At 71.4% G+C, this 55,248-nt stretch carries 52 protein-coding genes and 1 pseudogene (2 of these 53 cut by a window edge); 31 read left to right on the top strand and 22 right to left on the bottom strand.

Going from position 1 to position 55,248, the window contains the following annotated elements:
• From AC5L3X_RS10015 to AC5L3X_RS09970, 10 genes are all read left to right on the top strand, one after another.
• Positions 1 to 422 carry the 3' portion of an ABC transporter ATP-binding protein gene (locus AC5L3X_RS10015; RefSeq protein ID WP_494856533.1) on the top strand. 361 nt of this gene lie to the left of the window's left edge, so only the last 422 of its 783 coding nucleotides appear in the window; the start codon falls outside the window, past its left edge; it ends in the stop codon at positions 420 to 422.
• A complete protein-coding gene (locus AC5L3X_RS10010) occupies positions 419 to 1,405 on the top strand; it encodes an aliphatic sulfonate ABC transporter substrate-binding protein (RefSeq protein WP_494856532.1) in 987 nt (328 codons plus the stop codon). Before AC5L3X_RS10015 ends, AC5L3X_RS10010 begins: the two co-directional genes overlap by 4 nt.
• On the top strand, positions 1,402 to 2,238 hold the full coding sequence (locus tag AC5L3X_RS10005) for an ABC transporter permease (protein WP_494856531.1): 837 nt from the start codon (positions 1,402 to 1,404) through the stop codon (positions 2,236 to 2,238). Before AC5L3X_RS10010 ends, AC5L3X_RS10005 begins: the two co-directional genes overlap by 4 nt.
• A 3-nt stretch (positions 2,239 to 2,241) precedes the next feature.
• Complete coding sequence (locus tag AC5L3X_RS10000; RefSeq protein ID WP_494856529.1) at positions 2,242 to 3,420, top strand: SfnB family sulfur acquisition oxidoreductase; 1,179 nt, start codon at positions 2,242 to 2,244, stop codon at positions 3,418 to 3,420.
• The gene (locus AC5L3X_RS09995; RefSeq protein ID WP_494856527.1) at positions 3,421 to 4,578 is read left to right on the top strand and encodes an LLM class flavin-dependent oxidoreductase; all 1,158 of its coding nucleotides are present in this window, start codon (positions 3,421 to 3,423) and stop codon (positions 4,576 to 4,578) included. It abuts the gene before it with no gap.
• Between the two features lie 355 nt (positions 4,579 to 4,933).
• Positions 4,934 to 5,575: an SPFH domain-containing protein gene (locus tag AC5L3X_RS09990; protein WP_494856526.1), complete on the top strand. Its 642-nt coding sequence runs from the start codon at positions 4,934 to 4,936 to the stop codon at positions 5,573 to 5,575.
• 49 nt (positions 5,576 to 5,624) lie between these two features.
• A complete protein-coding gene (locus tag AC5L3X_RS09985) occupies positions 5,625 to 6,083 on the top strand; it encodes a CBS domain-containing protein (protein WP_494856524.1) in 459 nt (152 codons plus the stop codon).
• Positions 6,084 to 6,348: 265 nt separating this feature from the next.
• Positions 6,349 to 7,635 (top strand): ArsB/NhaD family transporter, encoded by a 1,287-nt coding sequence (locus AC5L3X_RS09980; protein ID WP_494856522.1) that lies wholly within the window; start codon positions 6,349 to 6,351, stop codon positions 7,633 to 7,635.
• A 41-nt stretch (positions 7,636 to 7,676) separates the two neighbouring features.
• Positions 7,677 to 7,964, top strand: a complete 288-nt coding sequence (locus AC5L3X_RS09975) for a cation:proton antiporter regulatory subunit (protein ID WP_494856520.1) — start codon at positions 7,677 to 7,679, stop codon at positions 7,962 to 7,964.
• A 165-nt stretch (positions 7,965 to 8,129) separates the two neighbouring features.
• The gene (locus AC5L3X_RS09970; RefSeq protein WP_494856519.1) at positions 8,130 to 8,744 is read left to right on the top strand and encodes a pyridoxamine 5'-phosphate oxidase family protein; all 615 of its coding nucleotides are present in this window, start codon (positions 8,130 to 8,132) and stop codon (positions 8,742 to 8,744) included.
• Between the two features lie 107 nt (positions 8,745 to 8,851).
• Here the strand turns inward: AC5L3X_RS09970 and AC5L3X_RS09965 are convergent, their stop codons facing one another.
• Together AC5L3X_RS09965 and AC5L3X_RS09960 are read right to left on the bottom strand one after the other, a co-directional pair.
• The gene (locus AC5L3X_RS09965) at positions 8,852 to 9,118 is read right to left on the bottom strand and encodes a DUF1876 domain-containing protein (RefSeq protein WP_494856517.1); all 267 of its coding nucleotides are present in this window, start codon (positions 9,116 to 9,118) and stop codon (positions 8,852 to 8,854) included.
• Between the two features lie 62 nt (positions 9,119 to 9,180).
• Positions 9,181 to 9,459: a hypothetical protein gene (locus tag AC5L3X_RS09960; RefSeq protein ID WP_494856515.1), complete on the bottom strand. Its 279-nt coding sequence runs from the start codon at positions 9,457 to 9,459 to the stop codon at positions 9,181 to 9,183.
• A gap of 320 nt (positions 9,460 to 9,779) precedes the next feature.
• Between AC5L3X_RS09960 and AC5L3X_RS09955 the strand changes: the two genes are divergently transcribed.
• The 4 genes from AC5L3X_RS09955 (at position 9,780) to hypF (ending at position 14,243) form a co-directional block, all read left to right on the top strand.
• Positions 9,780 to 10,646 carry a universal stress protein gene (locus AC5L3X_RS09955; RefSeq protein ID WP_494856514.1) on the top strand — a complete coding sequence of 289 codons (867 nt, stop codon included), beginning with the start codon at positions 9,780 to 9,782 and terminating at the stop codon, positions 10,644 to 10,646.
• Entirely contained in the window at positions 10,643 to 11,416 is a 774-nt protein-coding gene (locus AC5L3X_RS09950) for a DUF6544 family protein (RefSeq protein ID WP_494856512.1), read from the top strand. Before AC5L3X_RS09955 ends, AC5L3X_RS09950 begins: the two co-directional genes overlap by 4 nt.
• 100 nt (positions 11,417 to 11,516) lie before the next feature.
• A complete protein-coding gene (locus AC5L3X_RS09945; protein WP_494856510.1) occupies positions 11,517 to 12,173 on the top strand; it encodes a CBS domain-containing protein in 657 nt (218 codons plus the stop codon).
• 9 nt (positions 12,174 to 12,182) lie between these two features.
• A complete protein-coding gene (hypF, locus tag AC5L3X_RS09940) occupies positions 12,183 to 14,243 on the top strand; it encodes a carbamoyltransferase HypF (protein WP_494856508.1) in 2,061 nt (686 codons plus the stop codon).
• Here the strand turns inward: hypF and AC5L3X_RS09935 are convergent.
• The 4 genes from AC5L3X_RS09935 to AC5L3X_RS09920 form a co-directional block, all read right to left on the bottom strand.
• Positions 14,227 to 14,823, bottom strand: coding sequence for a CBS domain-containing protein (locus AC5L3X_RS09935; protein WP_189124684.1), 597 nt, complete (start codon positions 14,821 to 14,823; stop codon positions 14,227 to 14,229). The genes hypF and AC5L3X_RS09935 overlap by 17 nt on opposite strands.
• Before the next feature lie 2 nt (positions 14,824 to 14,825).
• Entirely contained in the window at positions 14,826 to 15,506 is a 681-nt protein-coding gene (locus AC5L3X_RS09930; protein ID WP_494856506.1) for a CBS domain-containing protein, read from the bottom strand.
• Positions 15,507 to 15,624: 118 nt separating this feature from the next.
• Positions 15,625 to 18,231, bottom strand: coding sequence for a bifunctional acetate--CoA ligase family protein/GNAT family N-acetyltransferase (locus tag AC5L3X_RS09925; protein ID WP_494856504.1), 2,607 nt, complete (start codon positions 18,229 to 18,231; stop codon positions 15,625 to 15,627).
• Positions 18,224 to 19,183 (bottom strand): Acg family FMN-binding oxidoreductase, encoded by a 960-nt coding sequence (locus tag AC5L3X_RS09920; RefSeq protein WP_494856502.1) that lies wholly within the window; start codon positions 19,181 to 19,183, stop codon positions 18,224 to 18,226. Before AC5L3X_RS09920 ends, AC5L3X_RS09925 begins: the two co-directional genes overlap by 8 nt.
• A gap of 241 nt (positions 19,184 to 19,424) precedes the next feature.
• On the opposite strand from AC5L3X_RS09920, the gene AC5L3X_RS09915 reads away from it, so the two are divergent.
• The 6 genes from AC5L3X_RS09915 to AC5L3X_RS09890 all read left to right on the top strand — a co-directional run bounded on the left by AC5L3X_RS09915 (position 19,425) and on the right by AC5L3X_RS09890 (position 26,450).
• Complete coding sequence (locus AC5L3X_RS09915) at positions 19,425 to 20,798, top strand: cytochrome ubiquinol oxidase subunit I (protein ID WP_494856501.1); 1,374 nt, start codon at positions 19,425 to 19,427, stop codon at positions 20,796 to 20,798.
• A gap of 28 nt (positions 20,799 to 20,826) precedes the next feature.
• A complete protein-coding gene (cydB, locus tag AC5L3X_RS09910) occupies positions 20,827 to 21,792 on the top strand; it encodes a cytochrome d ubiquinol oxidase subunit II (RefSeq protein ID WP_494856500.1) in 966 nt (321 codons plus the stop codon).
• A 113-nt stretch (positions 21,793 to 21,905) separates the two neighbouring features.
• Entirely contained in the window at positions 21,906 to 22,892 is a 987-nt protein-coding gene (locus AC5L3X_RS09905) for an Acg family FMN-binding oxidoreductase (protein WP_494856499.1), read from the top strand.
• Positions 22,893 to 23,002: 110 nt separating this feature from the next.
• Complete coding sequence (locus tag AC5L3X_RS09900; protein WP_189124677.1) at positions 23,003 to 23,215, top strand: heavy-metal-associated domain-containing protein; 213 nt, start codon at positions 23,003 to 23,005, stop codon at positions 23,213 to 23,215.
• Complete coding sequence (locus AC5L3X_RS09895; RefSeq protein ID WP_494856498.1) at positions 23,212 to 24,192, top strand: DUF8832 domain-containing protein; 981 nt, start codon at positions 23,212 to 23,214, stop codon at positions 24,190 to 24,192. Before AC5L3X_RS09900 ends, AC5L3X_RS09895 begins: the two co-directional genes overlap by 4 nt.
• A 29-nt stretch (positions 24,193 to 24,221) precedes the next feature.
• Entirely contained in the window at positions 24,222 to 26,450 is a 2,229-nt protein-coding gene (locus AC5L3X_RS09890; protein WP_494856497.1) for a heavy metal translocating P-type ATPase, read from the top strand.
• Positions 26,451 to 26,710: 260 nt separating this feature from the next.
• On the opposite strand, the pseudogene AC5L3X_RS09885 reads toward AC5L3X_RS09890, so the two are convergent.
• Positions 26,711 to 26,773, bottom strand: a pseudogene (locus tag AC5L3X_RS09885) (MerR family transcriptional regulator); the annotation flags it as partial.
• Positions 26,774 to 26,858: 85 nt separating this feature from the next.
• Between AC5L3X_RS09885 and AC5L3X_RS09880 the strand changes: the two are divergent.
• Positions 26,859 to 27,575 carry a methyltransferase domain-containing protein gene (locus AC5L3X_RS09880; RefSeq protein WP_494856496.1) on the top strand — a complete coding sequence of 239 codons (717 nt, stop codon included), beginning with the start codon at positions 26,859 to 26,861 and terminating at the stop codon, positions 27,573 to 27,575.
• A gap of 6 nt (positions 27,576 to 27,581) precedes the next feature.
• Here the strand turns inward: AC5L3X_RS09880 and AC5L3X_RS09875 are convergent, their stop codons facing one another.
• Positions 27,582 to 29,102 carry a long-chain-fatty-acid--CoA ligase gene (locus AC5L3X_RS09875; protein ID WP_494856494.1) on the bottom strand — a complete coding sequence of 507 codons (1,521 nt, stop codon included), beginning with the start codon at positions 29,100 to 29,102 and terminating at the stop codon, positions 27,582 to 27,584.
• On the bottom strand, positions 29,089 to 30,465 hold the full coding sequence (locus tag AC5L3X_RS09870) for a PucR family transcriptional regulator (protein WP_494856493.1): 1,377 nt from the start codon (positions 30,463 to 30,465) through the stop codon (positions 29,089 to 29,091). Before AC5L3X_RS09870 ends, AC5L3X_RS09875 begins: the two co-directional genes overlap by 14 nt.
• Before the next feature lie 193 nt (positions 30,466 to 30,658).
• Here AC5L3X_RS09870 and AC5L3X_RS09865 point away from each other — a divergent pair, with 193 nt between their 5' ends.
• From AC5L3X_RS09865 to AC5L3X_RS09845, 5 genes are read left to right on the top strand one after another with little or no spacing between them, the layout of a single operon-like run.
• The gene (locus tag AC5L3X_RS09865) at positions 30,659 to 31,417 is read left to right on the top strand and encodes an ABC transporter ATP-binding protein (protein WP_494856491.1); all 759 of its coding nucleotides are present in this window, start codon (positions 30,659 to 30,661) and stop codon (positions 31,415 to 31,417) included.
• Positions 31,414 to 32,142 carry an ABC transporter ATP-binding protein gene (locus tag AC5L3X_RS09860; RefSeq protein WP_494856490.1) on the top strand — a complete coding sequence of 243 codons (729 nt, stop codon included), beginning with the start codon at positions 31,414 to 31,416 and terminating at the stop codon, positions 32,140 to 32,142. Before AC5L3X_RS09865 ends, AC5L3X_RS09860 begins: the two co-directional genes overlap by 4 nt.
• Positions 32,143 to 32,144: 2 nt before the next feature.
• Complete coding sequence (locus AC5L3X_RS09855; RefSeq protein WP_494856488.1) at positions 32,145 to 33,026, top strand: branched-chain amino acid ABC transporter permease; 882 nt, start codon at positions 32,145 to 32,147, stop codon at positions 33,024 to 33,026.
• Positions 33,023 to 34,045, top strand: a complete 1,023-nt coding sequence (locus tag AC5L3X_RS09850) for a branched-chain amino acid ABC transporter permease (RefSeq protein WP_494856487.1) — start codon at positions 33,023 to 33,025, stop codon at positions 34,043 to 34,045. The genes AC5L3X_RS09855 and AC5L3X_RS09850 overlap by 4 nt, the downstream gene beginning before the upstream one ends.
• A 4-nt stretch (positions 34,046 to 34,049) precedes the next feature.
• The gene (locus AC5L3X_RS09845) at positions 34,050 to 35,318 is read left to right on the top strand and encodes an ABC transporter substrate-binding protein (protein ID WP_494856486.1); all 1,269 of its coding nucleotides are present in this window, start codon (positions 34,050 to 34,052) and stop codon (positions 35,316 to 35,318) included.
• Positions 35,319 to 35,408: 90 nt separating this feature from the next.
• Here the strand turns inward: AC5L3X_RS09845 and AC5L3X_RS09840 are convergent, their stop codons facing one another.
• From AC5L3X_RS09840 to AC5L3X_RS09820, 5 genes are all read right to left on the bottom strand, one after another.
• A complete protein-coding gene (locus AC5L3X_RS09840) occupies positions 35,409 to 36,632 on the bottom strand; it encodes an acyl-CoA dehydrogenase family protein (RefSeq protein WP_494856485.1) in 1,224 nt (407 codons plus the stop codon).
• 78 nt (positions 36,633 to 36,710) lie between these two features.
• Positions 36,711 to 37,688 carry an ABC transporter ATP-binding protein gene (locus AC5L3X_RS09835; RefSeq protein WP_494856484.1) on the bottom strand — a complete coding sequence of 326 codons (978 nt, stop codon included), beginning with the start codon at positions 37,686 to 37,688 and terminating at the stop codon, positions 36,711 to 36,713.
• A complete protein-coding gene (locus tag AC5L3X_RS09830; protein ID WP_494856483.1) occupies positions 37,678 to 39,546 on the bottom strand; it encodes a dipeptide/oligopeptide/nickel ABC transporter permease/ATP-binding protein in 1,869 nt (622 codons plus the stop codon). Before AC5L3X_RS09830 ends, AC5L3X_RS09835 begins: the two co-directional genes overlap by 11 nt.
• Positions 39,539 to 40,477, bottom strand: a complete 939-nt coding sequence (locus AC5L3X_RS09825; protein WP_189124665.1) for an ABC transporter permease — start codon at positions 40,475 to 40,477, stop codon at positions 39,539 to 39,541. Before AC5L3X_RS09825 ends, AC5L3X_RS09830 begins: the two co-directional genes overlap by 8 nt.
• Complete coding sequence (locus AC5L3X_RS09820) at positions 40,474 to 42,096, bottom strand: ABC transporter substrate-binding protein (protein ID WP_494856481.1); 1,623 nt, start codon at positions 42,094 to 42,096, stop codon at positions 40,474 to 40,476. The genes AC5L3X_RS09825 and AC5L3X_RS09820 overlap by 4 nt, the downstream gene beginning before the upstream one ends.
• Positions 42,097 to 42,240: 144 nt before the next feature.
• Between AC5L3X_RS09820 and AC5L3X_RS09815 the strand changes: the two genes are divergently transcribed.
• A complete protein-coding gene (locus AC5L3X_RS09815) occupies positions 42,241 to 42,927 on the top strand; it encodes a TetR family transcriptional regulator (protein ID WP_494856480.1) in 687 nt (228 codons plus the stop codon).
• 480 nt (positions 42,928 to 43,407) lie between these two features.
• Here the strand turns inward: AC5L3X_RS09815 and AC5L3X_RS09810 are convergent, their stop codons facing one another.
• Positions 43,408 to 43,959 carry a MarR family winged helix-turn-helix transcriptional regulator gene (locus AC5L3X_RS09810; RefSeq protein WP_494856478.1) on the bottom strand — a complete coding sequence of 184 codons (552 nt, stop codon included), beginning with the start codon at positions 43,957 to 43,959 and terminating at the stop codon, positions 43,408 to 43,410.
• Between AC5L3X_RS09810 and AC5L3X_RS09805 the strand changes: the two genes are divergently transcribed.
• Entirely contained in the window at positions 43,949 to 44,332 is a 384-nt protein-coding gene (locus tag AC5L3X_RS09805) for a tautomerase family protein (protein ID WP_494856477.1), read from the top strand. The genes AC5L3X_RS09810 and AC5L3X_RS09805 overlap by 11 nt on opposite strands.
• Positions 44,333 to 44,446: 114 nt before the next feature.
• Here AC5L3X_RS09805 and recD2 read toward each other — a convergent pair whose 3' ends face one another.
• Positions 44,447 to 46,561: an SF1B family DNA helicase RecD2 gene (gene recD2 / locus AC5L3X_RS09800; protein ID WP_494856476.1), complete on the bottom strand. Its 2,115-nt coding sequence runs from the start codon at positions 46,559 to 46,561 to the stop codon at positions 44,447 to 44,449.
• A 166-nt stretch (positions 46,562 to 46,727) separates the two neighbouring features.
• Between recD2 and AC5L3X_RS09795 the strand changes: the two genes are divergently transcribed.
• The 3 genes from AC5L3X_RS09795 to AC5L3X_RS09785 all read left to right on the top strand — a co-directional run bounded on the left by AC5L3X_RS09795 (position 46,728) and on the right by AC5L3X_RS09785 (position 49,213).
• Positions 46,728 to 46,991: an AAA family ATPase gene (locus AC5L3X_RS09795; protein ID WP_494856474.1), complete on the top strand. Its 264-nt coding sequence runs from the start codon at positions 46,728 to 46,730 to the stop codon at positions 46,989 to 46,991.
• Between the two features lie 264 nt (positions 46,992 to 47,255).
• A complete protein-coding gene (locus tag AC5L3X_RS09790) occupies positions 47,256 to 48,185 on the top strand; it encodes a hypothetical protein (protein WP_494856472.1) in 930 nt (309 codons plus the stop codon).
• A gap of 203 nt (positions 48,186 to 48,388) precedes the next feature.
• Positions 48,389 to 49,213, top strand: a complete 825-nt coding sequence (locus tag AC5L3X_RS09785; protein ID WP_494856471.1) for a universal stress protein — start codon at positions 48,389 to 48,391, stop codon at positions 49,211 to 49,213.
• Position 49,214: 1 nt separating this feature from the next.
• On the opposite strand, the gene AC5L3X_RS09780 is transcribed toward AC5L3X_RS09785, so the two are convergent.
• The 6 genes in view from AC5L3X_RS09780 to AC5L3X_RS09755 are tightly spaced (at most 18 nt apart) and all read right to left on the bottom strand, a layout consistent with a single transcriptional unit that may run on beyond the window.
• Entirely contained in the window at positions 49,215 to 50,993 is a 1,779-nt protein-coding gene (locus AC5L3X_RS09780) for an ABC transporter substrate-binding protein (protein WP_494856470.1), read from the bottom strand.
• Positions 50,994 to 51,011: 18 nt separating this feature from the next.
• Positions 51,012 to 51,287 (bottom strand): DUF2160 domain-containing protein, encoded by a 276-nt coding sequence (locus tag AC5L3X_RS09775; RefSeq protein WP_494856469.1) that lies wholly within the window; start codon positions 51,285 to 51,287, stop codon positions 51,012 to 51,014.
• A 2-nt stretch (positions 51,288 to 51,289) separates the two neighbouring features.
• Positions 51,290 to 52,132 (bottom strand): carbohydrate ABC transporter permease, encoded by an 843-nt coding sequence (locus AC5L3X_RS09770; protein ID WP_494856467.1) that lies wholly within the window; start codon positions 52,130 to 52,132, stop codon positions 51,290 to 51,292.
• A gap of 5 nt (positions 52,133 to 52,137) precedes the next feature.
• Positions 52,138 to 53,109, bottom strand: a complete 972-nt coding sequence (locus AC5L3X_RS09765; protein WP_494856465.1) for a carbohydrate ABC transporter permease — start codon at positions 53,107 to 53,109, stop codon at positions 52,138 to 52,140.
• A gap of 16 nt (positions 53,110 to 53,125) precedes the next feature.
• Positions 53,126 to 54,370 (bottom strand): ABC transporter ATP-binding protein, encoded by a 1,245-nt coding sequence (locus tag AC5L3X_RS09760; RefSeq protein WP_494856463.1) that lies wholly within the window; start codon positions 54,368 to 54,370, stop codon positions 53,126 to 53,128.
• Positions 54,363 to 55,248, bottom strand: the 3' portion of a protein-coding gene (locus tag AC5L3X_RS09755) for an ABC transporter ATP-binding protein (RefSeq protein WP_494856462.1). The gene runs 254 nt beyond the window's last position; only the last 886 of its 1,140 coding nucleotides appear in the window; the start codon falls outside the window, past its right edge — the gene reads right to left on this strand; it ends in the stop codon at positions 54,363 to 54,365. Before AC5L3X_RS09755 ends, AC5L3X_RS09760 begins: the two co-directional genes overlap by 8 nt.

Raw genomic sequence — 55,248 nt, 5'->3', positions numbered from 1 at the left:
GCCTCGACCGCTTCCACCGGCACCGGCCCCGCCAGGTCTCCGGAGGCATGGCCCAGCGGGCGGCGCTGGCCAGGGCGCTGGCCCGGGAGCCCGGCGTGCTGCTGCTCGACGAGCCGTTCGCGGCGCTGGACGCGCTGACCCGGCTGCGCATGCAGGATCTGCTCGCCGGGGTGCAGCGGGCGTCGGGGACCACGGTGCTGCTGGTCACCCACGACGTCGACGAGGCCCTGCACCTGGCCGACCGGGTGATCCTGCTCGGCGACGAGCCGCCCCGCGAGGGCGCCACCGTCGTGACCGTCGTCGACGTGCCCTACCCGCGTCCCCGAGATCGCGGCCACCCCGAACTGGCGGCACTCCGTGCCGACCTGCTGGACCGCCTCGGCGTCCCCCGGCCCACACCCGTCAAGGAGAACATCCGATGATTCACCGCCGCCTGCCGGCCGTCCTCCTCCTGCTCGCGACGCTGGCCACCGGCTGCGTGGCGGGCGAGGGCCAGGCCGCCGCTCCGGAACAGGCGGAGCTGCGCCTGGACTACGCCTACTACAACCCCCTCAGCCTCGTCATCCGCGACCAACGCTGGCTGGAGGACGGGCTGAAGGGCACCAAGGTCACCTGGGTGCTCTCGGCGGGCAGCAACAAGGCCAACGAGAACCTGCGCGGAGCGACCATCGACGTCGGCTCCACAGCGGGCGCCGCCGCGTTGCAGGCCCGGGCCAACGGCACGCCCATCAAGACCATCGGCGTCTACACGCAGCCGGAGTGGGCGGCGCTCGTCGTGGCCAAGGACTCGCCCGTCTCGGAGGTGGCGCAGCTCAAGGGCAGGAAGGTCGCCGCCACGAAGGGCACCGACCCGTACTTCTTCCTCCTGCAGTCGCTGGGCGCGGCGGGACTGGCGAGCACGGACGTCGAGGTGGTGAACCTGCAGCACGCCGACGGCCGGACCGCGCTGGAACGCGGCGACGTCGACGCCTGGGCCGGCCTGGACCCGCTGATGGCGCAGAGCGAGGTCGACTCGGGCGCCAAGCTGATCTACCGCAACCCCGCCTTCAACTCGTACGGCTTCCTCAACGCCCGCGAGGACTTCCTCAAGGAGCGTCCCGCCCAGGCGCAGGCCGTGGCCGACGCCTACGAGAAGGCCCGCGCGTGGATCGTCGCGCACCCCGGCGAGGCGGTGAGCCTGCTGGCCAAGGAGGCCAAGCTGTCCGCCGACGTCGCCAGGGTGGTGCTGGGAGAGCGGACCAAGGTCGACCTCAGCCCCGTCCCCGGCGCCGACCAGCGGGCGGTGCTGGAGCGCATCCTGCCGACGCTGGTGCAGGAGAGCCAGGTGCGTTCGGCGAAGGAGGCCGAGGCCGCTCTCGACTCGCTGTTCGAGCCCGCGTACGCGGAGAAGGCGCGGGCTTCGTGAGCACCACCCTTGAGCGGGCGCGGCGCCCGCCCGTCGTCCCGGGGGCGAAGCGGCCCTCCTCGCGGGCCGCCGCGGGGCTGCTGGTGCCGCTCGCCGTCCTCGTCCTCTGGCAGGTCGCCACGGCGGCCGGCTGGTTCACCCCGAGTCAGCTGCCCGCCCCGGCGGCCGTGCTGGCCGCCGTCGCCGAGTTGGTGCGGCGCGGCGAGCTGTGGCAGCACGTCGCGATCAGCGGGCAGCGGGTGCTGCTCGGCTTCGCGGCCGGAGCGTCGGCCGGGCTGCTGATCGGCGCCGCCGTCGGCCTGTCCGCGCCGGTCAGGGCGTTGCTGTCGGCCAGCGTCGCCGGGCTGCGCGCGGTGCCCTCGCTGGCCTGGGTGCCGCTGCTGGTGCTCTGGCTGGGCATCGGCGAGGGACCGAAGATCGTCCTGGTGGCGATCGGCGCGTTCTTCCCCGTCTACACCACCGCGTCCTCCGCGCTCGCCCACGTCGACCGGCACCTGGTGGAGGCCGGGCGCGCCTACGGGCTGCGCGGGGTGCGGCTGCTCACCCGGATCCAGCTTCCCTCCGCGGCGCCCGCGGTGTTCGCCGGGCTCCGCCTGGGTCTGGCCCAGGGCTGGTTGTTCCTGGTAGCGGCCGAGCTGATCGCCTCGTCGATGGGGCTCGGGTTCCTGCTGATCGACAGCCAGAACACCGGGCGCACCGACATCCTCCTGCTGTCCATCCTGCTGCTCGCGCTCCTGGGCAAGGCCGCGGACGCGGTGCTGGGGCTGGTCGAACGGCACGTCGTGGCCCCGTCCTCCCCGTCCGCCGGCCCCCGTACGAAGGAAAAGGTGTAAGAGATGACCCAGGTGATCGGCTCCGACGTCGAGGCGCTCGACGTCGCCAGGGAGCTGTCCGAGCACATCGCCAAGGAGGCCGCCGACCGGGACGCCGAGCGCCGCCTGCCCCGGGACGAGATCGAGCTGATCTCGGACCGCGGGCTGCTCGGCATCACCGTGCCCCGCGAGCACGGCGGCGCGGACGTCGCGGCCGTGACCGTCGCCGAGGTGTTCAGGCTGCTCGCTCTCGGCGACCCCAACCTGGCGCAGATCCCGCAGAGCCACTTCGTCTACGTCAACGCGCTCAGGCAGCAGGGCGACCCCGAGCAGCGGCGGTTCTTCTTCGGTGAGGTGCTGGCCGGCAGGAGGTTCGGCAACGCCCAGTCGGAGGCGGGCACCAAACACGTACAGGACTACCGGACCCGGTTGCGGGCCGACGGTGACGGCTACCTGCTCACCGGCGAGAAGCACTACAGCACCGGCGCGCTGTTCGCGCACTGGATCCCCGTGCTCGCGCTGGCCGACGACGGGCTCCCGCACGTGGCCTACGTGCCCGCCGGCGCGCCGGGCGTCGAGGTCGTGGACGACTGGTCGGGGATGGGCCAGCGGCTGACCGCCAGCGGCACGGTCCGGCTGACGGACGTGCGCGTGCCCGCCCGGCAGGTCGTGGCCCACCATCTGACCTTCACCGGCCCCCAGGTGTACGGCGCGTTCGCGCAGCTGCTGCACGCGGCCATCGACGTCGGCATCGCCGGGGCCGCGCTGCGCGACGCCGCCGACTTCGTCCGCACCAGGTCCCGCCCGTGGTTCGAGAGCGGGTACGAGACCGCCGCCGAGGACCCCCTGCTGATCCAGCGCTTCGGCGAGCTGACCATCCGGCTGCGGGCCGCCGAGGCGCTGCTGGCCGAGGCGGGCAGGGCGGTGGACGCCGCCCGGGCCGACCTCACCGACGGCAGCGCGGCGGCGGCGTCGGTCGCGGTCGCCGTGGCCAAGGCGCACGCGGACGGGACCGCGATCGAGCTGGCCGACGCCGTGTTCGAGGTGTCGGGGACGCGGTCCAGCCTGGACGGCCTCAACCTGCACCGGCACTGGCGCAACGCCCGTACGCACACCCTGCACGACCCCGTCCGCTGGAAGGTGCAGCACATCGGCAGGCACACGCTCAACGGCACCCATCCGCCCCGCCATGGAGTGATCTGAATGGATTTCCACTGGTTCCTGCCCACCAACGGAGACAGCCGCCACATCGTCGGGGGCGGTCACGGCCTCCCCGCCGGAGCCGCCGGAGGCGACCGCCCGCCGACCCGTAACTACCTCGGCCAGATCGCCGGCGCGGCCGAGGACCTCGGCTTCGTGGGCGCGCTCACCCCGACCGGCGCCTGGTGCGAGGACGCCTGGCTGACGACGGCGTTCCTGGTGGAAAGGACGCGGCGGCTGAAGTTCCTCGTCGCCTTCCGGCCCGGCTTCGTCAGCCCGACCCTGGCCGCCCAGATGGCGGCCACCTATCAGTGGCACTCGGAGGGGCGGCTGCTGCTCAACGTGGTCACCGGCGGGGAGTCGCACGAGCAGCGCGCCTACGGTGACTTCCTGGACAAGGACGCCCGCTACGCGCGGACCGGCGAGTTCCTGCACATCGTGCGGGAGCTGTGGCGGGGCGGCAAGGTCTCCTACTCGGGCGACCACCTCACGGTGGAGAACGCCCGGCTGGCCCGGGTGCCGGACCCGGTCCCGCCGTTGTACTTCGGCGGCTCCTCGCCGGCGGCGGGACCGGTCGCAGCCCGCCATTGCGACGTCTACCTCACCTGGGGCGAGCCCCCGGCGGCCGTGGCCCGCAAGATCGAGTGGATCCGCGGCCTCGCCGCCGCCGAGGGCCGGACCCTGAGGTTCGGCATCAGGCTGCACGTCATCACCCGCGACACCGCCGCGGCGGCGTGGGCGGAGGCGGCGCGGCTGCTGGACGGCGTCGACCAGGCGACCGTCGAACGGGTGCAGGCCGGGCTGCGGCGCAGTGAGTCGGAGGGGCAGCGGCGGATGCTCGACCTGCACGGCGGCTCACGCGACGGGCTGGAGATCGCGCCCAACCTGTGGGCGGGTGTCGGCCTCGCCCGAGGGGGCGCCGGCACCGCCCTGGTCGGCAGCCACGAGCAGGTCGCCGACCGGATCGCCGAGTACCACGAGCTGGGGCTGAGCGAGTTCGTCCTGTCCGGCTACCCGCACCTGGAGGAGGCGTACTGGTTCGGCGAGGGGGTGCTGCCGCTGCTCGAACGGCGAGGGCTGTGGAGCCACCCGGGCCGCGCCGGCGGCGGGACGCCCGCGCTCGTTCCCTTCGCGGACGTTCCGCGTCTGACGACCGGCTGACCATGCGCGACGTGGTGGCCTGAAGGGTGCAAACGCGCGATATTTGGAGATTTTGGGTGCGTCCGGGGCCGTGGACGCTCGCGGGGACGTACGCTCTTGGGATATCTGACAGCGGCCGGGGCGCGAGGCGGCCCCGGCCGGGCACGCGGCCCCCGGCCGTCGCCGGGCCCGTCGCGGTGACCGATGATCTTCCGTGCGGCCCGATTCGGTGACGCACGTCACCGTCGAACCCTCTCACCTGGCGTTTTTACATGGTGCACCCCCGCCTAGATGGGTGTCAGGCCCAATGGTGGGATCCTCCCGGTTTGACCAGACTGGAGGCACACACAGCCAGGACCGCAGGAGGGAGACGTCAATGGCCGTGCCTCTGACCGGCGCCTGGACGCCGCTCTCGGCGCCCGCTTACGCCGTCGCCGGCGACCCGATCACCTGGGTCATCGTGCTCGTCCTGCTGCTCGCCGTCCTGGCCGTCTCCTGGGTCCGCGTCGTCCCCGCCGGCGAGCGGCTCGCCGTCTTCCGGCTCGGCCGCTTCGCGGGGATCAAGGGCCCCGGGGTCGTCGTGGTGCCGACGGGCGTCGCCCGCGCCGTGCCGATCCCGATGCGGCCCATGCACGTGGACCTGCTGTGGGTGGAGGCCACCACCAGGGACGAGGTGAGGGTCACGGTCAGCGGGGTCGCCCTGGCGTCCGTGGCCGACCCCATCGCCTACGCGGTGGCCGAGGACACCTCCACCGCCGCCACCAGCGCCGTGGCCGAGAGCGAGATCCGCCGGTACGTCGCCCAGCGGGACCTGGCGGAGCTGTCCGCACCGGACGGCGGGGACACGCGTGAACTGGCCGCGAGGATCAGCCGCCGGACCGCCGAGTGGGGCATCGAGGTCGGTCTGGTCGAGCTCTCCCGCGTCGAGATCCCGGTCAGAAGCGACCTGATCCGCTGGGCCGAGAACTACCGGTGCGGCTCGTGCCGTCCGGCCGGGGGGCGAGATGACCAGGCATGAGACGGCACAGTCCCGACCCGAACCCGATCGAGCCTCGAAAGAAGGTGTCATGCAGGCACGCGATATCGCCGTACAACTCCCGACGGTGACTGTGCACGACCCGGTCGCCAAAGCGGTGCGGGTGATGGCGATGGGCGGTCTGCCCGGGCTGATCGTCGTCGACGACAAGTCCCGGCCCCGGTTGGTGCTGCCCGGCACCCAGGTGCTGCGCATGGCGGTGCCCGGCGCGTTCCAGGAGGACCCGGCGCTGGCCAGGACCATCGACGAGGCCCATGCCGACCTGTTCTGGCAGGCGCTGGGCGGGCTCACCGTGGGTGACTGTCTGCCACGCCAGCAGGTCGCCCCGGTCACGGTGAAGCTGGAGGCGACGCTGCTGGAGGTCGCGGCCCTGATGGCCCGCCTGCGCAGCCCTCTGGTCGCGGTGGTGGACCGGACCGGGGAGCTCGCCGGAGCGATCACCCTGGGCCGGCTGCTGACCAGCCTGGCCATGCCGGACCTCGACGACTGAGCGCCCCCCGAGAACTTTCCCTACGTGATCGGCCGCCGCGCGGCTGCGTCGGCGTGCCCATCCGAGGCCTGTGTATGAACCGCCCGGGCCGGTTGAGGTTTCAGCCCGGATTGAGACGCCCAACGTACGGAGGTCTGACTGTGTGTGAATATCGCCTGGCGGTGCCCTTGCGGCATGCCTTGATCCGAGAACTGCCCCGTTCCCGCGCTCGTTTCGCGATGCCTGTTCTCGCCGGGGTGCGTACCGGCCCGCCGGGGCGTGGCCGATGAGCGCGATCATCTCGCTGGCCATTTTCGCGGTGGCGTTCTTCTTTATCGCCACCGAAAAAGTGAACAAGGTCAAAGTGGTGCTCATCGCCGCCGGGGCCATGCTCGTCCTCGGGCTGGCACCCGGGGCGGACGTGTTCTACTCGGAGCACGAGGGCATCGACTGGAACGTCATCTTCCTGCTGCTCGGCATGATGATCATCGTCGGGATCATCAAACAGACGGGTGTCTTCGACTATCTGGCGATCTGGGCCGCGAAGAAGTCCAAAGGGCGGCCGTACCGGCTGATGGTGATGCTGATGATCATCACCGCGGTCGCCTCGCCGTTCCTGGACAACGTCACCACGATCATGCTGGTCGCGCCGGTGACGATCGTCGTCTGTGAACGACTCGACGTGCCGGCGCAGCCGTACCTGATCGCCGAGGTCCTCGCGTCGAACATCGGCGGCGCGGCCACTCTGATCGGCGACCCGCCCAACATCATCATCGGCAGCCGGGCCGGACTGACGTTCAACGACTTCCTCATCCACATGACCCCGATCGTCGTCGTGGTCTTCGTGGCGTTCGTGTTGCTGACGCGGGTGCTGTTCCGCAAGTCGTTCCGCTACAACCCGGACCGCGTGGCCGAGGTGATGGCGCTGCAGGAGAAGCGCGCCATCACCGACCCGGCCCTGCTCGTGCGCTGCCTGGCCGTGCTGGCCCTGGTCATCATCGGGTTCGGACTGCACTCCGTGGTGCACGTCGAGCCGTCGATCGTCGCCCTGGTCGGCGCCGGAGTGATGATCCTCGTGTCGCGCGTCGAGGTCTCGGAGAGCCTGAGCGAGGTCGAGTGGCCGACGCTGGTGTTCTTCGTGGGCCTGTTCGTCATGGTCGCCGGGCTGGTGCACACCGGAGTCATCTCCACCGTGGGCGACTGGGCCGTGAACGCGGTCGGCGACAACTTCTTCGGCGCCGCCACCTCGCTGCTGTTCGGCTCGGCCGTGCTGGGCGCCTTCTTCGACAACATCCCGTACGCCGCCACGATGGCGCCGATCGTCGAGGGACTGGTGGCCCAGGCTCCCGACCCGGTCACCGGGCAGGCGCTGTGGTGGTCCTTCGCCCTGGGCGCCGACTTCGGCGGCAACGGCACCGCGGTCGCCGCCAGCGCCAACGTGGTGGCCATCGGCATCGCCGCGCGGGCCGGTCACCGCATCTCGTTCTGGCAGTTCACCAAGTACGGAATCCTCGTCACGATTCTCAGCTCGGTGATGGCCTGGGTCTACGTCTACCTGCGCTACTTCATGTGAGTCCGCGCCCGGCCCACGACATCGATTGGAGGTTGACCCATATGGACATCACCCACTCCACCGCCCCCGGCATCGGAGTCGTCCATCATGTCCACACCCAGGAAGGGCACGTGCTCTCCGTCATCCATCACCACGACGGACGGCGCACCCTGCTCGTCTACGACGCCGCCCCTGACGCCGCCGACCCCGACCGCCCGGCGAAGACGATCGACCTGGACGGCGGTGAAGCCGACCAACTGGCCGATCTGCTGCACAGCCGGTCCGTCGCCGAGCGGCTGGCCGCCATCGAACGGGCGCTGGCGGGCCGCACCGACGGCCGGCCCAGGTAGGCCGCCGAAGCGGGCAGGCAGATCCTGCCCGCTTCCGGCTGTCCAACGGTGGTCTCCTGACGGGGCCGCATCCCGCCCGGCATGGGCGGGGTGGGGGCGGCCGGCCGGCATCGGCTACTAACGTGGTCACGGGAGTGTCGTCGTGCCGCGGAGATGGAGTGCCAGATGTCGGACAACGGATTCACCGCCGGAGGGCTCGTGCCTGGGCTCGCGGAGCGGCGAGTGGCGCTGGGCCTGACCCGAGAGGCCCTGGCCGAGCGGGCGGGCGTCCCGGTCGCGCACGTCGAGTGCCTGGAGGAGCCCGAGCTGGCCGCCAAGCTGGCGCGGGCGCTGGAGACGCTGGCCGAGGAGCGGGGCGCCAAGCCGTCCAGGCCGGAGCTGGTGAAGCTCGACCGGGAGGAGTGCCTGCGGCTGATCTCGCCGGGCGGCATCGGCCGGATCGGCTACTACGGCCGCTTCGGTTCGACGGTGCTTCCGGTCAACTACCGGGTGCACGACGGGGCGATCGTCATCCGCACGGTCGCGGGCGGCGCGACCGACGAGGACCTGCGCACCGGGCTTCAGGGGGTGGAATACCAGGTGGCGTTCGAGGTGGACCGGCTCGACGAGTTCACGCGCACCGGCTGGAGCGTGCTCGTCCGGGGCTCGTTGCACCACGTCACCGACGACGAGCCGGCCGCGGCGTCGGCCGAGGTGGAGCCGTGGGCGGGCGGCGATCGCCGGCGCCATCTCCGGATCACGCCGTCCCACGTGACGGGACGGCGCATCGTGACCGGTTGAGCGCGCCTGCCCCGGCCTGATCAGCGTCGCGCGCCTTCCCGGCCTGATCAGCGTTGCGCGCCTGCCTCGGCCTGATCGGCGTTGGGCGGGGCCCGCCTCTGGATTGATCAGCGGGACTCGGCCGGGCCGCCGATCCGGGCCACGTCCTCGGCGGCGTCGATGATGAGCTTGTCGGCCAGGTCCATCAGGGCGCGTCCAGCGGCGAGCTCGTCGCCGATCTCGGGCACCGGGCGGTCGCCGGGGTTGCGCCTGGCGACGCCGACGCTCTCGTGCCACCTGGTGCCCTGCGCCGACAGCACCGCGCGGGCCAGGGTCCGCTGGTCGCCGTCGTCCTCGCTGATGTAGATCTGCACCGTCCACTGTTTGACCTGCATGGCTCCCCCTTGGGTCAGTCGGGTCACTGGTTCCGCGGTGGGCCGGCGAAGGCTCGTCGCCTTCAGATCATGGGCGCGAGATCGGCCCGTGCGTTCTCCAGGGCCCCGACGTGCTCCGGGACCTCGACGTTCTTCAGGGCCTCGACATTCTTCAGGCCTGCGACGTGCTCCGGGGCTCGGACGTTTCCCAGGACCCGGATGTTCTCCATCGCCCGGACAAGGGCGAGGTTGGCGGCGGTCAGCGTGCGGACCTGCTCCTCCAGGTCGCTCACCCGCCTCTTCAGCGCCGCCAGCTCGGTGTCGAACACCGGCGACTCCATGATCATGCGGCCACCGATCATGATCTGCTCACCTCCCAGAGAGCTGGACGAACTCATCGTCGCCCGGCGGCACGCTCCGCGGGTAGCGGCGAACGTCACCGCCCGTGAGGACCAATGGCACTGTCCGGTCGCTCGCCCCCGCGCTGAAGTGGGACACGGAAGCCCGCAGGTGCGGGGTTTCCGCTCCTACGGTCGCCCGGAATCGGCGTTACATGTTCAGTTTCCAGCAATTTGGGCATTTTGTCCGCATCGACGATCGGCGGATGACCGCCGGGCACTGAAACGTGGCCGAGCGAGGGCGTCAAACCGCCCGCGTTCCTCGTGACAGGAGGCGAACGGCGATGAGCAGGCCCATCGTGGTCGGGGTCGACGGTTCGGAGTCGGCGAAGGCCGCGCTCGACTGGGCGATCGACGACGCGGCACGGCGCGTCCGGCCCCTGCGGATCGTGCACGTGCGCGAGCCCTGGAAGAGCGAGCGCCCCTTCACCAAGGCCCACGAGGAGCACACCCGGTCCGAGCAGGAGGCCCGGCTGCTGGCCGCCAGTGAGGCCCACGCGCGTACTCGGGCCCCCGGCCTCAACGTGACCACCGCTCACCTCACCGGCGCGGTGACGGAACGCCTGCTGACCGAGTTGGAGACCGCCGACACCCTGGTGGTCGGCAACAGGGGCCTCGGCGGGTTCGCCGGGCTCGTGCTGGGCTCCGTGGGGCTGCACCTGGCCGGGCACGCCCACAACCCGCTCGTCATCGTGCGAGCCCCCGCGCACGCCGGGAACGGCGAGGTCGTGGCCGCCTACGACGGGTCCGACGACGCGGACGCCGCCCTCGAGTACGCCCTGAACCAGGCCGCCGTCATCGGCGCCCGGGTGCTCGTGGTCTACGCCGAGCGCTACCCGTCGCTCGCCCCACAGGGCGCCGGCTACGGGCCGCTGCTCGCCGGCGCGTTCGCCGACGTGGAGACCGAGATCCGGCAACGGCTGGCGCCGTGGCGCGAGAAGTACCCGGGAGTCGAGCTCGTCGAGTCGATCGTCCGTGGGCATCCGGTGCCCATCCTGGCCGCCGCCTCCCGGACCGCCGACCTGATCGTGATCGGGCCGCACGGGCTGGGCGGGTTCGCCTCCGCCGTGCTCGGCTCGGTCACGCACGGCGTGATCCACCGGGTGCACTGCCCGGTGGCCGTGATCCGAGCGCCTCGGAGGCCGTCATGACCACCGTCGTCGCTCCGCCATACCTGACCGATGAGGCCCGCCGCGACTGGCAACTGCTGCAGGCGGCGACCGAGGATCCCGAGCCGTTCGACCCCGTGCGGGCCGCCCTGCTGCCGGAACCCGCGCGGCGCTGGCTGCTGCACGCCATCGCGCCCGGCACCCCGCTGCTGGGAGCCGTCGTGCTGGAGACGCACGGCACGATCCGGCTGGGCGGCTGGCGCACCTTCCACGCCACGCAGGCGCTGCTGCCGATGGTGGGCTTCGTCTGGACGGCCACCGCGTACGTGGGACTGCTGAACATCGAGGGGTTCGACCGCTACCTGAGCGGCGCCGGGGAGATGCGCTGGCGGCTGCTGAACAAGATCCCGGTCATGTCGGGCACCGGCCAGGACATCGACCGGAGCGCGGCCGGGCGACTGGCCAGCGAGTTCGTCATGGCGCCCGCCTCGGCGCTCGATCCGCGGATCCGCTGGAAACCGGTCGACGACCGCCAGGTGATCGCCTGCGTGCCGGTCGGGGACGAGGAGCACGAGGTGACGCTCGACATCGCCCCCAGCGGCAGGCTCGCGGCGGTCACCCTGCGCCGCTGGGGCAACCCTGACCAGGAGAGGTACCGCCACCACCCGTTCGGGGCGCGGTGCGAGGGTGAGGTCACCTTTGACGGGTTCACCCTGCCCGAGTCGCTGCGGGTCGGCTGGTGGCCGGGTACGGAGCGGTGGGCCGGGGGCGAGTTCCTCCGCTTCTCGATCGACGACGCCCTCTACCGATGAGCGCCGGGGCGGGACCTTGGGCCCACGGACGTGGGACGTTCGCCAGTGCCGAGACCGCCCGGCCCACGGCATCGTGAGGGATGAAGAGGAGGTGAGCACGATGGCAATCGAAGTCAAGGACGTCATGGGACGCGTGGCCATCGCCGTGCTCCAGGACGCCTCGTTCGCCGACATCGTGTCGGCGATGAAGCGTTACGCGGTGGGCGCGGTCACCGTGATCGACGCCGACCGGCGGCCGGTGGGGGTGGTCTCCGAGGACGACCTGCTGCTCAAGGAGGCCGATCCCGTACGGCACAGCGTCTCCATGTTCGAGTCGCGCAGGCAGAAGCAGGAGCACCAGAAGGCCGCGGGCGTCACGGCGACCCAGCTCATGACCTCTCCGGCGATCACCATCACTCCCGGGACCCCGGTCCGCGACGCGGCCCGGCTGATGCACGACAAGCGCGTCAAGCAGCTCCCCGTGATCGATCCCGTCACCGGGCGCATCATCGGCACCCTGCACCAGCGCGACGTGCTGCGGGTCTTCCTCCGTCCGGCGACCGAGCTGGAGGCGGACATCCGGGCCCTGCTACCTCAGCGTGACGCGTTCACGATCGACATCGACAGGGGCGTCGTGACCATCGGCGGCCGGGTCAGCTGGAACTCCCAGGTCGTCACGCTGATCGAGTCGATCCGCCGCGTCGAGGGCGTGGTGGACGTGGTCAACGAGCTGACCTACGAGAGGGAAGACCTCCTCGTCGTCCCGCCGGTGCTCTAGGCCCGTCGCATGGCTGTCGAGGAGCACGCTCCCGCGCGGGTCCGGCCGTACGTCCGGCTCCTGGTGACCGGGGCGGGAGAGCGGCAGGTGCCGTACCCGCGCCAGGAGCCCCCAGCCGACCGGGCGACCTGCGACGACTGCCTGCGCGAGCTGTTCGACCCGGCCAACCGCAGGTACCGCTACGCGTTCATCGACTGCGCGTCGTGCGGTCCGCGCGCGGCCATCGCCGAGAGCCTGCCGTACGCGCGGGAGCGCACGGTCATGCGCCACTTCCCGATGTGCGCGACCTGCGCCGCCGAGTACGACGACCCAGGCGGGCGGCGTTTCCGCGCCGAGTCGACCGCCTGCCCGTCGTGCGGCCCCCGGCTGCGTTTCCTCAGCGTCACCGGAGATCAGGCACTCCGGACCGCGGTCGAGATCGTCGCGGGCGGCGGGGTGATCGCGGTCAAGGGCCCCGGCGGCTTCCAGCTCGTCTGCGACGCGATCGACGACGCGGCCGTGGCCCGGTTCCGCGAGGTCACCGGACGCGCGACGGAGCCGCTGCCCGTCATGGTGCGCGACGTGACCAGCGCCGGCGCCCTGGGCCACCTGGCCGACGCCGACCGTCGCCTGCTGCGTGACCCCGCGGCCCCGATCGTGCTGGTCCCGCGCGCGCGTCACGCCGTGCTGTCCGCCGCCGTCTGCGCCGGGACCGCCGGCGTCGGGCTGGTGCTGCCCGGCACACCGCTGCACCACCTGCTGCTGGACGGCCTCCGCCGCCCCCTCGTGGTGGTCACGGCGGACGCGCCCTCCGGCACGGAAGAGGCCGTTGAGCTGGGCGTGGACGGGGTCCTCACGCACGACCGGCCGCTGGTGAGCCGCCGCGACGACTCGGTGGTGCGCTCGCTCGGGTCGCGCTCGACCGTGATCCGCCGGGCTCGCGGCCTGGCGGACGCGCAGTTGCCGCTGCCCGTCGCCGCCCGGCGGCCACTGCTGGCCCTGGGCGCGGAGCGGGCCGGCACGTTCACCCTGGCCTGCGGTGAGCGGGCCGTCCTCGGTCCGCACCTCGGCGACCTCACCGACGCCCGCGCCCTGGAGGCGTACGAGGTGGAGCTCGACCGGCTGCGCTCACTGCACGGCGTCGAACCCGCGCACGTCGCGCATGACCTGGACCCCGGCTGCCTCGCCTCACGGATGGCGAGCCGCTGGCCGAGCCGCGTGGCCGTGCAGCACCACCACGCGCACGTCGCGGCGGTGGCCGCCGAGCACGGACTGCCGGCCCCCTTCCTCGGGGTCGCCTACGACGGGCTCGGCCTGGGCGACGACGGCACCTTCTGGGGCGGCGAACTGCTGCTGGCCACCTACACCGGCTATCAGCGGCTCGGCCGCTTCTCCTACGCTCCGATGCCCGGCGGGGCCGCGGCCGTCCGCAGGCCCGCCCGCATGGCACTCGGCTACCTCGTCGGCGGCGAGACCACCGACCAGCCCATCCCCATGGGGCTCGCCGCCGATCTCCCCGGATTCCCCCCGGTGGACGGCATCCGCCAGGTGATCGCCCGGGGCGGCCCGGTCACCTCCGGCGCGGGCAGCCTGTTCGACGCGGCCGCCGCGCTGCTCGGCCTCTGCCCGGCCGTCGGACACGAAGGGGACGCGGCGGAGCGGCTGGAACAGGCCGCCACCGGCTGTCCCCGCGTGGAGCCGCTGGCCTGGCGGCTGGCGCGGCGTGACGGGCTGTGGGTGTACGACGCCGTGGCCACGCTGCGCGACCTGCTGGAGGCCAGGGCCGACGGTGAGCCGGCCGGGCGGATCGCCGCCGCCTTCCACGCCACGATCGCGGCCGTCACGGTGCTGATGTGCGAGCGGGCCGCCGCCGAGCACGACGTCACCACGGTCTGCCTGTCGGGGGAGGTGTTCCAGAACCGGCTGCTGGCCGCCGACGTGCTCGCCCGGCTGACCCTGGCCGGCTTCGAGCCGTACATCGGCGAGCGGGTGCCGGTCGGCGACGGCGGAGTCAGCTACGGCCAGGCCGTGATCGCGGCCGCCACGCTGGCCACGCCGTCGCGCTCGACGGGACTCACCTCAGATGCCTGACCCGGACGATGCCGGGCACGGTGCGGGCGAGCACGTCGGCGATGCGGTCGGCGTGCGGGTGGGGTGGCCCGCTCAGCTCGGCCACGCCGTCGTGGACGGAGACGTCCCAGCTCGGGCCGAAGGGGTACTGCTCGCTGAGCGCCTCGCGCACGGCCTGGCACAGCTCCTCGTCGGGACGGGCCAGCATCGCCATCAGGTCGCGACGGCTGACCATCCCGACGATCTCGTCGCCCCGCAGGACCGGCAGGCTCTTGATCCGCTTGCCGACCATGAGGTCGATGGCGACGGTGACGTCCGTCGTCTCGGTCACGGTGACCACCTCACCGGTCATGACCTCGGCCACGTGGCGGGGCGGGGGCTCGGCGGGCGTCTCGACGGGACGCGCCGAGGCGCGGGGGTCGGGCTCGAACTCGCCGCGCAGCAGGTCGAGCTCGCTGACCACGCCGGCCAGCCGTCCCTCGGCGTCGACCACGGGGGCCGCGGTGATGTCGTGCCGGTGCAGCAGCCGGACGGCCCTGCGCACCGGGTCGGTGCGCAGGACCGTGACGACCGGACTGCTCATGACCTCGCGGACGAGCATGGCTAGTTGCCCTCCCACTTCGAGTCGTCCTGCTTCCAGGTCAGGTTGTCGATCACGTCGACCACGCCGTTGACGCGCTGGGTCATCCGGGCCGCGATGCCCGCCTCGCTGCGGCGGTCCATCCAGCCGCCCAGCGTCACCACGCCCTGGTGGACCTCGACGGTGACGTGGGAGGTGTCGACCCACAGGGCCCGCTCCAGGATGTCGTCCCGTACCTCGGCGGCGATGTCCTCGTCGGCGCGCAGGAACAACTTGACCAGGTCGCGGCGGCTGACGATGCCGACCAGCCTGTTGTCGGGGTCGACGACGGCCAGCCGCTTGACGTCGCGGGAGTCCATCAGGCGGGCGGCCGAGACCGCCGACGCCTCCGGGGAGACGCTGATCGCGGGCGAGCTCATCAGCTCGGCGGCGGTGTCGCCCGCGGCCTTCTGCCTGCCCTTGGGGTGGCGCAACCGGGCGCGCAGCGGCGGCTGGTAGCCCTCGCGGTAGAACTGCTCCCTGAACTCCTCCTTGCGGAGCAGGTCGGCCTCCGACACCATGCCGATGACGTGGCGGTCGTCGTCCACCACGGGCACGGCGCTGATGCCGCCCGAAATGAGCGTCTCGGCGATGTCCTTGAAGGGGGTGTCGCCTCTCACCGAGGCGACTTCGGTCGTCATCACGTCCTTGACGGTCATCCTCATGACTACCTCCTTGGGGTACTCCCATCACACCTCGCGGAGCGGCCCACCCGTAGGGGCGGAAGTCCCGATCCGCCCGGCCCTTGGTCAGTGCGGACGGCCGGTCAGCGCAGACGGCTGGTCAGCGCAGGCGGCGCAGCAGCGGCGACGGCTGCGGCAGGGACGGCGCGACCCGGATCCGGGCGTCCACCGTCGTGGCGCCGCCGGGAGTGACGATCACCGGGTTCAGGTCGAGCTCGGTCACCTCGGGCAGATCCTCCAGCAGCCGGCCGATGCGCACCAGCTGCTCGGCCAGGGCCTCGACGTCCACCGGCAGCGTGCCCCGGTAGCCGTGCAGGAGGGGCGAGCAGCGCAGCTCGTCGATCATCTCGACGGCCGTGGCGCGGCTGAGCGGCGGCACCCGGAAGGACTGGTCGGCCAGCAACTCGGCCGTCACGCCGCCCATCCCGACCATGACCAGCGGCCCGAACGACGGGTAGTTGACCCCGCCGATGATGATCTCGACGCCCTTGGGCAGCATGGGCTGCACGATGCCGCCGGTCATCTCGGGGCCGATCCGCGCGGCCATGTCCGTGTACGCCTGCCGTACCTCCGCCACGCTCCCCAGGTCGAGCCGTACGCCGCCCACGTCGCTCTTGTGCACCGGGCCCGTCGCCTTCAGCACGACGGGCAGCCCGACCCTGGCGGCGGCCTCGGCGGCGGCCTCGGGGCCGTCCACGTCCACGGTGGGCACCAGGTTCAGCCCGTAGTGGCCGAGCAGGGCGGTGGTGTCGGCCGGGGACAGCCAGCCGCCGGCGGGGGCCGCCTCCAGCTCGGCTCGTACGATCTCCCGTCCCGCGCGCTCGTCGACCCGGGGCCGGGGCTCCGGCTCCTCGGCCGGGCGGGCCCGCCACTCGGCGTAGTGGACCGCGTGGGCCAGCGTCTCGACGGCCTGCTCGGGGAAGGCGTAGCTGGGGATGCGGTCGTCGATCAGCCCGTCATGGCCCACGACGCAGGCCACCACGGTCTTGTCGGTGTGCTCGGTGGCGGCGGCGATGGCCCGGCGGGTCTCCTCCAGCCCGGAGCCGAACGGCGGCGTGTAGACGACCAGGATGGCGTCGATGTCGGGAAACTTGCCCAGGGTCTCGATCGCCGCGCCGATCTGGCCGGCCGGCGCGTCGGCGGTCAGGTCGACCGGGTTGCCCAGGGCGGCCGACTCGCCGGCCTCGATCAGCCCGGCGGGCAGCTCGGGGACGACGAGCCCGTGCAGCTCGCAGGCGTCGGCGGCCATCGCCTCGGGGCCGCCCGAGTTGCCGACGATCGCGACGCGGCGGCCCTGGGGGAGCGGCTGCGTGGCGAGCAGGCGGGCGGTGTCGATGAGGTCGTGCACGCTGTCGAGCCGCAGCACTCCCGAGGCGCGGACGAGCGCGTCCACGGCGACGTCGGGGCTGGCGGCGGCCGCGGTGTGCGAGCGGACCGCCCGGTCACCGGCGCCCGACCGGCCGCTCTTGACCAGCAGGATCGGTTTCTTGGCCGAGACGCGCCGGGCGATGCGGGCGAACTTGCGCGGGTTGCCGAACGACTCCAGGTAGAGCGCGATCACGTCGGTGTTGTCGTCGTCCTCCCAGTACTCCAGCAGGTCGTTGCCGCTCACGTCGGCCTTGTTGCCGACGGACACGAACGACGAGACGTTCAGCCGCTCCAGCAGCGCGGCGCCGACGGCGCCCGACTGCGACATGAGCGCGACGCGGCCCGGGACCGGAGCGTGCGGCAGGAAGCTGGCGTTGAGCCGGGCGGGGGTGCTCACGACGCCCAGGCAGTTGGGGCCGACCAGGCGCATCCCGGCGGTGCGGCAGATCCGCAGCAGGTCGGTCTCCACGTTGCGCAACCCGGCCTCGGCGAACCCGGAGGTCAGCACGACCAGCCCGGACACCCCGGCCTCGGCGCACTCGCGGGCCACCTGCAGCACGTGCCTGGCGGGCACCGCCACGACCGCCAGGTCCACGCCCGTGGTGATCGCGCCCACGTTCGGCAGACAGGTCAGTCCCTCCAGCGTTTCGGCGTTGGGGTTGATCGGATAGAGGTCGCCGGTGAAGCCGCCGTCGATGAGGTTGCGCAGCACCCGGTGGCCGACGCTCCGGGGGTCGCGGCCGGCCCCGATCACGGCGACCGACCTGGGGGCCAGGACACGGGCCAGCGAGGCGCGCTCGGCCTCGTGGTCGCGGGCCTCGATGCCCGCCTGCAGCTCCGGCGTCGGCAGCGCGTCGATGCTGATGTGCATCGAGCCGCCGTCGAACCGGCGCCGCACGTCCAGGCCGAGGTTCCGCAGCACCCGGATCATCGTCTGGTTCTCGGCCAGCACGTCGGCGATCAGCTCGTCGACGCCGTTGGCGGCGGCGTCGAGCGCGACGTGCTCCAGCAGCAGCGTGCCCAGCCCGACGCCGTGCACCGCGTCGTCCAGCAGGATCCCCAGGTCGGCGGAGTGGTCGTCGATCGGGATGTACTCGGCGACGGCGACCAGCCGGTCCCGCATGGTGGCCACCATCGCGCGACCCCGATAGGCGGGGCCGGTGAGCCGGTCCATGTAGGAGTGGGCGGTGTTGCGCCCTCCGGTGAAGAACCGCAGGTAGGCCGAGCGCTCCGACGAGCGGTCGACCAGCTCGTGCAGAGCGGGGCGGTCGCCGGGGGTCAGGGGGCGCACATGGGCGATGCCGCCGTCACGCAGCAGGACATCGTAGCCGTCAAACATGCGAACTCTCCAGTTCGGTGGCGGGGCGGCGCGGACTGCGGGCCACGTAGGGGCCGTAACCGAGCCTAATGATCATCTGAGGGTGTCCGCGCCGGTGGTGCGGGTCCCTGCGCTGACGCATGTCGCGCAGGTCGAGGGGCTGGTTGAGGAAGGACGCCGACAGCCCGTACCTGGTGGCGACCAGCAGCACCCGTTGCAGCGCCTGCCCGGCCCGCAGCCAGTCGATCGGCCGGTCGCCCGGCGTGGTGAGCACGGCGAGCTGGGGACGCTCCTCGAACCGGGCCTTCGTGGTGTGCCGTCCGAAGTCGCGCACGGGAGCCGGCTCGCCCGTGGGGCGCGGGCCGTGCACGTAGGCGGGGACGCCGTCATAGCGCGCTCCCGGCATCGTCCACGCGGCCAGTTCGGCCTGGTAGTCGTGGTCGCCGGACAGCTCCTCCTCGGCGATCGCGGCGTAGTCCATGATGTCGGCCGCGCCGCGCCGGTCGAGGGGCAGCAGGTTGGCGCCTTCGCGGGAGGCGGCGATGCGCAGCTCGGCGATGACCGACGACGGCACCGGGCGCGAGTAGTAGGGCTCGCGGTTGGTGCGCCGCTCCCAGATGAGGTCGTACAGCTCGCGCTGCTCGCCAGACGACGGGCGGGCGTCGGTCATCCGCACGGCGGCCAGCAGATCGGGCTCCTCATCCGGGCTGGGCAGCAGCCAGACCACCGGGCGCTGCCCGGCGGCCCGCACCGCGAGCCGCAGGTTGAACAGGGCCGCGCCGCAGCTGACGTGCAGGGAGCGGCCCCGGGGGTCGCTCACCCGCAACCGCCGGTCGGGGTCGGCGAACAGCTCGACGATCTCGTGACGGACGACGTCGAAGCGCCAGGGCTGGGTGTTGAGAACCGACGGCGCGTGCCCGGCGGCGACCAGCAACCGCCGGACGCCCAGCTCTGTGGCGAGTGGGGTAGACATGACACACCTCCTACCCAGACGCTCGCGTAGGTCCCATTGTGCCGGGAGTGCCGGAGGGCCCTCGGGTCGGTGCCAAAGGTCCCTGCCTGACGGCGGGCGAAGAGCCGGCTAAGGCCCTGCGTGCGGACCGCGCCACAGGTCAGAGCGGGTTCAGGCGGACGGAAAGGAAGGACCAAGGTCCCATCGGGATGGGGTCTGCCGGCCCTACGGGTGGACAGCGGGCGTGCACGACCCTGCTGGCATGGATGTTCTGGACCTTTCGCGGTGGCAGTTCGGCATCACGACCGTCTACCACTTTCTGTTCGTACCCCTGACCATCGGGTTGTCGATCCTCGTGGCCGGGCTGCAGACCGCCTGGCACCGTACGCGGAAGCCGGAGTATCTGCGGCTCACCAAGTTCTTCGGCAAGCTCTTCCTGATCAACTTCGCGATGGGCGTGGTGACCGGCATCGTGCAGGAGTTCCAGTTCGGGATGAACTGGAGTGACTACTCCCGCTTCGTCGGCGACGTGTTCGGCGCCCCGCTGGCGATGGAAGGGTTGATGGCCTTCTTCCTCGAATCCACCTTCATCGGACTGTGGATCTTCGGCTGGGATCGCCTCTCGCCCCGGTTGCACCTGGCCACGATCTGGATCGCCGCGATCGGCACCAACCTGTCCGCCTACTTCATCCTGGCGGCGAACTCCTGGATGCAGCACCCGGTCGGCTACCGGATCAACAACGGCCGGGCCGAGCTGACCGACATCTGGGCCGTGCTCACCAACTCCACCACGCTGGTCACCTTCCCGCACGTGATCTTCGGCGCGTTCATCGCCGCCGGCGCGTTCGTGCTGGGCGTCAGCGCCTGGTTCCTGCTGCGCAAGCGCGACGTGGACATGTTCCGCATCTCCGCCCGGATGGCCATGGTCGTCAGCCTGGTCGCCGCGATCGGCGTCAGCCTCTCGGGCCACTGGCAGGCCCAGATCATGACCGAGCAGCAGCCGATGAAGATGGCCGCCGCCGAGGCCCTGTGGGAGGACGAGACCTCGGCCGGCTTCTCGCTGTTCGCCGTCGGCGACGTCGAGAACGGCCGCAACCACGTCAACCTGCAGATCCCGTACGGCCTGAGCCTGCTGTCCACGAACACCCTGGACGGCAAGGTCGAGGGCATCAACGACATCCAGGCCCGCTACGAGGCGCTCTACGGCCCGGGCGACTACCGGCCCGTCGTCGGACTGGCCTACTGGTCGTTCCGGCTGATGATCGGGTTCGGCATGCTCTCGGCGCTGGCGGCGCTCGTCGGGCTCTGGCTGACCAGGCGCGGCAGGCTGCCCGCGAGCCGGTGGCCCTACCGGCTGGCCATCGTGGGCATCGGCCTGCCGTTCCTGGCCAACACCCTCGGCTGGATCTTCACCGAGATGGGCCGCCAGCCGTGGACCGTGTTCGGCCTGATGCGGACCGCCGCCGCCGTCTCACCCGGCGTGGACGTCGCCGAGGTGGCGATCACGCTCGTCGGCTTCACCCTCGTCTACGCCGTGCTCGCCTTCATCGAGGTGCGGCTGATGCTCAAGTTCATCCGCATCGGGCCGCAGGAGGAGCAGGAGCCCGACTCCGCCGTCCCCGCCCTCAGCTACTAAGGCCCTCGGCTACTAAGGACTGCACGTCATGGAACTCACCACCGTCTGGTTCGTACTGATAGCCGTGCTGTGGACCGGCTACTTCGTTCTTGAGGGCTTCGACTTCGGGGTCGGCATCCTGCTGCCCTTCCTGGGACGCGACGAGGCCGACCGGCGCACCATCGTCCGGTCCATCGGGCCGGTGTGGGACGGCAACGAGGTGTGGCTGCTGGTGGCCGGCGGCGCGACCTTCGCCGCCTTCCCCGAGTGGTACGCTACCCTGTTCAGCGGCTTCTACCTGCCGCTGTTCCTCATCCTGCTGGCGTTGATCATGCGCGGCGTGGCCCTGGAGTATCGCAACAAGAGCGACAGCACCAAGGGCTGGGACCGGGCCTTCTTCTGGGGCTCGCTCGGCCCCGCCCTGCTGTGGGGCGTCGCGTTCACCAACATCGTGCGCGGCGTGCCGCTCGACGCCGACCACGAGTACACCGGGACGCTGTTCACCCTGCTCAACCCGGTCGCCCTGCTCGGTGGTGTGGCCACGCTGCTGCTGTTCACCCAGCACGGCGCCGTCTTCCTCGCCCTGCGCACCACCGGCGACCTGCGGGCGCGGGCCGTCCGGGCCGCCCGGCTGCTCGCCCCGGTCACCATTCTCGTGGGGCTGGCGTTCCTGCTCGTCGTCCGGTCCGGGGCCGTCTCCTGGGCCGCCCTGGCGCTGGCCGTCGCGGGCCTCGCCGGCACCCTGGTCGCCACCCTGATCGGCCGTGACGGCTGGGCGTTCACCGCCAGCGCCGTCGCCATCGTCGCGGTCACGGCCACCCTGTTCACCAGCCTGTGGCCGAACGTGATGCCCGCGCTCGACCCGGCCAACAGCCTGACCGTGGTCAACGCCGCCTCCAGTCCGTACACGCTCACGGTGATGACCTGGGTCGCGGCCATCTTCACGCCCCTGGTGCTGATCTACCAGGGCTGGACGTACTGGATCTTCCGCCGCCGTCTGACGGGAGCGTTCTGAGGGGAGGCCGGTCGGGTGAAGGCCGACGGTCCCTGGCCGGAGGGGACCTTCGGCCCTCACCGTGTCCCTCCGGCCGTGATGAGCTGGACTGGACACCGGTTGGAGGTAGCGCCATGACCACTCGAACGCCAGAGCAGCGGGAGGACGCGATCAGGGCGGCGCTGGAGGCCGGTCGCTGGGCGCCGTCCGTGCACAACACGCAACCCTGGTCCTTCTCCGTGTCCGGCGAGGTCGTCAGCTTGCGCGCCGACGTCGACCGCAAGCTGCGCGTGGAGGACAGCTCCGGGCGGGAGCTGCTGATCGGCTGCGGCGCCGCCCTGTTCAACATCCGTACGGCCCTGCGGTGCGCGGGTTTCGAGCCCATCACCCGGGTGCTGCCGGACCCCGACCGCCCGTCGCTGGTGGCGACCGTGGGAGTCGGGGCCCCGATGGAGCCCGACGAGCACACGCGGCTGCTCGGCGGCGAGTTCGAGCGGCGGCGCACCCACCGGGCGGGGTTCACCGACCTGCCCGTTCCGGAGCGGCTGGTCGAGGCGCTGGTCGGCGAGGCCAGGAGCGAGGGGGTCAGGCTGACGCCGGTCGTCGCGCCCGGGGCGGTCGAGGTGGTCGCCGCGCTCACCCGGGCCGCGCAGGAAGTGCAGGCGCAGGACCGGCGCTTCAGCCTGGAGGTGATCCGCTGGGCGCGCCCGCCGGGCAGCGGCCGCGGTGACGGGGTGCCGGCCGGGGGCTACCCGCGCGAGGCGGCGCCGACGGAGCCGAGGTTCGCGCAGCGTGACTACGCCTGGCGGCACGAGTGGGGCAGCGAGGCCGACCAGAGCAAGTCGGCCTCGACCGGGGTGGTCGCCTTGCTGACCACGTCGGGCGACAGCCGCGAGGACTGGATCGCCGCCGGTCAGGCGTTGCAGCGGGTGCTGCTGCGGGCCTCGGCGCACGGGGTCAGCGCCGCCTTCCACACGCAGGCGCTGGAGATGTTCCACCTGCGCGAGTTTCTCAGGGCCGAGCTCTGCTCGGGTGAGTTCCCGCAGATGATCGCCCGGTTCGGCATCACGTTCGACGACAAGGACGCCGTTCGCCGGCCCCTGTCCGAGCTCGTCGACTGAGGCCGAACGCATGCCGGACCGGCATCCCGTTTGCCTTCGATATAGGGTGGGGGGGTATGGTATGAATGAACCTGTTGTTCGGAGAGCACACTGATGAGGGGTTGACGAGGATGAGCACCAGCACCTATGTCGTCGAAGGCATGACCTGCGGCCACTGCGTGAGCTCGGTCAAGGAGGAGGTCGGCCAGGTCGAAGGTGTCACCTCGGTCGAGGTCGAGCTCGACGGCGGGCTGCTGACGGTCGGCAGCGACGGCCCGGTCGAGCAGGCGAAGATCAGCGCCGCCGTCGAGGAGGCCGGCTACACGCTGGTGTCGCGGTCGTGAACACCGCGGCCAAACTCGGCGTCTACGCCCTGGGGCTCGCCGTCGTCTTCGGCGGAGCCCTGGGGGTGGGCGCGGCGGTGGGGGGGACGGCGGCCCCGGCGGCCCCGGCCCCGCACGACACCGCCCAGCAGGGCCACGACACAGCCTCCCCTGCCGCCGAGCAGGGCCACGACACCGGGCACGCGTCCCCTGAGCAGCCGGAGGACAATACCCCCGGGGGGCTTCAGGTGTCGCAGGGCGGCTACACGCTGACCCCACTCACCACCGCGATCAAGCCCGGCGAGCGCACCGAGTTCAGGTTCGTCGTGACGGGCCCTGACGGACGCCCGGTCACCGGCTACGACGTGGCCCACGACAAGAAGATGCACTTCATCGTGGTCTCCCGAGATCTGGGCAGCTTCGCGCACCTGCACCCCGAGATGAGCCCCGACGGCGTCTGGTCGGTCAAGATGACCTTCCCGGCCGCCGGGCCCTTCCGCGCCTTCGCCGACTTCGCCCCCACGGGCAGGAGCGGCCTGACCCTGGGCACCGACGTGTTCGTCGCGGGCGACTACCAGCCCCAGGAGCTGGAGCCGGTCAGCCGCACGGCCGAGGTCGGCGACTACACTGTGACTCTCGACGGTGACCTGGTGCCCGGCCGGTCCGGCAGGCTCACGCTCACGGTGAGCAAGGACGGCAAGCCGGTGACCGACCTGCAGCCCTACCTCGGCGCCTACGGCCATCTGGTGGCGTTGCGCGCGGGCGACCTGGCCTACCTGCACGTTCATCCCGATGAAGCCGGCACGGCCGGTTCCCGGATCGCCTTCGACGCGGAGGTGCCGAGCGGCGGTGACTACCGGATGTTCCTGGACTTCAAGCACCAGGGCGTCGTACGAACCGCCGACTTCACCGCCAGCGCGGGCCCCGCGCGGCCGGCCGCGACACCGGCGGCCACGCCCGGTGACGACGATCACAGTGACGACGGCCACGGTCACTGACGCGGACGCGACACGAGAAAGGAGAGATGATGTCCCAGCACACGTCTCACCTCACCGATGACACATCACACCAGGCGGTCGAGCTCTCGATCGGTGGGATGACGTGCGCCTCCTGCGCCAGCCGCATCGAGCGCAAGCTCAACAAGCTCGACGGCGTCACCGCGACGGTCAACTACGCGACCGAGAAGGCCAAGGTCACCTTCCCCGGCAGTGTCGAGCCGCGCGACCTGATCGCCGAGGTGGAGAAGGCCGGCTACACCGCCGCGCTGCCCGCCCCGCCCGCCGAGCCGGACGCCGAGGAGGAGCCCGACGACGGGCTGCGCTCGCTGCGCCAGCGGCTGATCACCGCGATCGTGCTGAGCGTGCCGGTGATCGCGATGGCGATGATCCCGCCGCTGCAGTTCACCTACTGGCAGTGGTTGTCGCTCACGCTCGCCGCTCCGGTGGTGGTCTACGCGGGCTGGCCGTTCCACAAGGCGGCCTGGACCAACCTGCGCCACGGCGCGGCGACGATGGACACACTGATCTCGATGGGCACCCTGGCGGCGCTGGGCTGGTCGCTGTGGGCGTTGTTCCTCGGCACGGCCGGCATGCCCGGCATGACCCACCCGTTCGAGCTGACCATCCAGCGCACCAGCGGCGCGGGCAACATCTATCTGGAGGCCGCGGCGGGGGTGACCGCGTTCATCCTGGCCGGCCGCTACTTCGAGGCGCGTTCCAAGCGCCGGGCGGGCGCGGCGCTGCGGGCGCTGCTGGAGCTGGGCGCCAAGGACGTCGAGCTGGCCGACGGCCGCCGGGTCCCCGCCGACCAGCTCACGGTGGGCGACCGGTTCGTGGTCCGGCCAGGAGAGAAGATCGCCACCGACGGCGTGGTGGAGGAGGGCAACTCGGCGGTCGACGCCTCCATGCTGACCGGCGAGTCGGTCCCGGTGGAGGTGCGCGAGGGCGATCCGGTCACCGGCGCGACCGTCAACGCCGGCGGCAGGCTCGTGGTCCGGGCGACCCGGGTGGGCTCCGACACCCAGCTGGCCCAGATGGCCAGGCTGGTGGAGGAGGCCCAGACCGGCAAGGCCCAGGTGCAGCGGCTGGCCGACCGGATCTCCGGCGTCTTCGTGCCGATCGTGATCGCCCTGTCGGTGGCCACGCTGGGCTTCTGGCTCGGCACCGGCGGCGGCGCGGGCGCGGCGTTCACCGCGGCGGTGGCCGTGCTGATCATCGCCTGCCCGTGCGCCCTCGGCCTGGCCACCCCCACCGCGCTGCTCGTCGGCACCGGCAGGGGCGCCCAGCTCGGCATCCTGATCAAGGGTCCCGAGGTGCTGGAGTCGACCCGCGAGGTGGACACGATCGTCCTGGACAAGACCGGCACGGTCACCGAGGGCCGGATGACGCTGACCGGCGTGCACCTGGCCGAGGGGGAGCAGCGTGAGGAGGTGCTGCGGCTGGCCGGCGCGCTGGAGCACGCCTCCGAGCACCCCATCGCCCAGGCCGTCGCCCGCGCCGCCCGGTCCGACGCGAAGGTCGAGGACTTCGCCAACGTCGAGGGGCTCGGCGTCCAGGGCGTCGTCGACGGGCACGCGGTGCTCGTCGGCCGGCCCCAGCTGCTCAGTGAGTGGTCCCAGCACCTTCCCGCCGAGCTGGCGCGGGCGGTCGAGGAGGAGCAGACGGCCGGCCGTACGGCGGTCGCCGTCGGCTGGGACGGCCGGGCGCGCGCCGTGCTGGTCGTCGCCGACGTGGTCAAGCCGACCAGCAAGGAGGCGATCGAACGGCTGCGCGGGCTCGGGCTCACCCCGGTGCTGCTCACCGGCGACAACGAGGCCGTCGCCCGCACGGTCGCGGCGGAGGTGGGCATCGACGAGGTGATCGCCGAGGTGCTGCCCGCCGACAAGGTCGAGGTGGTCAAGCGGCTGCAGGCCGAGGGCCGGGTCGTGGCCATGGTCGGCGACGGGGTCAACGACGCCGCCGCGCTCGCCCAGGCCGACCTGGGCCTGGCCATGGGCACCGGCACCGACGTCGCCATCGAGGCGTCCGACCTCACGCTGGTCCGGGGCGACCTGCGGGTGGCCGCCGACGCGCTGCGCCTGTCGCGGCGCACGCTGGCCACCATCAAGGGCAACCTGTTCTGGGCCTTCGCCTACAACGTGGCCGCCCTGCCGCTGGCCGCCGCGGGTCTGCTCAACCCGATGATCGCCGGGGCCGCGATGGCGTTCTCCAGCGTCTTCGTGGTCACCAACAGCCTGCGGCTGCGCGCGTTCAAGTAAGCGCGTTCAGGCCCGCCGCGGGGGCGGGGCCTGGCGTCCCGAAGATCCGTTCGTCCAGCATGGCCTGGAAGTTGCGGCAGCTCATGAAGTCCTCGTGGTCGCAGTCGAGGGCGCAGTCGATGAGCTCCAGTGACGCCCGCGCCTGGGCGATGCGGCGGGCAAGGGCGGCCCGGTGGCGCGACAGGACCGCGCGCCGGGCCGCCGGGCCCGTAGCGGCGGCGGTCGCCTTGGGCGCGGACCGGCGAGAGCAACCCCATCGACTCCCAGTGCCGCAGAACGTGGGTGGCGAGGCCGAACCGGGCGGCCACGTCGCCGATGCTCATCGTCGCGCTTGACTTCATGCCGACATTAACTTGCATGCTGGGCCGCATGTCGACACCAACCTCTGCGGAATCGCTCATCCGCCTCATGGACGTGGCCGAAACCCTGCCCTCCGCCGTGGCGCTGCGTACGCGCTCGTACGAACTGCTCGAACTCGACGCGGGCGCGAGCGTGGTGGACGCCGGCTGCGGCACCGGCCGCGCGGTCGTGGAGCTGGCCGAACGGGGAGCCCGGGCGGTCGGAGTGGACGCCGCCGAAGAGATGGTCGCGGCGGCGCGGAAGCGTTGGCCGGGGCACGACTTCCGGCTCGGCGACGTCTACCGGCTGCCGCTGGGGGACGGCGAGGTGGCCGGCTACCGGGCCGACAGGGTCCTGCACATGCTCACCGACGCCCCGCGCGCGTTGCGGGAGGCGAGACGGGTGCTCGCCCCCGGGGGCCGGATCGTCCTCATCGGGCAGGACTGGGACGCCTTCGTCATCGACTCCGACGACCCCCGGCTCACCCGCCTGATCGTGCACGCCCGCGCCGACCTGGTGCCCGACCCGCGCGCGGCCCGCCGCTACCGCAACCTGCTGCTGGACACCGGGTTTGAGCAGGTGGACGTCGAGGTGCACACGGCCGTCTTCACGGACGAGACCATACTGCCCATGCTCACCGGGCTCCCGGAGGCCGCCCGAGCCGCCGGTGCCATCACCGGCGAGCAGCACGCGGCCTGGACCGCCGAACAGCGCGAACGCGCCCGGAACGGCCGCCTGTTCCTGGCCCTGCCGCTCTTCGTGGCCATCGCACGCCGCCCGTGCTGAGGCTCTTCAGCGAGGGTTCGGGCGGCGGCTCGCCGCCGCCCGGCCGCGGACGGCCGTCTCCGGCAGCGAGATCGCGCGTTTGAGGATCTTGCCGGTGGCCGTCACCGGCAGCTCGTCCACGAACGAGACGTGCCGCGGATACTTGTACGCCGCCACCCGCTCCTTCACGAAGGCGCGCAGGTCGTCGGCCTCGACCGGCACCCGCAACGCCACCACGGCCGCGATCTCCTCGCCCAGCTCCGGATGGGGCACCCCGATGACGGCGGCCTGCCGGACGGCGGGATGCTCGTAGAGCACCTCCTCCACCTCACGCGGGTAGACCGTGTAACCGCCTCGGATGATCACGTCGCGGCGCCGGTCGACCAGGAAGAAGAAGCCGTCCTCGTCGACCCGGCCGAGGTCGCCGGTGTGGAACCAGCCGCCGCGGATCGCCTCGGCGGTCGCGTCGGGGTTGTTCCAGTAGCCCTTCATGACGTTGGGGCCCCGGACCACGATCTCGCCGATGTCGCCGCGGGGCACCTCGTGGCCGTCGTCGCCGACCACCTTCATCTCGACGCCCTTGACCGGGTAGCCGATGGACCCGGGCCGACGGGCGGGGCCGCCCCGGTTGGACGCGGCCACGGCCGAGGTCTCGCTGAGCCCGTACCCCTCCACGATGGAGCAGCCGAGGCGCGTCTCGTACTCGCGCAGCACGTCGAGCGGGAGCGCGGCACCGCCGGAGACGCAGACGCGCAGCAGCGACATGTCGCCTGCCCCCGGATGGTCGAGCAGCGCGATGTACATGGTGGGCACGCCCTGGAAGACGGTGACCCCGTCACGGCGGATGACCTCCAGCGCCCGGCCCGCCTCGAAGCGCGGCAGCAGCGTGAGGCGCGCGCCCGCGTGCACGGTGGCGTTGAGCGAGCAGGTCAGGCCGAAGGCGTGGTAGAGCGGCAGCGCCCCGAGGACCACGTCGTCCACGCCGAGCGCGTGCATGCGGGCGACCGTGGCGGCGTTGCCGTCGAGGTTGCCATGGGTCAGCTCGATGCCCTTGGCCCGGCCGGTCGTGCCGGAGGTGTAGTGGATGAGGGCGGTGTCGCCGGGCGCCCTCGGGGTGATCTCGTACTCGGCCGCGATGCCGCGCAGCAGCCGGCGGAACTCCTCGGGCACCACGAAGAAGCAGTCGGTGCCGGAGGCCGCGGTGCCGGCCTCGGCGGTCTCGGCGTAGGCGTGCCAGGCGATCAGCAGCCGGGGGCCGCAGTCGGCGACGTAGGAGGAGATCTCGCGCCTGCGCAGCAGCGGGTCGAGGGGGACGACGACCGCGCCGACGCGCAGCACGCCGTAGTAGACGACGGCGAACTCCGGCACGTTGGGCAGCATGATCGCGACCCGGTCGCCGACGCCGATGCCGCGCCCGCGCAGCATCGCGGCCACGCGGGCGCTCATCAGCTCCAGCGCGTCGTAGGTGAGCTCGGCCCCGTCGAGTGTGAGGACCGGCCTGCCGCCGAGCCGCGCGGTGGCGGTCTGGAGCCGGTCAGCGAGGTTCATGGAACGACCGTACGCCCGCGCTCCCACGGTGCTCATTGGTCGCGGTGGCCAGTCTTTCCCGCCCGGAGTTGGGCGGCAGAGAGTCGTGCAGCGCGATCGCCACGAGCAACTCCACGAGGTCGTTGATCCGGCGCAGGCTGCGGCCGGTGCGCTCCTGGATCCGGCGCAGCCGGTACTGCGCGGTGTTGGGATGGATCTGCAGCCGCTCGGCCGAGGCGCGCAGGTTGAGGTCGGCGGCGGCGAACGCGCGGATCGTCGCGGTGAGCACGCCGCCGCGCGCCCGGTCCTCGGCCAGCAGCGCGGTGATGCGCGGATCGACGAGGTGCCGGGCGGTGTCGTCGGCCCGCAGCGCGAGGTACTGGAACGGGGTGATCCTCGGCAGCGCCGCCACGCCGCCGTCCTCGGGCAGGAACTCCAGCACGGCGCGGGCCTCCTGGTAGGCCTGCGGGATCCCGCTGGTGCCGGTGACGACGGTGCTGATGCCCATGGCCAGCGTGATGCCCTCGCCGAGCAGGCTCTCGCGCACCGCCTGCAGCCGGTCGCACAGCTGCTCGGGGTCGCCGCCGGGGCCGAGCGCGGGGATGGCCACGATCTCCGACTGGCGCACGACGGACAGGGTGCGGGTGCCGTTGCCGCCGGTGCGGGCGATCGCCGCGCAGGCCGCGTGGCGGGCGTCGGCGCCCTGGTCGGGGCCGCGCCGCACGTCGGACCGCGAGCCGATCAGCACGGCGATCACCACGAGCAGCGGCGTGCGCGCCTCGGGGCCGAGGCCGTGCGCCTGGGCCGCGGCGAGCTGCCGGCCGCGCGTGGGCACGCCGCCGGCCAGCAGTGTCTCCAGCAGGTCGCGGCTCTCGCGCACCGCCTCCGCCGCGGCGTACTGCTGGAACTCCATGTACGCGTTGGCCGCGTGCGTGCTGGCGAAGTCGCAGTAGCGCATGAGCGGGGCCGCGAGCGCCAGCGCGGCCTCGTGACCGGCGAACGAGTGCCCGGCCCGCTCGACCACCGACTCCCAGAACACCTGCTGGCCGACCCGGAACGCGTTGATGTAGTCGGCCAGGGCGATCCCGGCCCGCGCGCGCCGCATCGCCGCCCGCCGGGTGTAGGCGATGTCGTCCAGCGTCACCGTGCGGTCCTCCAGGAGGACGGCCAGCTTGCCGCGGTAGTGGCGCGCCACCTGGTCGCGCACGTCGGCGTGGAACGCGTCGTCCATCGCGGCGTAGGCGGGGATCTCGGCGCACATCGTCGTGACCGCGGCGCCGGCCAGCTCGTCCAGGCCGGCGAGTAGTTCGGAGAGGATCCGGGCGCGTTCCGCGCGGACCGTTTCCGCACCAGTGAGCGTTTCCAAGCTGAAACCACTGGACATGCCGGGGATCATCCATGGTTGTCGCCGACAGGTCAACGGGTCGTAACCGGTCCGAGACAGATGCTGTGCTCTGCGGACAACTCCCCCCGAACTTCTTGGGTGTCCGTACCCAATGCGGGCGGCGACGGGCGGATCCTACGCTGACCCCAACTTCAGAACATTGTTCTCCACCCGCTGCGTCCCAGGAGGCCGGATGCTGGAGGTACACGATCTCACCGTTCGCTTCGGAGGCATCACGGCGCTGGACGGCGTCGGCTTCTCCGTGCGGCGCGGCGAGATGGTGGGGCTGATCGGCCCGAACGGCGCCGGCAAGACCACCCTGTTCAACTGCCTGACCCGGCGCTACGACGCCGACTCGGGCACGGTCACGTACGAGGGCCGGAGCCTGCTCGGCGTGGCCCCGCACGCCATCGCGGCGCTCGGCATCGCCCGCACCTTCCAGAACCTCGGCCTCTTCCCGCGCATGTCGGTACGGGACAACGTGATGGTCGGCGCGCACCACAGGGGCCGGGCCGGATTCCTCACCGCGGGCCTGCGGCTGCCGGGGGTGGGCGGCGAGGAGCGCCGGCTGCGCGCCGAGGCCGACGAGGTGCTGACCCGCCTGTCGCTGGCCGAGGTGGCCGGGCACCCGGCGGCCGGGCTGCCGTTCGGCACCCTCAAGCGGGTGGAACTGGCCCGGGCGCTGGTCGGCCGGCCGAGGCTGCTGCTGCTGGACGAGCCGGTCAACGGGCTCAACTCGGCGGAGGTGGAGGCGTTCGCCGGCACGCTGCGCGCCATCCGCGACGACCTGGACGTGACCGTGGTCGTGGTCGAGCACCACATGGGCTTCGTCATGGGCACCTGCGACCGGGTCGTGTGCCTGGACTTCGGCCGCAAGATCGCCGAAGGCCCGCCCGCCGTGGTTCAGCGCGATCCCGGCGTCATCGAGGCGTACCTCGGGACCGCCGTATGAGTGCGCTGGTGGTGACCGACCTGCACGCCGGGTACGGGGACGCCCGGGTGCTGCACGGCGTGAGCCTCAGCGTGGGCGAGGGTGAGGTCTGCGCGATCCTCGGCCCCAACGGGGCGGGCAAGACGACCCTGCTGCGGGCGCTGTCGGGCATGGTCAGGACGCGCGGGACCGTCCGGCTCGGCGGCGCCGACCTGGCCGGGCGCTCGCCCGACACGATCGCCCGGCAGGGCGTCGCGCACGTCCCCGAGGGGCGCGGCACGTTCATGCCGCTGACCGTCGAGGAGAACCTGCGTCTCGGCGCGTACGTCCGGCGGGCGAGCCGGCGGGCCAGGGCCGAGGTGGACGCCGACCTCGAGCGCATCCACGGCTACTTCCCGGTGCTCAAGACCCGGCTGAGGCAGGCGGCGGGCAGCCTCAGCGGGGGTGAGCAGCAGATGCTGGCCATCGGCCGGGCGCTCATGCTGCGGCCGAGGCTGCTGCTCCTCGACGAGCCGTCACTGGGCCTCGCCCCGCTGGTCACCCGGGAGCTGTTCCGCATCGTGCGGACCATCAACGAACAGGAGCGGACCACCGTGGTCGTCGTCGAGCAGAACGCCCATCTCGCCCTCGGCATCGCCCAGCAGGCGCATGTCCTGGAGACCGGCAGGATCGTGCTGTCGGGCACGGCGGAGCAGATCCGGGCCGACGAGCAGGTCGCCCAGTCCTACCTCGGTTACCGAGTCTGACGATGACCGGTTTCCTGCAACAGCTCGTCCAGGGCCTCGGCACCGGCGCGATCTACGCCAGCCTGGCGCTCGCCCTGGTGCTCATCTACCAGTTCACCGGCATCGTCAACTTCGCGCAGGGCGAGCTGGCCATGTTCTCCACCTACCTCGCCTGGCAGTTCACCGCCGCCGGGATGCCGTTCTGGCTGGCCCTGGCGCTGACGCTGGCGGTGTCGTTCGCGGGCGGCATGCTCATCGAGCGGCTGGTCATCCGGCCCGTCGAGGGAGCGCCCGAGCTGACCGTGGTGATCGTCACCGTCGGCCTGTTCATCTTCGTCAACGCCGCCGCCGGGTGGATCTGGACGTTCCTGATCAAGGACTTTCCCAACCCGTTCCCCGGGGGCGCGCTGGAGGCCGGCGGCCTCCGGGTGAGCTACTCGACGCTCGGCGTCCTCGTCGTGGTCGGTCTGGTCATGGGCCTGCTCTACCTGCTGTTCCAGCACACCAGGATCGGGCTGGGCATGCGGGCCGTGGCGACCAACCCCGACTCGGCCCGGCTCGTCGGCATCCGGGTCGGCTGGACACTCGCGCTCGGCTGGGGTCTCGCGGCCACCGTCGGCGCCGTGTCGGGCGTCCTGGTCGCGCCGCTGCTCTTCCTGGAGCCGAACATGATGGGCGGCGTCCTCATCTACGCCTTCGCCGCGGCGACCCTGGGCGGCTTCGACAGCCCGGTGGGCGCGGTCGTGGGCGGCCTGATCGTCGGCGTCGCCGAGACGCTGGCCGGGGCGTACGTCGGGTTCATCGGATCCGATCTCAAGGTCGGGGTGCCACTGCTGATCATCCTGGGCGTCCTGCTGCTGCGGCCCCAGGGGCTGTTCGGACGAGCGGCGGTGGAGCGGGCATGAGCGACACGGCGGAGGTCACGCGGGTGGACGCGCCGACCCGGGCGGGAGCCCTCAGGCGGGTCGCGGCCGAGCGGTGGCGGTGGATCGTGCTGGCCGCCCTGTTCGCGGCGGCCTGCTACGCGCCCTTCCAACTGGTGCCGTTCCGGGTCTTCCAGTTCACCATGGTGCTGGTCTACGCGGTGGCGCTGCTGGGGCTCAACCTGCTCGTCGGCCACGCGGGCCAGATCTCCCTCGGGCACGGCGCGTTCTTCGCCGTCGGCGCGTACGGGGCCGCGATCATGCTGGACCGGTTCGAGCTGCCCTACCCGGTGACGCTGCCGATCGCCGCCGCCGTGGCGTTCGTGATCGGGCTCGCGCTCGGGCTGCCGGCCATGCGGTTACGCGGCCTCTACCTGGCCCTGGTGACGCTGGCCATGGCGATCTTCCTGGTGCCGCTGCTCAAGCGGTTCGAGGAGGTGACCGGCGGGTCCATGGGGCTGACGCTGCCCAAGCCGGCCGCGCCCGCCTGGACCGGGCTGGCCGAGGACCAGTGGCTGTACTTCCTCGCCCTGGCCGTGGCCGTCGCCGCCTTCCTGTCGGCGTACAGCCTGATGCGCTCGCGTGTCGGACGGGCGCTGCACGCCATCCGCGACAACGAGGCGGCGGCCGAGACCATGGGCGTGCGGCTGTCGTTCTACAAGACACTCGCCTTCGCCTGGAGCGCGATGTTCGCCGGAGCGGCCGGCTGCGTCTACACCTGGGTGATCGGCTTCGTCTCGCCGGACTCGTTCGCCGTGACGCTCTCGATCACCCTGCTGGCCGGCCTCGTCGTCGGCGGCCTGGGCTCGCTCTCCGGACCGCTGCTCGGCGGGCTGTTCGTGATGTTCGTGCCCAGCATCTCCCAGGACGTCAACGAGGCCGCGCCCGGCGTCATCTTCGGCCTGTTGATCATCGCGGTGATGTACGTCGCTCCGACCGGACTCGCCGGGCTGACCGGACGCGCGGCGCATTCGATCAGGAAGACTCTCCGGAAGGAGTAAAGGAATGCGGGTAACTGCGATCGGCTGTACGGCTGTGCTCCTGCTCGCCATGACGGCTTGCGGCGGGCGGGAGGAGGCGGGCGGCACCGGCACGACGGCCACAGGTGAGTGTCAGGGGCAACAGACGACCGGCATCACCGACAAGAGCCTCAAACTCGGCGGCATCTATCCGCTGTCAGGCCCCGCCTCCGCCTACGGCGCCATCCCCAAGGGCATCAAGGCGTACTTCGACTTCGTCAACGCCGAGCAGAACGGCATCGGCGGGCGCAAGGTCGAGTTCCTGGTGCGGGACGACGGCTACCAGCCGCCCAAGGCCGTGGAGGAGGCGCGCAGGCTGGTCGAGCAGGAGAAGGTGTTCGCGCTCTTCCAGACACTGGGCACCCCCTCGACCACGGCCACCTGGGACTACGCCGACCAGCAGAAGGTGCCCCAGGTCTTCGTCGCCACCGGCGCGTCCACGTGGGGCACCGACACCGCCCATCCGTGGACCATCGGCTGGCAGCCCAACTACGTCTCCGAGGCCCGCGTCTACGCGCAGTACCTCAAGCAGGAGAAGCCCGAGGCGAAGGTGGCGGTGCTCTTCCAGAACGACGACTTCGGCAAGGACCTGCTCGGCGGGTTCAAGCGGGCCCTCGAGGGCACCCAGGTCAAGATCGTGGCCGAGCAGAGCTACGAGGTCACCGATCCCAGCGTCGACCCCCAGATGAGCAACCTCGCCGAGTCGAAGGCCGACGTGTTCCTCAACGTGACGACGCCCAAGTTCGGCTCCCAGGCGCTGGCCGCCGACGCCAAGAACACGAGCTGGAACCCGGTGCACATCGTCAACAACGTCGCCGCGTCCGTCACCGTGCTCAAGCCCGTCGGGTTCGAGAACGTGCAGGGCGTCGTGTCCTCCACGTACTACAAGGACCCCAACGACCCGACGTGGCAGAGCGACCCGGAGATGATGCGCTACCAGGCGAAGATGAAGCAGTACGCCCCCGACGCCGACCCGGCCGTCCCCTACCACGCCTTCGGCTGGGCGGTGGCCAGCAGCTTCCACAAGGCCATGGAGGCGGCCAAGTGCCCGACCCGCGAGGGGCTGCGCGACTCGGTGCGCGCCCTCGGCAACGTGCAGGTCGACATGCTGCTGCCGGGCGTGACGATGAGCACCGGACCCGATGACGGGTTCCCCATCGAGTCCATGCAGCTCATGACGTTCAAGGGCGAGCGGTGGGAGCTCTTCGGCGACGTGATCGACACGCGCAAGGAGTTCGGCCCGCTCACCGGCTGACGGACGGACGCGCGGCCGGCCGGTCGCGACACGGCCGGCGCCGTGTCACGGCCGGTGCCGGGTGACGGCCGGCCGTGACCTACGGCGCCGCTACAGGGGCAGGCCCCCTGTGGCGGCGCTGGTCGATCCGGTGGTGCGGTAGGCGTCGATGGTCCGCTCGGCGATGCGCATCTGGTGGATCTCGTCGGCGCCGTCGGCGAAGCGGGCCCAGCGGGCGTGCTGGAACATGTGGGCCAGCGGCGTGTCGGTGGAGTAGCCGAGCGCGCCGTGCACCTGGATCGCCCGGTCGATGATCCGGTTGAGGCTGTTGGCCACGAAGTGCTTGGCCATCGACACCTCGGTCCGGAAGTCCTCGCCCTTGTCGATCTTCGAGGCGGCGTGCAGCACCATCAGCTTGCACTGGTAGAGCTCCATCGCCGAGTCGGCGATCAGCCACTGGACCCCCTGCTTCTCGGCGAGCAGCGAGCCGTGGCTGTACCTGTTGAGCGCCCGGTCGACCATCATGTCGAGCGCCGTCTCCGCCTGGGAGATCCAGCGCATGCAGTGCGCGAGCCGCGCCGGGCCGAGGCGGTACTGGCCGAGCCGGTGGCCGTCGCCGCGCCCGCCGAGGATCTGACCGTCCGCCACCCGCAGGTCCCTGATGACGATCTCGCTGTGGCCCGTCGAGCCGTGCATCGTCTCGACCTCGCGGACGTCGTGCCAGCCCTCCTGCGGCAGGTCGATGAGGAAGGCCGTGTTGGCGCCGCGCGCGCCCTCGGGCACGTCGGTCTCGGTCCGCGCGATGAGGATGGCGAAGCTCGCCCGCCGGGCGTTGGAGATGAACCACTTGTGGCCGTTGATGACCCACTCGTCGCCGTCCTTGACGGCGGTGGTGCGGATGAGCGTCGGGTCGGAGCCCGCCACCTCGGGCTCGGTCATCGCGAAGCACGACATCGTGCGGCCGTCGAGCAGCGGGCGGAGGTACTTCTCCTTCTGCTCGTCGCTGGCCCAGTGCAGCAGTGTGTGCATGTTGCCCTCGTCGGGCGCCTGGCAGTTGAGCACCCACGGGCCGAGCCGCGTCTTGGCCGCCTCCGACTGGACCATGGCCAGCTCGACGTGGCCGAGGCCCATGCCGCCCCACTCCTTGGGCATGTGCGGCAGCCAGAGCCCCTCCGCCCTGGCCTTCTCGCGCAGCTTGAAGATGGTCCGCAGGTAGGTGTCGCGGTCGCCCTCCTCCAGGTCCTCGACGGCCGGGATGACGGTGCCCTGGATGAAGGCCCGCACCCGCTTGCGGATCTCCTCGTGCTCGGGGGCGAGGGTGAAGTCGATGGCCATGCTGCTCCTTGAATCTGGTTCCGTCTCAGTCTCTTCTGGTGCAGCCTGTTCCGGAAGAACAGCCTGTTTCCGGAAAAATCAGGCTGTTTCCGGGAAGTGGCAGGCCACCCAGTGGCCGCCGGTCAGCGGCCGGATCTCCGGCTCCTCCTCGGCGCACCTGGAGGCCGCTCTCGGACACCGGGTACGGAAGCGGCAGCCGCTCGGCGGGTCGACCGGTGACGGCGGCTCACCCTTGATCAACCGGTCGGCCGGGGGCAGGTCGAGGCCGCTGCCGGGGATCGAGGCGAGCAGCGCCCGGGTGTAGGGGTGGGCGGGCCGCTCGATCAGCTCGGTGCTCGCGGCCAGCTCGCACATCTTGCCGAGGTACATCACCAGGATCCGGTCGCTGACGTTCTTCACCACGGCCAGGTCGTGGGCGATGAACACCAGCGTGAGCCGGTAACGCTCCTTGAGGTCCTCCAGCAGCCCGAGGATCTGCGCCTGCACCGAGACGTCCAGGGCGGACACCGGCTCGTCACAGATCACCACCTCCGGCTCCAGCACCAGCGCCCGCGCGATGGAGATGCGCTGGCACTGGCCGCCGGAGAACTCGTGCGGCCGCCGCACGGCCGCGGTCGCCGGGTCGAGCCCGACGGCCTCCAGCACCTCGTCCACCCGGTCGCCGCCGGCGCCCCACACGCGGGTGCCCTCGCTGACGATGTCGCGGACCCGGCGGCGCGGGTTCAGCGACGAGATCGGATCCTGGAAGATCATCTGCAGCCGCCTGCGGGTGCGCCGCAGCGCCTCGCCGCGCAGCGTGGTCAGCTCGACGTCGTCCAGCCGCACCGAGCCGCCGCGCGGCGGCGGCAGTTGTACGAGCGCCCGCGCGGTGCTCGACTTGCCGCACCCCGACTCGCCGACGATGCCCAGCGTCTCGCCCTGCGCCAGGTCGAAGCTCACTCCCGACACCGCCCGCACGGTACGGCCCCGCCCCGCGGGGAACTCCACGACCAGGTCCTCCACCTGGAGCAACACCTGGTCGCGGGGACGAAGATGGGCGTTTCCGCTACCGGCCACGGCTCTCGGCTCCTTCGCTGATCGGGCTGCCGGTGGGATACCAGCACGCGTACAGATGACCGTCCTCAAGCAGCTCCGGAGCCTCGGTCACGCACCGGTCGCGGGCGTGGGCGCAGCGCGGCTGGAAGGCGCAGCCCGACGGCAGGTCCACCAGGTCCGGCGGCCGGCCGGGGATGACCCGCAGCCGGTGGTGCGCCGGGTCGGTCAGCCGGGGCGCCGCCTGCAGCAGCGCCTCGGTGTACGGCATGCGGGTGCGCCCGAAGATCTCGGCCGTGGGGCCGCGTTCCACGACCTTGCCCGCGTACATCACGATGACCTCGTCCGCCCACTCGCGCACCACCGCGAGGTCGTGGCTGACCAGGACGACCGCCATGTGACGCTCCTCCCGCAGCCGGTGCAGCAGCCGTAGCACCTGGTCCTGGATGGTGACGTCGAGGGCGGTCGTGGGCTCGTCGGCGAACAGCACGTCGGGGCCGCACGAGAGGGCCATCGCGATGGTGACCCGCTGCCGCATGCCGCCCGACAGCTGGTGCGGATAGCGGCCCAGCATCCGTCCCGGATCGGGGATCCCGACCTGGGCGAGCAGCCGCGCGGCCTCCTCGCGGGCCTGCGTCCGGTTCATCCCGAGGTGCACCCGGAGCGGCTCGGCCAGTTGCGCGCCGATCGTCCGCACCGGGTTGAGCGCGGTCATCGGGTCCTGGAAGACGGTGCCGAGGCGCGGGCCGAGGATGTGCCGCATCTCCTCGGGGGTGCGCCGGGTGAGGTCGTCGCCGTCCAGGTAGACGTTGCCGCTCCGGTCGACGCCCGAGCCGGGGAGCAGGCCGAGGATCGAGCGGATCAGCATCGACTTGCCCGAGCCCGACTCGCCCACGATGGCCAGCGTCCTGCCGCGCTCCAGGGTGAAGGAGACCCCGTCGACGGCCTTGACCAGGCCGCGTTCGGTGACGAAGTGCGTCCGCAGGTCCTCGACCTGGAGCAGGCTGTCGCCCACCGCGTGGACGGGGGCGGCGGGGGCCGCCGGAGGCGCCTGCCGTACGGGCTCCAGGCCGCTGTGCCGGACGTCGGTCAGCGCCCTCAGCCGGTCGCCCACCAGGTTGAACGAGAGCACCGTCAGGAACATGACCAGCGACGGCGCCAGCACCACGTGCGGCGCGTCGTCCATCAGGGTGCGGCCCTCGTTGATCAGCCCGCCCCAGGTGGGCGTGGGCGCCTGCACCGACAGCCCGAGGAAGGCGAGGCTGCCCTCGGCCACCACGACCACGGCCATCCCGATGAACGCGTAGGACGCGGCGGGCACCGCGACGTTCGGCATGATCTCCCGCCACAGGATCCTGCTGTCGCGCACGCCCAGCACCCGGGCCGCCAGGACGAACTCCCGGTCGGCGAAGGAGAGCGTCGCGCCCCTGATCAGCCGGGTCCACGCGGGCACGCCGAGCACTCCGAGCACGATCAGCACGTTGCGCAGGCTGGCCCCCGCGAACGCCACCACGGCCAGCGCGAAGACCAGCGACGGGAAGGCCAGCGCGACGTCGTTGAACGCCATGATGATCGCGTCCGTCGCCCGCCTGCGGTAACCCGCCAGGATGCCGAGCGGCCCGCCGATGGCCAGACCGAGCAGCACCGCGCCGATGCCCACGCCGAGCGAGACCCGCGAGCCGTGCACGACCCGGCTGAACACGTCGCGCCCCAGTCCGTCGGTGCCGAACGGGTGGTCGGCGCTGGGGCCCGACCGGGGCGGCCCGGCCAGCGTCTCGTCGTAGCGCGCGATGGGCAGCAGGTCGGCCAGCAGCGCCCCGGCCAGCACCAGCAGGATCCAGCACGCCGCGATCCAGAACCCGGGGCCGAGACGCCTACGCATGCCGGATCCTCGGGTCCACGGCGGCGTACACCAGGTCCACCACGAAGTTGACCAGCACGTAGCCGACCGAGATCAGCACGACGCCTCCCTGCACGGTCAGGTAGTCGCGGGAAAAAATGGAGTCGACGATGAGCCGGCCGATGCCGGGCAGCCCGAAGAGCGTCTCGATGATCACGGTCCCGCCGATCAGCGCCCCGAGGTTCAGCCCGACGGCGGTGATCAGCGAGATCGTGGACGGGCGCAGCGCGTGCCGCCACAGGATGCGCCGCGGCGACAGGCCGCGGGCGCGCGCCAGCGTGATGTAGTCCTCCTGCAGCGTCGCGATCAGGTCGGTACGCAACAGCCGCGCGTAGACGGCGAGCTGCCCCGCGCCGAGCGTGATCGCGGGCAGCAGCACCGAGGTGATGTTCCACCCCAGATCCACCGAGATCGGAGTCCACCCGGTGGCCGGCAACACCTGCCAGGTGACGGCGAACACCAGGATCAGCAGCACGCCGAGCACGAACACCGGGGTGGACAGCAGCGCGAAGCTCATCGCGGTGAGCACCTGGTCCAGCGTGCCGCCGGCCCGGCGGGCCGCCGCCACGCCCACCGGAACCGCCAGCCCCAGCGCCACGATCTGCGCCGCGACCAGCAGTTCCAGCGTGACCGGCAGCCGCTCGGCCAGCTCCTGCGCGACCGGCACCTGGTTGATGTACGAGGTGCCGAAGTCGCCGGTGACCAGGCCGCCGAGCCAGTCGGCGTACCGGACCAGCAGCGGCTGGTCCAGGCCCAGTTCCTGGCGGAGCTGCGCACGGGCCTCCTCGGTCGCCGACAGGCCGAGGATCTGCGTCGTCGGGTCACCGGGGAGCAACCCGAGCAGGGCGTAGGACAGGAACGTCACCACGAGCAGGACCACCAGGAGCCGGACCAGCCGGTGCAGGAGGATCACTGCTGGGTGATCCAGACGCCGGAGAAGGGGTGGTAGGGGATGGGTGAACCGGTCATGGGCAGCCCCTTCTCCCCGTCCGGCAGCACGTGCTCGCCGATGCCGTGCACCGTGGTCTTGGCGATGACGGCGCCGGTGTCGAGGTGGTCGACGAACACGTACGGCACCAGCTCACGCAGCCGCTGCTGGACGGTGGCGTACGCCTGCTTGCGCGTCGCCTCGTCCGGGCTGGTGCGGCCCACGTCGAAGGCCTGGCTGAGCTTGTCGTCCTTGAGCCGGGTGAAGTTCAGCGCGATGGAGCCGACGGGCCCCGCGTACCCCTTGTGCATCCAGATGTACTCGCCGTCGGGGTCGGGTGAGGAGAACTGGGTCCACACGGTCGCGGCGAAGTTGCCGGTGACCGCGCGGTTGATCAGGTCGGCCTGGTCGGCCTGCTTGATCGTCACCTCGATGCCCGCCTTGCGCCACATGTCCTGCGCCAGCTCGATGCCCTGCATGGTGTTGGGGTCGGGAGTGGAGATGATCTCGAACTTGATCGGTCCCTTGTCCGCCTCGACCTCCTTGACCAGCGTGGTCGCCTTGGCCAGGTCGTACTCCGGGTAGCCGCCGCCCTCGGCGTACCACTTGGAGTCCTTCGACCAGGGGCCGTCGGCCTCCTTCGTGAGCCCGCCGCGCAGCGTCGAGATGACCGCCTTGCGGTCCATGGCGTGCGCCAGCGCCTTGCGAACCCTGATGTCGTCGAAGGGCTTGACGGCGGTGTTGAGCATGAACATGTACTCGGCCACGGCCATGCCCTGCGACCGCTGCACCGTGAAGGCGTCCTTGAGCGCGCCGAACTTGGTGATGTCCTCGTCGCGGCTGGTGCCCATGGCGTCGAGCTGGCCCGCCTCCAGCGTCTGCGCGCGGGTCTGGCTGTCGGGCAGGATCCGGAACTCGATCTGGGTCAGGTACGGCAGGCCCTTGCGCCAGTAGTTGGCGTTCTTGGCCACGACGAACCTGCTGTCGGGCACGTACTCCTGGAAGGTGAACGGCCCGGTCCCGACGGGCTTCTGGCTCGCGCCCCGGGGATCGGCGAGCGACGACGGCGGCACGATCATGCCGATCTGCGCCGCCAGATAGTACGGGAAGGCCACCCACGGCTGCTTCAGCTTGACCTTGACCGTCTTAGGGTCGACCAGCTCGAACGACGAGACCGGCGCGAGCACCGCGTTGTTGAGCGGCGACGCCTTCTGCGCCTCCAGGTTGGCCTTGACCACCTCACCGGTCAGCGGCGTGCCGTCGGAGAACGAGATCCCCGACCTGACCGTGATCGTCCACTCGTCGGACTTCTTGTTGGGCGTCAGGGACTCTGCCAGGTAGGGCTTCCAATCGCCGTTGACGTCCACGCTCACCAGCGGCTCGATGATCGTCGTCGCCATGCTGTAGCTCTGCGCCGCGAACTGGTCGGTCACCGGGTTGAATCCGGCGGCGTCGGCGCTGAGCCCGTACACCAGCTTCCCGCCGACCACGGGTTTCGTCGGGTCGGAACTCTTCTCACTGACGGCCACGGGTCGCTGCCCGCTGCACGCCACCAATACCACCGAAGCCAGCGACAACGCCGCCAGTCTTCTCCAGCGTTTCATCCACGCCTCCTCCCGGTCGTCCCCCCGAGAGCAATTTCACCGATAGTACTATCGGTGAGGAAACTCACAAGTGTCCAGTAGCGATCGTTATCCAGGGACGCTCGGAGATACTGTTATCGGCGACAAGCAAGAGGGAGGTGGCCCGTGAGCAGCACACCGCTCAGCAGGAGCGAGGCCAAGGACCTGACCCGGCGCAGACTGATCCGCGCGGCTCTGGCCATCCTCGACACCGAAGGCGAGACAGGGCTGACGACCGTCAAGGTCGCCAAGGCCGCGGGCATCGCCCAGTCCAGTTTCTACGTGCACTTCAAGGACAAGCAAGATCTGCTGCGGGTGCTCGGCGACGAGGGCGGCGACCGGCTGCGCCGGTCCATGCGGGAGGCGCGGCGCCGGGCCCGCGAGGCGCCCGACGTCACCGAGCACCAGCGCGACACCTTCCGCATCCCGCTCGAAGCCATCTGCCGCCACCCCGAGCTGCTGCGCATCCTGCACCGCGCCCGGCACGACCCCTCCTCGTCCATGCACGAGTTCGCCAAGGAGGCCTCACTCGCCTACCGCGACCACCACGCCGCCGACCTCGCGGCCCTCGGCTACACCGCCGACAACGAGCGTGACCGGCGGCGGCTGGAGATGATCGCCGAAGGCATCAACGCCGCCACCAACGCGTTGGCCCTCGGGCATCTGGAGGGGCGGTATCCCGATCTGGAGGAGGCCGTGGACGTGCTGGTCTCGTTGTCGAAGGGGGCGCTGCGGATGCTCAAGTCGTCCAGCGCCGCCGCCGCTGCTCGTGAGGTCGGTCCGGTCGTCGGCGGTGCCGGGCCCGGAGGGTGAGTGTCGTTGCCGCTCGGGCATCTTTCTCAGGTTGCGGGGCGCGCGGAGCTTGTGAGGCTTCTTGTGGTGGGCGCCTGGTCCGCGGAGGCGGGTGGGCGTTCCGGCCGACCGCGATTGCCCGGGGTCTGGTGTTTTTCGCCTTCGGCCTTGTTCCGGGCGCGGGGGTACTTGGCACGGTCTTAAGTCGGCCGGAACGCCCACCCGCCTCCGCTTCACGGTGTCCGGCCGCCCAGCTTGCCCGCCGTAGAGCGGGCCCGGCATTGTCGTCGTTCTACTCGCCGATGCTGAAGCGCCTTTTCCCGTCTTTGGCGGCTTGTCGCCGTAGCTGAAGCCGTCACTTGCCGGCACAGTGCGGGCCGGGCGCCGCAGCCGTGGCCCGTCGTCTGACGCCCGCTCCCGTCCATGGGTGCTGGGCCCCGACCAATCCCGCGTCTTGGCCGGCCGCCACAGTCTGGCGCTAGGGCGGGACCGGGCAGCCGGTCAGCTTCGTGGTTCGTCGTTCGGTTGCGGGTCGCGGCGTTCCAGCGCGGCCTCGAAGGAGCGGAGTGCGGTGACGACGGTCGCGCGTTCGGCGGGTGACAGGTCGTTCATGACGTGTTCCCAGGCGGTGGCGCTGCCGGACAGCCAGGCCCGGATCGGTTCGGCGTAGGCCGGGGTGATGGCGATGATGCGGCGGCGACGGTCGGCGGGGTCGGCGGTCCGCTCCAGAACGCGTGGCCGCACCAGTTCGCTGACCATGAGGCTGACGGTCGTGGGCGCCACCTCTAGCCGATCGGCGAGCTCGTTCACGCTGGCGGGGCCGTCATATTCCAAGTGGGCCAGCAGGGCCAGGTGCCGGGGCGCCAGGTCGAGGTCCCGCAGCTGCGGCGGAATCGGCAGGCGTTTGGCACGGCCGACGAGCCGAGGCATGAGCAACAGCAGCGTGCGGACGGCCTCGTTGACGGCGATACCACCCGCCTCGGTGGACATCAGCAACCCTTCACCAGTATCTTTAAGCTCAAAGCCTTTAAGGTTAAAGAAAATGAGGTCCACTGTGCCGCATCTGACCGCCCATCTTCCAGACACCAGGCTAGCGGGCAACGAACCCGAGCTCGTGACCGCCCTGACCGAAGCGATCGTCGGCGTCTACGGTGAGTGGGCGCGGCCGCTGGTGAGCATCCGGCTGTCCGGCGTTCCCGCGGGCCGCTTCGCCCAGGGAGGCGTGCCCGTGGACACCGGCGCTTCGGTCACGTTGGGTGTCCGGTCAGGTGTGTTCGAACGCCCGGACGCCGCCGAGATCACTGCCCGCCTCGGCGCCGCCCTCACCGACGCGATCACATCGGTCCTGGGCGAGGAACTCCGCCCAGGCACCATGGTCGAACTTTTCGCCTCTCCTCCTGAGCGGACCTTCGTCGGCGGGCGATGACGATCGTCTCGCTGGGCTGGGCGCGAGCGCCCGCCAGCGGCTCCACCTGGACGAATCTCGTTAGGGTTGGCTCCCATCCCCGCTTGTACGACTACATGCGCGACCTGAGAGAGGTCACTGGAGGGTCTGGGTCAGGCGGCGGGTGAGCATGGTGTTGCGGGGGCGGCCGAGGCGGGCGACCGCGAGCTCCAGGGCCCTGCGGTCGCCGACGAGCACCACCCACGAGCGGGCCCGGGTGACGAGGGTGTAGAGGAGCCTGCGGCGCAGCATGATGCCGCCCGCCTCGGCGACGATGGGCGCCACCACGAACGGGTATTCGCTGCCCTGCGAGCGGTGCACGCTGATGGCGTAGGCGTGGGTGAGGTCGTCGAGCTCGTCGAAGCCGTAGGTGACCGGGTCGCCGTCGTCGATGACGAGCTCGACCTGGCGCTGCTCCTGGTCGATCCGGGTGACCGTGCCGGTCTCGCCGTTGAAGACGCCCTTGTCGTAGTTGTTGCGGATGGGCATCACCCGGTCGCCGACGCGGAAGACCGAGGCGCCCGACCAGTGCTCCGGCTGACCGTCGCGGGCCGGGTTGAGGCGTTCCTGGATCAGGCGGCCCAGCTCGGCGGTGCCGGCCGCGCCCCGGCGCATCGGGCACAGCACCTGCACCTGGCCGGGGTCCACCCGCTGCTTACGCGGGATCGCCACGGTTGCCAGGTGGACGACCCGCTCGGCGACGGCCTCGGGGGTGTCGACCTCCTCGAACCAGAAGCCGCCGCCGCCCGGGATCGCGGGCAACTCCCCGGACCGGATGCGGTGGGCGTTGCGGACGATGCCGCTGCCGTCCGCCTGGCGGAAGACGTGCGTCAGGCGGACGCGTGGGATCTCCTCGGCCCGCAGCAGGTCGGAGAGCACGCTGCCGGGACCGATGCTCGGGAGCTGGTCGCTGTCGCCGACGAGCAGCAGGTGGCTGCCCGAGGGGACCGCCGAGCAGAGCCGGGTGGCCAGGTGCAGGTCGAGCATGGACGCCTCGTCGACCACGATCAGGTCGGCCTGCGCGGGCACCTGGTCGAACAGGGCGTCGGGGTCGGGCTCGTGCGCCAGCATCCGGTGCACGGTCATCGCCGGCAGGCCGGTGAGCTCCGACAGGCGCTTGGCCGCCTTGCCGGTCGGCGCGGCCAGCGTCACCCTGCCGCCCATCGCCCGCGCCGTGGCCGCGATCACCCGCACCGTGTGGCTCTTGCCGCAGCCCGGCCCACCGGTGAGCACGGAGACGGTGCTGGTCAACGCCATGGTCACGGCTGCGCGCTGGTCGTCGTGCAGGTCGGGATCCTCGCGGAAGTCGCGCAACGGCAGCGTCGAGCGGGCCTGCCAGAGCCGGGCCAGCTGCTCGGCCAGCTTGACCTCGCGGCTGTGCAACTCCTTGGAGTAGACGACCACCTGGTCAGAGGCCGCCTCCACGACGATCCGCCGCTCGGCCGTGAGGGCGTCGATCACCGGGCGTAGCAGGTCCTGGTCCTGGTCGATGAGCTCGGCGGTCTGCGTGAGCAGCGCGGTCATCGACAGGTAGCAGTGGCCGCCGCTCGCCGCCGCCGACTCCAGCCGGTCGAGGAGCGCCGCCCTGATGCGTTGCGGGCTGTGCTCGGACACGCCCGACCGCAGCGCGATCCGGTCGGCGGTGTGGAAGGCGATGCCTCTGACCTGGCCGATGAGCTGGTAGGGGTCCGATTTGAGGATGCCGGCCGAGTCGGAGCCGTACACCTGGTAGATCTTGGCCGCGAGCAGTGGGCTGATGCCGTAGCCCTGGAGGACCACCATCAGCGCGGCGATCTCCTTCTGCTCCCGCCACGCCTCGACGATCTGCGCCTGCCGGGCCGGGCCGATGTTGACGACCTCGGTGAGCCGCCCCGGCTCGGTGTCGATGACGGTGAGCGTGCTGTCGCCGAAGTGGGAGACGATGGCCTGCGCGAGGCGCGGGCCGATGCCCCGGATCAGGCCCGAGCCGAGGTAGAGCTGGATGGCCCGGACCGTCGACGGGACGACCCGCTCGCAGGTCGCCACCTGGAAGCGGCGGCCGTGACGCGCGTGCTCACCCCACTCGCCGGTGAGCCGGAGCGTCTCCCCGGGCTGCACCCCGGCCAGCGCCCGCCCGGTGGCGACGAACCCGGCCCCCTGCTCGTCGGTCATCCGGGCGACGGTGTATTCGTCCTCGCGGACGTACACGAGCTGCTCGACCGAGGCGTCCACGGCAAGAATCCAATCATCCCTGTACGGCTTCGCAGCTTAGAAGACCGCACCGACAGGTCACGCCGGGCTCACGCGACCTGTGGCCCCCGGCTCTCGCCCGCGCCGAAACGGGACGTTTGATCTGTGAAAGGGCGTGCAGTTGAATGGTCGGGTGCATGTGGGCCCAGTGATTTCTCCGGTTCTGGTGGGGCGGGAGAAGGAGCTCGCCCGGCTCGTGGCTCTCATGGCCACCGCGCCCTCCGTGGCGGTCATCGAGGGCGAGGCCGGCATCGGGAAGTCACGCCTGGCCGCCGAGCTGCTGGGTGACCCGGCCGTGGCGGGGATGCGGGTGCTGCGCGGGGCGTGTGTGCAGATCAGGGAGCCGTTCCCGCTCGGGCCGATCGTCGAGGCATGCGCGGACGCGCGACCGATCTGGCGGGGGCGGAGCTGACGCCCGTCGCGGGAGCCCTGCGCGACCTGCTGCCCGAGCTCGCCGGGGTGCTGCCGGAGAAGCCCGGCCGCATCCCGGACTCCATGCACTACAAGGTCACCGGCCGCCAGCTGCACCGCGTCGACTTCGAGGTGCCCACCGGGCCGTACACGAAGGCCTCGATCTCGCGGAGCACGTGGCGTACCGACGACGTCACCTATCTGGGCACCGGCACGGACGCCGTGAACTGCGCTCTCCCGCTGCCGCAACGCAGGTCGCAGTGGGGTGTGGCCGCTCGACCCCACGATCGTGCACTCCACGGGCATGTCGGCCCTGGTCACGCCGGACCCGGCCGCGGAGATCGAGGAGAGCCGTTACCGCGTCGACGTCTTCGACAAGCCGGGGAGCACGTCGCAGCGGTGGTTCGCCACCCCGAGCACACCCGGTGCCGCCACGGCCTCCGACAAGGTGTTCAAGCTCGCCGATCCGAAGGCCGCGCCGCTCCAGAACCTGGTGGTCGGGGTGCCGTGCGCGATCTGCGTGCACGGCGGCAACCTCTGGGTGACCCCGTCGATGGTCAGCGGGGTCGGGGAGCGGCGTGACGACGGCACGGCCTTCGGGGACCTCCGGCCGCGCTACGAGATCCACCTGTACCGCGACGGCAGGGAGATCCCGAACGCCCCCGTCGACCCGTTCACCACGCTGCCGCGCTACCCGCTGCCGGAGGGCGAGGGCGGCTACCGGCTGACGGCCGCGAACGACCTGCAGCACGTCGAGTGGACGTTCACCGCCCCGCCGGGCGAGGACCACGCCAAGCCCGGTCTCAACTGCTACGCCTGGTGGATCGACGGCCCGATCGAGCACTGCCGGACCGCTCCCGCCGTGTACGTCAGCTACGACCTCGGTGGCAGCCTGTCCATCGAGAACAAGGTGGCCGCCGGCCGCAGGCACACCTTCCAGCTGGAGGCCTACCACGGGCCCTCGTCCGCGAAGATGCCCGCCATCGCGGGCGTCAAGCTCTGGACGAGCACCGACGACGGCGCCACCTGGAAGCCCGCCGACCTCAAGCGGGGCCGTGACGGCGTCTACACCGCCGGCGCCACGTACCCTGCCTACCGCGCCACCAAGGGCGCGGTGAGCCTGAAGGTCGAGGCGTGGGACGCGGCCGGCAACCGCGTCAAGCAGACCACGCTCCGCGCGTTCGACCTTCGCTGATCCGAGGCCCGGTGCCCGCTCCGTCGGTGACGGGGCGGGCACCGGCGCGCATACCGCTTGATCGCCTTGAATCCGTCCTGTTCGGGTGCTCGGGAAAAGGGCCTTCGACCGGCTCTTGAGGGACGTTCGCCTCGGGTGTGAACCGGCGGCTGGGAGGATGGTGGGATTAAACGGCGAGGTTGTGGCGTGATGGGAGAAATGTCGTGATCGTTGTCGGAGTGGACGGGTCCCGGGCCGGGCTGGAGGCCGCCGGATGGGCCGCGAGGGAGGCGGCGCTGCGCGAGGTGCCGCTGACCGTGGCGCACGCCATCGCCGCGTGGGCCGTCGACACGCGTGAGGGCCGCTTCGCCGAGGTGGCCCGGTGGATGCGTGAGGGGGGCACGACGGTGCTGGCCTCGGGGGAGGAGCGGGTCCACAGGGAGGCGCCCAAGGTGAGCGTCGAGACGACGCTGCTGCCCGGAGATCCGCGCACGGCCCTGATCAAGGCGGCGGCCGGCGCCGAGCTGCTGGTGGTCGGCAACCACGGGCTGGGCGGCGTGCGCGGGATGCTGGTCGGTTCGGTCGCCTACGGGGTGGCCGGGCACGCGCCCTGCGATGTCGTGGTCGTGCGCGAGCTGCCTCCGTCCCCGCGCCCCGAGGTGGTCGTCGGCGTCGACGGCTCGGCCGCCGGTGAGCGGGCCCTCGACTTCGCCTTCGCCGAGGCGTCGATGCGCGGGGCGCGGCTGCGCGCCGTGCATGCCCGCACCTGGCCGGACGTGCCCGAGCCGACCTCGGTCGGCGGCGAGCTCGACCTGCTCAAGGAGAAGGTGGCCGGCCGGAGCGAGCGCCACCCCGGCGTGACCGTGATCGAGGAGGTCGTGCAGGGCCATCCGGTCGAGGTGCTGCGTCAGGCCGCCGAGGGCGCCGCCCTGCTTGTCGTCGGCTCCCACGGGCATGGCGTGCTGGCGGGCATGGTGCTCGGCTCCGTCAGCAACGCCATGTTGCAGCATGCGCCATGCCCGCTGGCCATCGTCCGCAGCGGCGGGTGACTCAGTCGCCCGACTTCCACTGGGCGATCAGCTTGTCGTAGTCGAGCGTCTCCGGCTTGCCGCGCTCGTCCGCGAGCTTCGGCACCGGGGCGCCCGGCTGGTCCAGCCAGTGCTGGGCGGACTGCTCCGGGTTCAGCTTCGGCGCGCAGGCGCCGCCGTAGCCGCGGCGTTCCAGCCGGGACAGGATGTCGTCCTGCTGCTTGGCGAGGTTGTCCATCGACTGCTGGGCGGTGGTCTCATCGGTGACGGCGGTGGCGACGTTCTGCCACCACAGCTGGGCCAGTTTCGGGTAGTCGGGCACGTTGGTGCCGGTCGGGGTCCACTGCTTGCGGGCCGGTGAGCCGTAGAACTCGATCAGGCCGCCGTACTTCTTGGCGTTGTCGGCGAAGTAGTCGCTCCTGATGTCGGAGTCGCGGATAAAGGTCAGGCCGGCGATCGACTTCTTCAGCGAGACCGTCTTGGACGTCACGAACTGCGCGTACAGCCAGGCGGCGGCCCGGCGCTCCTTCGGCGTGTTCTTCAGCAGCGTCCACGAGCCGGCGTCCTGGTATCCGAGCTTGTTGCCGTCCTTCCAGTACGCGCCGTGCGGGCTCGGGGCGATGCGCCACTTGGGCGTGCCATCGTCGTTGACGACCGACAATCCGGGTTTGGTCATGTCGGCGGTGAACGACGTGTACCAGAAGACCTGCTGGGCGATGTGGCCCTGGGCGGGGACCGGGCCGGCCTCGCTGAAGTTCATGCCCGCGGCCTCCTTCGGGGCGTACTTCTTCAGCCAGTCGACGTACTTCGTGAGCGCGTAGACCGCCGCCGGGCCGTTGGTGTCGCCGCCGCGGGTCACCGACGAGCCGACGGGGCGGCAGTTCTCCACCCGGATGCCCCAGTCGTCCACCGGCAGCCCGTTGGGGATGCCGGCGTCGCCGTTGCCCGCCATGGACAGCCACGAGTCGGTGAACCGCCAGCCCAGCGACGGGTCCTTGCGGCCGTAGTCCATGTGGCCGTAGACCTTCTTGCCGTCGACGGTGCCGTTGCCGTTGACCTTGTTGGTGAAGAAGTCGGCGATGTCCTCGTAGGCCGCCCAGTTGACCGGCACGCCCAGGTCGTAGCCGTAGGCGTCCTTGAACTGCTTCTTGATGTCCGGGTCGGTGAACCAGTCGTAGCGGAACCAGTAGAGGTTCGCGAACTGCTGGTCGGGCAGCTGGTAGAGCTTCCGGTCCGGCCCGGTGGTGAAGCTGATGCCGATGAAGTCGTCCAGGTCGAGCGTGGGGGAGGTGACGGCCTTGCCCTCCCCGGCCATGTAGTCGGACAGCGGCAGCACGTAGTCACCGCGCGAATGGGTGCCGATCAGGTCGGAGTCGTTGACGTAGGCGTCGTAGATGTTCTGGTCGCCCTGGATCTGGGTCTGCAGCTTCTCGATGACGTCACCTTCCTGGATCAGGTCGTGCTTGATCCTGATGCCGGTGATCTCGGTGAACGCCTTGGCGAGCTGCCGTGACTCGTACTCGTGCGTGGTGATCGTCTCGGACACCACGTTGATCTCCATGCCCCGGTACGGCGCGGCGGCCTTGATGAACCAGTCCATCTCGGCGAGCTGCTGATCCTTGGACAGGGTGCTCGGCGTGAACTCCTGGGAGACCCACTTCTGCGCGGCGGCCTTGCCACCGGCCTCGGTGTAGTCGCTCTGACCGGCGCCCTCGCCCTGCGAACAGGCGGCCGCGAGCAGGACCAGCGCGGCCGCGGTGGCCGTCGCCCGTCGTCGTGGGACTTTCCTGTGGAACGGCATGTTCGGGTCCCTCCTGTGTCAACCCCAGATACCGATGACCACCGCCACCAGCAGCGCGCACGCCAGTGCGAGCCACATGGACAGGTCGGTGACGGCGATCCACCCCGCGAGCACGACGGCCGCACTGATGAGGCCGATGTAGAGCCGGTCCCCCCGATCGGTCTCGATGCGCAGAAAGCCCCGCCGCGCGACCGGCGGGGAGAAACGGGCCCATACCGCCATGACGCAGAGCAGCAGGGCGAGGCCGATGAACACCAGGGCCGTGGGAGGCGTCCAGACCATCCAGTCGGGCATCGTCAGACCCTCCCCAGCGCGAAGCCCTTGGCCACGTAGTTGCGTACGAACCAGATGACGACCGCGCCCGGGATGATCGTCAGCACGCCGGCCGCCGCGAGCAGCCCCCAGTCGACGCCCGCCGCGCTCACGGTGCGCGTCATGGTGGCGGCGATCGGCTTGGCGTTGACCGAGGTGATGGTGCGGGCGATGAGCAGTTCGACCCAGCTGAACATGAAGCAGAAGAACGCGGTGACCCCGATGGCGGAGCGGATCATCGGCAGGAAGATCTTGATGAAGAAGCGGGGCAGGGAGTAGCCGTCGATCGCGGCCGTCTCGTCGATCTCGCGTGGGATCCCGGACATGAACCCCTCCAAGATCCAGACCGCGAGCGGCACGTTGAACAGCATGTGCGCGATGGCCACGCCGAGGTGCGTGTCGAACAGCCCGACGCTCTGGTAGATCTGGAAGAACGGCAGCAGGAACACGGCCGGCGGGGCCATCCGGTTGGTCAGCAGCCAGAAGAACAGGTGCTTGTCCCCGGCGAACCTGAACCTGGAGAACGCGTAGGCGGCCGGGATCGCCACGATCAGCGACATGACGGCGTTCATCGAGGTGTAGATGATCGAGTTGAGGTAGCTGGAGTACCACGCCGGATCGGTGAAGAAGGTCTGGTAGTTCTCCAGGGTCGCCCGCTGCGGGATGAGCGAGAAGCTGCCCAGGATGTCCTCGTTCGGGCGGATGGACATGCCGAACATCCACAGCAGCGGCAGCATCAGCGTGGCCGCGTAGAGCCAGAAGACGGTACGCGCCCAGGGAAGCTGCCGCCGGGCCCGCCTGGCCGTCGCGACCTGCCCTCCGGCCATCCCGCTCACCTCCCGGTCCTGGTCAGCACGGTGAAGAAGACGTACGAGACGATCTGCACGATGAGGAAGTAGAGCAACGAGAAGGCGCCCGCCGGCCCCAGGTCGAACTGACCGACGGCGATCTTCGACAGCAGGACGCTGAGGAACGACGTGGCGTTGCCGGGCCCGCCACCGGTCACCACGAACGGCTCGGTGTAGATCATGAAGCTGTCCATGAACCTCAGCAGGATCGCGATCGTCAGCACCCCGCGCAGCCGGGGCAGCTGGATGCGGCGGAACGTGGCCCACGCCGAGGCGCCGTCGATCTGCGCGGCCTGGAAGTAGGGGTCGGGAATCGACCGCAGCGCGGCGTAGGCGAGCAGCGCCACCAGCGGCGTCCAGTGCCACACGTCCATGATCAGCACGGTGAGCCAGGCGTCGGTGGAGTCCAGCGTGTAGTTGAAGTCGATGCCCAGCACGTGGTTGATCGTCCAGCCGCCGAGCCCAATGTCGGCGCGGGCGAAGATCTGCCAGATGGTGCCGACCACGTTCCAGGGGATGAGCAGCGGCAGCGCGACGACGACCAGGGCCACCGACACCCAGAACCCGCGGCGCGGCATCGCGACCGCGATCGCCACCCCCAGCGGGATCTCGACCAGCAGCACCTGCGCCGAGAACAGCAGCGTGCGCAGGAACGCGGCGCGGATCTCCGGGTCGCGCGTCACGGCGCGGAACCACTCCAGCCCGACGAAGATCCGGTCGTTCGGGCTGAAGATGTCCTGCACCGAGTAGTTGACGACGGTCATCAGCGGGATCAGCGCCGTGAACGTCACGGACACGACGACCGGCAGCACGAGCAGCCAGGCCCGGTTGTTCCTGGGCTTGGCGTCCGCCCGCCGGTCGGGCTCGTCGCGCGGCGTGGCGGCTACGACGTCCGCCTGGCCGCCTGCCTGGCCGTCCGCCTCGCCGCCCGTGACGGCGGTGGTCTGGTCGGTCAACTCTCACCCCTCCCGCTCACGCCTCGCCGCTCCTGTTCACTCGGTCCTTCGGTGCGCGTCCCTCCGGCTCGCCCGGCGCTCCATTCAGGGCGGCGACCGTGCCGCACCTGACGGCGTCGCGGAACAGGAACGCCCGGTCGGCGGCGAACCGCACGAACCCGGCGTCGCCCGGCTCGAACCGGGTGCCGGCGTCCGTCTTCACGACCAGCGAGTGGCCGTCCTGCCTGGTCTGGCCGTCCTGCCTGGTTTGGCCGGGCTGGCTGGTCTGGCCGTCCCGCTCGGCCGGCGGGGGCCCGTCGTGGCCGTTCACCAGGACGTGTACGAGGTCGTACGAGCCCATGCGGTCCACGCCGGTCACCCGGCCGGCCACTCCCGGCGTGGACCCGGCCGAGTCCAGCACGGCGAACTCCGGCCGGATCCCGATCCGCACGGGACCGGGCGGCACGGGACCGGGCGGCAGGTCGCCCACCGCCCGCCCGACGGCCGCCCGCCCGACCGAGACCACGCCGTCGGAGACCTCGGCCGGCAGCACGTTCATGCCGGGCGAGCCGATGAAGTGGCCGACGAACTCGTGCGCCGGCGACAGGAACAGCTCGGTCGGCTCGCCGGCCTGCACGATCTCGCCGTCCTTGACGACCACCACCTCGTCGGCGAACGTCAGCGCCTCGGTCTGGTCGTGGGTGACGTAGACGAAGGTGTGCCCGGTGTCGCGGTGGATCTCCTTGAGCGTGCTGCGCAGCGTCCACTTCATGGCCGGGTCGACCACGGTGAGTGGCTCGTCCAGGAGCACCGCGGCCACGCCCGACCTGACCAGGCCGCGGCCCAGGCTGACGATCTGCTGCCGCCCCGGATCCAGCCGCCGTGACCTGCGGCGCAGGTGGTCGTCCAGCCCGAGCATCCCGGACACCCGGCGGACCCGGCGGTCGACCTCCGCCTTCGGGTACTTCCGGTTACGCAGCGGGAAGGCGAGGTTGTCGTAGACCGACATCTCCTCGTACAGGACGGGAAACTGGAAGACCTGCGCGATGTCGCGGCCGGCGGTGGGCACGGCCGTCATCTCGCGGTCGTCGAACCAGATGCGGCCCGTCGTCGGCGTGAGCAGGCCCGAGATGATGTTCAGCAGCGTCGTCTTGCCGCACCCGCTCGGGCCGAGCAGCGCGTACGCCCTGCCGCTCCGCCAGGTCCAGGTCATCGGCTTCAGGGCCCAGGTGCGGCCGCCGTCGTAGCTGTGGCCCACGCCTTCGAGGCGGATGTCAGCCATGCCGGTCGACCTCCGCAGCGGTGGAGGCGGCGGAGGCGGCGAGCAGGCGGCCCCCGTTCTCGTCGAAGACGAACAGGTGCGCCGGGTCGACGAAGGCGGTGGTCGACTCGCCGGGGACGAACAGCTGGGTGCCCGGCAGCTGGGCGACCAGATGCCGCCGCCCGGTCAGCAGGAGGTGCAGGAACGTGGCGCTGCCCGTCACCTCCGCGAGCCGGATCTCGGCCGGGAACGCGAGCGTGCCCGGCCCGCCCTCGCCGATCGTGACGTGGTGCGGCCGCACGCCCAGGACGACGTCCTGGGCGGCCTCCTGGGTGACGTCCTGGACAGGAGAGTGGGCGGGGGGATGAGCGTGCGGCACGGGGAAGGAGGTGCCGAGGCACTCCACGCGGCCGTCGCGCACGACTCCCGGCAGCACGTTGAGCGGCGGGTCGCTGAGCGCCGCGGCGACCGCCAGCGTCGGCGGCCGGGCGTACATCTCGGCGACCTCGCCGACGTGCCGCACCCGGCCCTCGCCGAGCACGACCGTCGGCGCGGCGAAGGTCAGCGCCTCGGTGGGGTCGGCCGTGGAGTAGAGGACCACGCTGGACGAGCCCTGGAACATGGTCCTGAGGTCGGCCCGCAGCTGCTCGCGGAGCTTGAAGTCGAGGTTGGCCAGCGGCTCGTCCAGCAGCAGCACGTCGACGGGCCGGGCCAGCGCGCGGGCGATCGCGGTGCGCTGCTGCTGGCCGCCGGACAGCTCCGCGGGCCTGCGGTCGAGCAGCTCGCCGAGGCCCATGAGCTCGGCGACCTCGCGCACTCGCCGGTCGATGCCCGCCCGGGACAGGTCGCGGGCCAGGCGCAGCGGGGAGGCGATGTTCTCGTACACCGACAGTGAGGGG

The organism is Nonomuraea sp. CX421, assembly GCF_059358955.1.
The sequence above is the reverse complement of the archived record's forward strand: the minus strand, read 5'-3'. Positions and strand labels throughout refer to the sequence as shown.

Excerpts from the sequence above, each read along its gene's own strand:
- AC5L3X_RS09935 (WP_189124684.1), bottom strand. The coding sequence starts at position 14,823 with ATGCTCGTCCGCGAGGTCATGAGCAGTCCGGTCGTCACGGTCCTGCGC.
- AC5L3X_RS09925 (WP_494856504.1), bottom strand. The coding sequence starts at position 18,231 with ATGTTTGACGGCTACGATGTCCTGCTGCGTGACGGCGGCATCGCCCAT.
- hypF (WP_494856508.1), top strand. The coding sequence starts at position 12,183 with ATGGCTGTCGAGGAGCACGCTCCCGCGCGGGTCCGGCCGTACGTCCGG.
- AC5L3X_RS09985 (WP_494856524.1), top strand. The coding sequence starts at position 5,625 with ATGCAGGCACGCGATATCGCCGTACAACTCCCGACGGTGACTGTGCAC.
- AC5L3X_RS09855 (WP_494856488.1), top strand. The coding sequence starts at position 32,145 with ATGACCGGTTTCCTGCAACAGCTCGTCCAGGGCCTCGGCACCGGCGCG.
- AC5L3X_RS09955 (WP_494856514.1), top strand. The coding sequence starts at position 9,780 with ATGAGCAGGCCCATCGTGGTCGGGGTCGACGGTTCGGAGTCGGCGAAG.
- AC5L3X_RS09945 (WP_494856510.1), top strand. The coding sequence starts at position 11,517 with ATGGCAATCGAAGTCAAGGACGTCATGGGACGCGTGGCCATCGCCGTG.
- AC5L3X_RS09990 (WP_494856526.1), top strand. The coding sequence starts at position 4,934 with ATGGCCGTGCCTCTGACCGGCGCCTGGACGCCGCTCTCGGCGCCCGCT.
- AC5L3X_RS09770 (WP_494856467.1), bottom strand. The coding sequence starts at position 52,132 with ATGGCCGGAGGGCAGGTCGCGACGGCCAGGCGGGCCCGGCGGCAGCTT.
- AC5L3X_RS09760 (WP_494856463.1), bottom strand. The coding sequence starts at position 54,370 with ATGGCTGACATCCGCCTCGAAGGCGTGGGCCACAGCTACGACGGCGGC.
- AC5L3X_RS09920 (WP_494856502.1), bottom strand. The coding sequence starts at position 19,183 with ATGTCTACCCCACTCGCCACAGAGCTGGGCGTCCGGCGGTTGCTGGTC.
- AC5L3X_RS09830 (WP_494856483.1), bottom strand. The coding sequence starts at position 39,546 with ATGCGTAGGCGTCTCGGCCCCGGGTTCTGGATCGCGGCGTGCTGGATC.
- cydB (WP_494856500.1), top strand. The coding sequence starts at position 20,827 with ATGGAACTCACCACCGTCTGGTTCGTACTGATAGCCGTGCTGTGGACC.
- AC5L3X_RS09805 (WP_494856477.1), top strand. The coding sequence starts at position 43,949 with ATGAGGTCCACTGTGCCGCATCTGACCGCCCATCTTCCAGACACCAGG.
- AC5L3X_RS09905 (WP_494856499.1), top strand. The coding sequence starts at position 21,906 with ATGACCACTCGAACGCCAGAGCAGCGGGAGGACGCGATCAGGGCGGCG.
- AC5L3X_RS09980 (WP_494856522.1), top strand. The coding sequence starts at position 6,349 with ATGAGCGCGATCATCTCGCTGGCCATTTTCGCGGTGGCGTTCTTCTTT.
- AC5L3X_RS09915 (WP_494856501.1), top strand. The coding sequence starts at position 19,425 with ATGGATGTTCTGGACCTTTCGCGGTGGCAGTTCGGCATCACGACCGTC.
- AC5L3X_RS09775 (WP_494856469.1), bottom strand. The coding sequence starts at position 51,287 with ATGCCCGACTGGATGGTCTGGACGCCTCCCACGGCCCTGGTGTTCATC.
- AC5L3X_RS09975 (WP_494856520.1), top strand. The coding sequence starts at position 7,677 with ATGGACATCACCCACTCCACCGCCCCCGGCATCGGAGTCGTCCATCAT.
- AC5L3X_RS09840 (WP_494856485.1), bottom strand. The coding sequence starts at position 36,632 with ATGGCCATCGACTTCACCCTCGCCCCCGAGCACGAGGAGATCCGCAAG.
- AC5L3X_RS09875 (WP_494856494.1), bottom strand. The coding sequence starts at position 29,102 with ATGAACCTCGCTGACCGGCTCCAGACCGCCACCGCGCGGCTCGGCGGC.
- AC5L3X_RS10000 (WP_494856529.1), top strand. The coding sequence starts at position 2,242 with ATGACCCAGGTGATCGGCTCCGACGTCGAGGCGCTCGACGTCGCCAGG.
- AC5L3X_RS09850 (WP_494856487.1), top strand. The coding sequence starts at position 33,023 with ATGAGCGACACGGCGGAGGTCACGCGGGTGGACGCGCCGACCCGGGCG.
- AC5L3X_RS09970 (WP_494856519.1), top strand. The coding sequence starts at position 8,130 with ATGTCGGACAACGGATTCACCGCCGGAGGGCTCGTGCCTGGGCTCGCG.
- AC5L3X_RS09780 (WP_494856470.1), bottom strand. The coding sequence starts at position 50,993 with ATGCCGTTCCACAGGAAAGTCCCACGACGACGGGCGACGGCCACCGCG.
- AC5L3X_RS09860 (WP_494856490.1), top strand. The coding sequence starts at position 31,414 with ATGAGTGCGCTGGTGGTGACCGACCTGCACGCCGGGTACGGGGACGCC.
- AC5L3X_RS09890 (WP_494856497.1), top strand. The coding sequence starts at position 24,222 with ATGTCCCAGCACACGTCTCACCTCACCGATGACACATCACACCAGGCG.
- AC5L3X_RS09865 (WP_494856491.1), top strand. The coding sequence starts at position 30,659 with ATGCTGGAGGTACACGATCTCACCGTTCGCTTCGGAGGCATCACGGCG.
- AC5L3X_RS09870 (WP_494856493.1), bottom strand. The coding sequence starts at position 30,465 with ATGTCCAGTGGTTTCAGCTTGGAAACGCTCACTGGTGCGGAAACGGTC.
- AC5L3X_RS09930 (WP_494856506.1), bottom strand. The coding sequence starts at position 15,506 with ATGAGGATGACCGTCAAGGACGTGATGACGACCGAAGTCGCCTCGGTG.
- AC5L3X_RS09880 (WP_494856496.1), top strand. The coding sequence starts at position 26,859 with ATGGACGTGGCCGAAACCCTGCCCTCCGCCGTGGCGCTGCGTACGCGC.
- AC5L3X_RS10010 (WP_494856532.1), top strand. The coding sequence starts at position 419 with ATGATTCACCGCCGCCTGCCGGCCGTCCTCCTCCTGCTCGCGACGCTG.
- AC5L3X_RS09960 (WP_494856515.1), bottom strand. The coding sequence starts at position 9,459 with ATGATCGGTGGCCGCATGATCATGGAGTCGCCGGTGTTCGACACCGAG.
- AC5L3X_RS09845 (WP_494856486.1), top strand. The coding sequence starts at position 34,050 with ATGCGGGTAACTGCGATCGGCTGTACGGCTGTGCTCCTGCTCGCCATG.
- AC5L3X_RS09820 (WP_494856481.1), bottom strand. The coding sequence starts at position 42,096 with ATGAAACGCTGGAGAAGACTGGCGGCGTTGTCGCTGGCTTCGGTGGTA.
- AC5L3X_RS09965 (WP_494856517.1), bottom strand. The coding sequence starts at position 9,118 with ATGCAGGTCAAACAGTGGACGGTGCAGATCTACATCAGCGAGGACGAC.
- AC5L3X_RS09900 (WP_189124677.1), top strand. The coding sequence starts at position 23,003 with ATGAGCACCAGCACCTATGTCGTCGAAGGCATGACCTGCGGCCACTGC.
- AC5L3X_RS09950 (WP_494856512.1), top strand. The coding sequence starts at position 10,643 with ATGACCACCGTCGTCGCTCCGCCATACCTGACCGATGAGGCCCGCCGC.
- AC5L3X_RS09995 (WP_494856527.1), top strand. The coding sequence starts at position 3,421 with ATGGATTTCCACTGGTTCCTGCCCACCAACGGAGACAGCCGCCACATC.